Raw genomic sequence first — 57671 nt, forward strand, 5'->3', positions numbered from 1 at the left:
GTTGGATTTAGACAGGCTGGCAGCTACTGTTCACAGTTCTTTCCTTGACGAAAGTCCAGAGAAATTACTCGCCAAAGCTCTGTTCACCATAACCGCCCCCACCATACCCACGATACAAAATTTCCCGCTTTACAAGCACTGCAGCAACAAACGAAATTCCAGTCGCGACAAGAGCAAGAATGGTCCGTCGGGTGGCCTGCCTCGACCCCGTGGTTTTGATTTCTTCATCTGAAGGCATCAGTACGGTGGTGTAAGCCTTCTTGCTCCTGTAGCTACCCTATGTCGGCGGCTATTTTCGTCCATCATTAACAGGAGTCCAGTGACGGAGAGCGTTTTAGTAAACACGTCATACTGTTAGCTGCTGTACCATAGCCGGTCATTGATCACCATGTAGAACGGACAGGGCCCCAGATACCACGCGTGCAAAGATCACTGGAAGTAAACGTTGACTGGTTTGGTTGGCAAGAGAAGTTTGATCAGGAACGGACCGTGGGCAGTTCACGACTGAACATATGCTTAGTCGTTGATCTGATGTTCTGATTAGATCCGACAAGATCGGAGTGGTTAGCACTCATATAATACACCGTGTCTGTTTTAGAACTACATAAGATGGCCGAATACTAATAAACAAGATATAATCCCAAATATTGTCACAGTCATATTGCGAGAGTAGTTGGTCGTTGTAGGCTGTCTGAGTGAACAGTACGAGGTTACTACTATTGAGGCTACTGTCCCACTCTCAATCGATGACGTACACTGTCGCAGTCATTGGGACTGGTGCAGATCCGGACGACCCGGATACCGACGGGTTCGCGATGGCATATAGACATGCAAGCGCGTACAGGCGCTTAGATTCATGTGAACTTACCGCCTGTGCCGATGTCGTCCCAGAGAATGCGAAAAACTTCGGTGAACGATGGGATCTCCCGGACGGAAACGTTTACACGGATACTGAGAAGATGCTTGATGCTGTCGAACCCGACATCGTCAGTGTCTGTGTTCCGCCTCATATTCACGCACCTGTCGTGACGACGTGTGCTGAAAGTGGGGTAATGGACGCGGTCCACTGCGAAAAGCCGATGGCAACAAGATGGGAAGATTGTCAAACAATGGTGTCGGCGTGTAAGCGGGCCGGCATCCAACTCACGTTCAATCATCAACGCAGATTCGGAAAGCCGTTCCGGAAGGCCAAATCGCTGCTTGAAAACGGGAAGATAGGTACGTTAGAGCGAATCGAGCTCGGTGGGAAGAATCTGTTCGACTACGGGTCACACCTGTTTGACCTCTGTGGGTACTTCACTGATCAAGCGATGGCAAAATGGGTGATGGCTGGGATCGAATACAGCGAGGAAAACGTACAGTTTGGGGCTCATAACGAGAATCAGGCCATCGCACAGTGGCGGTATACGAACGGTGTCAACGGGCTTGCATCAACAGGGGACGGTGGAATTGTCGACTGTCATATGCGACTGCTGGGTACAAATGGAGTCATAGAAATTGGCGGCGAGGTTCCTCTACGGATCCGAACTGGGAAAAGCTGGAAAACAATCGACACCGACGGAGAGGACGTACATGGTCCTAACGAGACAATATTCGACGCTGCAAAGCAGAAAATCAGCGCTCGAATGCCGGGAGCCACCGTAGAAAGCGCAAGACCGGAAAGCTATATCGACCGTGCCATAGCAGATACCGTCGACGCGCTTTCCACAGGTCGTGAACCTGAACTTTCAGCAGATAATGCACTGCAAGCGACCGAGCTTATATTCGGATGCTGGGAGTCCGCTCGCCGGTGCGGACGAGTTGACTTCCCGCTTGAGATCAACGACAACCCGCTGGAGTCAATGGTCGAAAGCGGACAAGTACTCACAGCTGACAATCAGTAAAATCCAGTATACTTGACCAGTTATAGCCGGTCTAGAGGCACCGTCAAGGGGGGCCTGATAGTTCAGCCGTATTGCAGTTATCCCGTTCATAACAAACAGATGGTATCCGAAGTGTGTAGCAACGGAGAGTCTATGCAGGCACAGCAATACAGAGTATTGAGTGGGCAGAACGCACTGGTGTCCGTCAGTCGATCTACTATATTAGCTCGCCACAGACGTGACGGGGAGTTCGGACGACAATGCTAGATAAACTGAAACGGTTGATAAAACGGCTGCTCCCAGCCAGTGACGATGTCATGGAGCAAGTTGTAAAAAGTGGCGTTTGGGTCGGCGCAATGAACGTCACTGAACGGGGTTTAGAGCTGCTATTACTGATCATCGTCGCTTCACTGTTATCTCCACGTGCATTCGGGTTGATGGGGATTGCGCTGCTGACGCTATCCTCACTCAAGAAATTCTCAGAGTTGGGCATCAAGTCCGCACTGATACAGGCCGAGAAGGACAACGTTGACGACGAACTCGACACGGCTTGGACAATCGAGACAGCTAGAGGGACAGTAATCGCCTTGATCCTGTTCTTCGGGGCTCCGTTTATCGCTTCGTTGTTTAACCAACCTGCTGCGACCAACCTATTTCGGGTCATCGCTCTCTCGCCGTTCATTGTTGGGTTACGAAACCCTGCTGTCGTCTATTTTCAGAAGAGTCTAGATTTCCACAAAGAGTTCGTCTACAGAGTCAGCGGTGCGGTGGCATACTTCGTCGTCACCGTAGGCATAGCTCTGTATGATCCAACCGTCTATGCACTGGCAATCGGATATATCGCCGGCGACGCCGCTCGGTTTCTCGTCTCGTATATCGCGGACGGATACCGACCATGGCCTGCCTTTGACCTCGATATTGCGAAGAAGCGCTACAGTTTCGGGAAGTGGATGACTGCCAATTCCATCTTGTATTTCCTGTACAGCAGAGGAGACGACGCATTTGTCGGCTGGGCGCTCATGGCGAGCGCACTGGGGTTTTACCAACTCGCCTACCGGCTCTCGAACGCGCCAGCGACCGAAATCACACAGACGATCTCCAGTGTGACGTTTTCGGCGTATTCGAAAGTTCAAAAAGATGTCGAGAAGCTCCGATCGGGATATTTCCGGACACTCAGGATGACCACTTTGGCATCGTTCCCAGCGGCGGTGGGTATTGCGGCGGTCGCACCCGCATTTGTCGCAGCATTCTTTACCCCAGAATGGCAGCCAATGGTTCCAGTAATGCAGTTGCTAGCTATCTACGGGCTCCTGCGTTCGATGGGTGCGACGATGGGACCAGTCTGGAAGGCGGTTGGACGACCGGACTATATCGCTAAACTCTCCGCTGTACGTGTGATTCTCATTGCTATATTCATCTACCCGGCCACGATGCTGTACGGAATTGAGGGTACCGCAGCCCTCATTACGGGGATCTATATCTTCCCAATGATGCCGATAGACGTCTATCTGATTTCCCGAACAATTGAGGCGTCTCCGGTTCGAGTGCTCAGAGAGGTCTCCTATCCACTGGCAGCAAGTCTTGGGATGGCAGCCGCAGTGACCTACGTCTATCAGACGGTGACTCTCAATGCGCCGGTACTGGAGTTTATTCTGATAGTTCTGGTCGGTATCGGAGTATATGTGGCCCTAGCTTTGGCCCTCATGTTTAGCTTCAATTGGGAAGTCAAGCAGAACCTTGAGTCAATATTCGATACGTTTGCGTGATCAAAATGAGACAGGCAATCCAGATCAGTCGGTTCGGGGAACAGAGAGGGAAAGCGCGATGAAGCGTCGAACAATGCTTGCTGGCGTCCTTCCGTTTTTACAGGGCGGTCGCTGGTTGGATCAGATGCTGCTCGTAAATCAAGGTGAAATCGTTGAAAAACGGTTCATCGGAATCGCTGAGGGGGAGACGACTGAGATCGCTTCCATTGACGATGATGGGACGACTGTTTCATCCGAGCACGAGGGCCAGCTTGGACAATCCCCCAGAGAGATATCCACAGAGGTCGCAGCTTCGCTTCGAGGAACGTACGACACTTTACGATTCCACATCACTGTGGCCCACCACGGCGGTAGCCTCAATATATTTGGCCGGACCGGATTGGAAGAATACCGGACATCAAGAGCTCTCTACAGCGGGGTCGCGGTGGGTAACCACATTTCGTTTCAGACATCTCTCCTGAACAGAGACACCATCATCTCGTTGTCGTGTCTGGCAGACGAGAAGGAGGCGCTGCAACGTCGGTGTCAGGTTGGTGTCGAAGACCCAACGGCGGAGTGAGAAGGGACTCTACGGGAGCGACTCACTCAGCTCGCGAGAATACGCATTGCATGAGATATCTCATGGGGACGGCCACTGAACTGAATGTACTCCAGGAGTCCCTACGATTGGCAGGTAGACACGGGAACGGCAGCCATTCGTTAATCATTGCTGAGAATACCACGACTATCAGACGGACTGATAGAGATTATGAACCCCTCGAGAACACCTTGAGTATCTTGAATCCACAAGACAACCTGAGCAGATGGTGACGTGGTCTCTGAAACAAGACTCTGTAATATAGGCCTATTTATTCATCACAGAACGAATCTGATAGCCGCAAATGAAGGCGATATGGAACGGTAGTATCATCTTAACATCCAAGATACACCGCAGTACAATGGTGCTAAATGAAGAATAATTTCTCAGATGTCAATTTCAATCATAAGATTCTCTTAAAATCTGGTATGCAAAAAAGTAGCTTATGAGTAAAAAATCATGTAAACAAAACTCAACCGGTAACAAGGGATAAAATAGTAAATAGGGATTACCGAAGTGTGACCAACGAAGAACAGAATCGCTCGCACGACAGTGGTGACGTATCGCGAGATGATAGTAGTACGACGGGAACAACCGTCGTAGACCGCCGCACGTGCATGAAATTGGCAGGTGTTGCCGTTGCTTCCTTGGCAGGATGTGCCGGTAAAGGAGGTCCTACCACGGGAGGGTCAGCAGCAACAGTCGGCTACGGTGGTGAGCCTGCAGTTACGACACAGCTCACCGCAGTCGATGTTTCGAAGGTAGCCGAAGACGCCACTAAGGCACGTTCGATCAGCAGCCTCAGTATCGATTCCCCACTCTCGACAACACTGTCTCCTGGTTCCTCTGATCTATTTGCGTTCAGACCCGACAGCGAAGACGTGGCGGTTGAATTCACACCGGATACAGACACGGGTGTTGCTGCGCTCGGATTGTTCAACCCCGACGGGGAGCTACTCTCACAGGCGTACGCGAGTTCGGATGCACCGGTGTACCTCCCGGAGTCGCTCTCGGCCAGCGGCACACACTACCTGCAAGTCATGGACATCGGTCGAAGCGGTGGCGATTACTCACTGACCATTTCAACGGATAGCACGACGCAGTCTCAGTCACCGTATGAAGGGTCTGTCAGAGCTATTCCCGGCCGTATCCAGGCGCAGAACTTCGACATCGGTGGCGAAGGCGAGGCGTACCACGACACGTCTGGTGGAAATATCTACGGTTCCGCAAACAGAGATACTGACGTTGATATCCGGCCGACCGAAGACGAGTCCGGAAAGTACAACATCGGCTACTTCCAGGCCGGAGAATGGCTCGAGTACACAATCGATGCCACATCTGGAACGTACGATATTAGTGTCCGAGTGGCGTCGGCACTTTCTGACGGGCGACTCGAACTGTCTATTGGAGATCGTAGCCTCACAACTGTTACGGTCCCCAATACGGGCGACTGGACCTCGTGGGAAACAGTCACCGTAGAAGACATCGAAATCGAATCCGACCAGCAATCGACGCTTCGCGTCGAAGCACTGGATTCCGGTGTAGAATTCAATTGGGTCGAATTCGAGAAAATCGAGACTCAAAAACCATACAATGGGACTCGAGTCACGATTCCCGGACGCATCAAGGCACAAAATTTCGACACAGGTGGCGAAGGAATATCATACAGCGATACGACCGCTGGGAACGAGTACGACACCAGTTATCGTGACACCGATGTCGACATCCGAGAGACACAAGACAGCACCGGTGAGTACAACATCGGTTACTTCGAGGACGGCGAGTGGCTCGAATACTCTGTCGATGTTTCGCCTGGTCAGTATGACCTCAGGGCCCGCGTTGCAACAACGCGAGACGATAGGCAACTCAGGTTCTACCTCGCCGATCAAGAATTAGGAACCATCGACGTTCCCAACACAGGTGGATGGACGACGTGGGAGACTGCCACGTTAGAAGATGTTACCATCGATGCTGACGGACAACAGGTGCTTCGGGTCGAAGCCGTCGGATCAGGTATCGATTTCAACTGGGCTGAGTTCGAAATCGCTGAGAACCAACCATTCGACGACGTTCCGACGCTTCCCGGCAGGATACAATCACAAGCATACGACCTAGGCGGCGAAGGCGTGTCGTATCATGATACCACTGCTGGTAATGAGTACGACCTCGGCTATCGGGGCTCTGACGTCGATATCCGGGAAACGCAGGACAGTTCCGGGACGTACAACGTCGGGTATTTCGAGGACGGCGAATGGCTCGAATATACCGCTGAGGTGCCGGCCGGAACATACGACATCAACGTCCGCGTTGCGACGACACGCGATACCAGGCAACTGCAGTTCAGCCTCGACGGTGAGCAACTTGGGACAGTAGATGTGCCAAATACCGGTGGCTGGACAGCATGGGAGACAGCAACCCTCCCTGACGTAACGGTTCAGGATAGTGGTACTCACGTCATCCAAGTGAAGGCAATCGGCTCCGGCATTGACTTCAACTGGTTCGAATTCAATGAAGCGGCAGAGACGGAGACAACAACTGAAACTGAGACAGCAACAGAAACCGAGACTGCAACCGAGTCAGATACTGACGACTTCGGCAGCGAAGGCTACGGAATGGATGGGTACGGGGGTACCCAATAACACACTAGATCAATGGCAGAACGATACAACACGCCCGCGGAGGGCACGCTCGATTGGCACGTACCGCTTAACGAAAACTTCGAAAAACTCGACAATCACGTCGAACTCCGGGACGCTGAGTCTAACATCAGTCAGTACGAACCGAAGACAGGGTCGAAGTTCCTAGCGACCGATACCGGCACAGTATACATTGGCGACGGCACCAACTGGAACCGCGTCGGGAGCCTCAGTTCATCCGATGATTCAGTTTCTGAAGCCGACGACGGTTCGCTCATCGCCCCGCCGGGCGAAGTACAGTCCGTAATCGATCAGGCGTCGAAGTCACATACATGGGCACAGGGCCCGAGCCGGACTGTAAAGCTCGTCTCCGGGGAGAACTACTTCCCGTCAGATACTATCAAGCTGAGACGGAACGTCCGACTCGAGTGTAACGGTGCTCGGATTATTCCGGAAGGCGACTTCAACGTCATCGAGATGTACCGTGGGACACAGCTCATCGATCCGTTCATTGATACCCGGTCTGTTAGCTGGAACTCGACACAGGTCGTCGTCGGCGCACCGGACGCAGACAAGATTGAACTGGCGAACCGCGCAACCGTTGAAAACGCCTATCTCTGGGGCACTCCCGGGGAGGGCATCGGACTGCAGTTCTTGGGCGGGACGAGACCCTGCTCGATGCAGATCGCTAGCGGAACAATATACGGGTTCGATATCGCAATTGACCTCTATGCCAACGGGGACGATTACAGCGGACAGGGCGACTGGTCGAACGGGAACCAGTTCTACGGCTCATTAGAGGCCTTCCGCGTTGGCGTCAACCAGCGCTCTGAGGGCGCTGAAGTCTCGGGGAACGTCTTCAAGTTGATGGTCCAACCCGACAACGACGTGAGCGAGTGGCTGTGGTACATGGAGGACGATCCCCGCTCTGACAGCGAGCGAGACGACAATATGTACCGGAAGTCCGGGAATACCATGATGGTGTATCCGTGGGATAACAACAATTACATGGACAACAATCCGTTCGCCGAGAGCGACGATCGGAAGCCGCCGCTATGGTATATCGGCGAAGGAATAAACTACGGCAATTCACTCGTTGACCAGTCCGGGAAGCTGGGGAACCAGTACATCGTCAACAATTCGGACTACCCAGATCGGAACGGGATTTTCACCTATCACGGTGGGAAGGTCACCGGCACCAGACAGTTCTCACACCCGCCTGCGTACCAGCGGAACAGCGATAGTCGGATGTGGCACGAGGACTCGAAGAACTAACCCTCGTAGGACTCGCTATGCCATCATAGCGTGCGATATAGCGGTCTACTTGTTCTCATTGCGCGACTGAGGGTGCCAATTTCGGCTGTCATTTCGCTGGTAAGCTGGGTTTGTCTCGTATTCCGTTGTCCCGACGACAAATCCACCGTGTGCAGTAAAGATACCATTTCTGTCTGGTGTATCTGAATTGTTGAGCACGTATTGGTTTCCTCGCGCCCCGCTCATATCCACAAGTGAGTTTCCATACCGGCGACCGCGTCCGATAAACCAGAATGGTGCATCTCGATCACTCTCTGAATAGTATGAGTTGTTCCGCTTGAACGAGGATACGTCCCAGGGATATGCCATTACCGTATTGCCTTTCATCATGTATATATTATCGTCTCGGGACTCACGTGGATCGTCCGCCATTTTCCAGAGCCATTCACTTACCTCTGGATCGGGCTGAGTCTGGACGCGAACGGTATTTCCGCTTACCTCCGCACCGTCCGACCGCATACTAATCCCGATCCGGAAATCTTGTATCCGTCCCCAGAACTGGTTCCCGTTCGACCAGTCGCCCTGTGAATCACGGTTCTCACCGGTAGCGTAGAAATCTATGGCCCGGTCAAACCCATCGATGGTTCCGTTTGCGGTCTGCATCGAGCAGGGTTTCGAACCACCACGGAACTGTATGCCGATGCCCTTGCCTGTATCTCCAAGGAGGTATGCGTCTTTCACCCAAGCGCGGTTGGCTGTATCCAACTTTTGTGCGTTTTGAGGACCGATAACGACCTGTATCGAACTCCAGCTTTTGCCGCGGGTATCGACAAACGGGTCAATGAGAACGGTATCACGGGCGAGCTCAAAGACGTTGAAATCACCTGTCGGAACTACTTTAGCCCCATTGCACTCCAGTCTGACACCTCTTTTTAGACGGATAGTCTCGGATACTTCGTACGTCTCACCGGATACCATCTTGACGGTCTGTGCAGGAGCCTGCCCGAACTCAGATCCAGTAGATGCGGTATCGATAACATCCTGGAGCTGCCCCGGTTGAGCGATGAACGTTCCGTCACTCATTACTGTGGTTCTCCCACTGTTCTCGCCAAGTGAGACCGAGCGAGCGAGTCCTGCCGCGCTACCGAACTCCAGCCACTCCTCCCCGTCTCCAAAAAAGATACGTCGCGAGTCTGTTGCGAGGAACTTGGCACCCGCCTTCGGTTGATACTGGTCCAAGTTTTCTGCAGCATCCTTGATTTCGACTTCCGTGTCGATGCGAGAGAAATTTTCGTTCAGCGGGATATGCCAGTCCTGTGTTCCACGATCCGGACGCTGATAGCTATGATTCGGCGTCTCTTTAGCCATATCGATCACTTTACACAAACCAAGTAAAATATACTGATGCTACTCTCCAAATAAAATTTCGGGGGAGCCATTACTCGGTCAGCGGTTGTGCGTAGACGGTCTCTTCAGGGCCCTTTTCCAGCTCCCGATACACTCTCTCGAAGCCGTCGACCATCGATTCAGTCGTAAATTCGCTCGCCGCTCGCTGCCCTGCGGCGGTTCCGAGCGTTTCGGCAAGGGACTGGTGCTGATGTAGGCGGATAGTCGCCCACGCAATTTCGTCGGGTGCCTGTACGTCGACGAACAACCCCGTCCGGTAATTCTCCAACAGATCGCTAGTCCCGTCTACAGGTGTCGCGACGATTGGAAGCTCAGCAGCCATGGCTTCGATCACTGCACCTGGGAGCCCCTCGTAGTGAGAGGGGAAGACGAAGACATCTATCGAGCCGAGAATTGCTGGAACATCCTGTCGAGTGCCGAGGAAATGAATTGAATCAGCACAGCCGAGTGAATCGACTCGTTCCGTCATCCGCTCTCGGTCGGCCCCATCACCGACGAAAACAAGATGTGCGTCGGGGATTTCGGAGACGATAGTTGGCCATGCATCGAGGAGATCAAAGTGTCCTTTCCGCTCAACAAGACGACCGACGGTTCCGATGACAGTGTCCTCCGTCGGGATGTCTAGCTCTGATCGCAGGTTCGCCGGGTCTGTTGTCCGATACTGTTGTACGTCCCGCCCATTGTAGACCACCGCCACGTTTTCTTCGTCTGCACCACGTTCAATGGCGTATTCCCGTCCCGCTGTGGAGTTCGAAACGATAGCGTGTGAGAGTGATATCGTCATCCGGTCGAGAGTACGGCGGACAAACGGTTCCTCATTAGGGACTTCTCGAATGCCGGTAATAATGGTTGCAGAACAGAACACGCCAGCGATCCTGGCGATTACGTTGTCGTAAAAAAGGAACGACTGTATGAGGTCGGGTTGTTCACGGCGGGCGACGAGACAGAACTTGAGCGGGGCGAACAAATAGACGAGTGGGCTTTCGACTCCATCTATCGCCCCATTCGCAACACGACCAGCGTCCGTCAGCGACCGAACGGTGACGTCCGGTGAGAGGTCTGTCGCAAGCGGATTCGTAGAAAATATTGTCCAGATGGTGACGTCATACTCGTCTCCATTGACCTCATTCGCTAGGTCAACAAGTGTGCGCTCGGCACCACCGACGACAAGCGCGCCGATGAAGTACCAGAGGGTCGTACGCTCCGCTGTCATTCCTGTATTACTCCGCTTGGTTGTGTGCTATTGCGATGGAGCGTGTACTCCGTGTTCATGCGAACGATCATACTCAGAGATAGCCCATGTTTTCGAGCTGTTCTGTCGTGCTTTCGTCGATGTCACGTACTTCCTCCTCACTCTCTCCGGAGAGGATGGCCGCGATATCCGCCCGCGCTTCCTCCGCGGTAAACTGTGGGTTGCCATACGACTGATGTCCCGGGGTGAATCGACGATATGAGTCTCGAATCTTCTTGTTGTGGAAGACCTGTCGTCCGAAGGGCTTCTGCAGTAGCAGTGCCAGATAGATGATCGATGACGTCGTTTTGTGCCCGTCGACAAACGTGTGACCACCATGTTCGTCCCAGAGGCTCTTGATCGTCCGCTCAAACCCGCCAGTGAGACTGACGACTTTCTCAATGGGTCCCGGTAACGAGCCGTAGCGAATGTGGTTCAGATGTGTGTACCCAGTCGTCCGACCCTCTCCTTCTCTGTTTCCATCCACCCGACCGAAATCAGGTTTGGAGGACATCGCACTCGCGACCGTCGGTAAGATGTCCACATGATGTAAGAGCCCGTTCTCATCAGAGGGCGCCAGATCCGGATGAATGAACGATGTCGGAACGTAAACGACTTCAGGCGTCGCAAGGTGTGTGTGTCCGAAGTACCCGTATTCTCCGAGTACCTCGCCGTGGTCACTGGTATAGATGACGAGGGTATCTTCACGAAGCCCCCTGCGTTCGAGCGTCTGAAGTACGCTCTTGAACTCTTCGAACGAGCGGTCGACACCGTTGTAGTAGTCTTCTCGCGCCGTGTGCGGGTCTGACGATACGCGCCAGAGGTATTCAAGAGCTGTCTCGCTGCGGTATTCGTAGTCGTCCCAGTCAAATCCGTTATACGGCGCGTGGCCACCGGGACGACGCGCAACGTGGACAAAGGGGGGCTCGATGTCGTTAATCGATTTTCGCGGGGGATTAGCAAACATCTCCGCAATACTGTTGTTCATGCCGCCTTGAGCAGCTATTGAAACTCCGTGGCTCTCAATATCGAATACTGAGCGGACGTTCACGGGTACAGAATGCTTGAAACTGTGGATGTTGTTGTTCGGTGGCAATAGCCCAGTCAGTAGACTCCCAAACGACGTGGGCGTGTGTGTTGATGCTGCAACGGTCTTGTGGGTCTGCCCGAGCTTCGCGAGATCGTCGTTAATTGCGTTATATCTGACAGCGTCGTCAACATATATCAGGACGTTCTCTACGTCGAAATCCATACTACCAGAGGTTGGCTACTACAACAGTATAGTAAAGACACCCCTACGAAGTATGAAGCAGCGGGTAAAAACACTACCAAAGGGCTATGCAGAGCATCTATCTAGAGCGTCTCATTTCGTAATTGCTTCATTTTTAATCGAGTTGAGAGTCTTCATTGCGCTTTTTGCCGGTTTGTAGCTGAATCTGCCCCCGAGCGCAGCGAGTACGAACATCCACCTGTCAGTTCGAAACGGCCAGTAATACACTGATTTAAGTAGTTGTGTTCTCGCATCGGAGTATGCTCTGGCGCGTAGCGCTTCCTGTCCGAGAGTGAACAGCAGCGACGCGAGGAAAGCCCGCTCATATTTTCGTCCGTACCGCGCAGCGAGCGCCCGATGTTTCTCGACCATCAGCGGGTAGGAGGTGTCTCGTTTTTCAGTGTAGTTGTTACTGATTCGGTCCGCACTTTGGGGGCAATTTCGGCGTGTCAATGCTTTCGTGATTACGCGAAACTCAGTGTGTAACGAGAGTCGTATCAGCCACTCTCTATCTTGCCAGCTGGGAAACCGCTCGTCAGGGAGGCCGGCTTGTGGGATAATGTCTGTCGCGACCATCAGTGTCGAGAATTCACCGAATGACTCACCTAAAAGGAGATCCTTTGTCACGTTCCCTTCGGTTGTAAAGATAACCTCTCGTGTGTAGTCTCCGTAATCATACTCACAGCCAGTGTAGACTACGCCGACGCTGTCAGCGCTTTCTTCCATCTCGGAGGTCTGTCGAGCAATCTTCTCCGGGTCCCATTCGTCGTCGTCATCTAACAACGCGATGTACTCCCCGTCTGCCCGTTGAATTCCTGTGTTCCGTGCCTGGTTCGCACCTCTGTTCTCTTGATGACGGACACAGTTGATTTCGATACCCTCTAGTGACTCTCCAGCAAGTGTATCGGCTGCTGGTTGCGGAGAATGATCATCTACAACGATGAGTTCGATGTTTGAGTACGTCTGATCTGCGACGCTCCGTACTGCACTCCGAAGCTTGTCCGGCCGTTTGTATGTTGGGAGGACAACGCTAACGAGCGGATTTGGCATATAGCTGGTGGTGGTTTGGGGTATCAAAGTAAAGTTAGTGTCTGGCTATGCGTCACGCTGCTGGCTAATTTTGGGGCGTCACAGACCAGCCAGTGAACCCACCATTGGCGTAAACCTTGTTTGCTGTCGGATCGTTGTGCATCCTCACCAGACTGTCTTCATCGTAACGGAATAGATACTCCTGTTGGTCTTTTGTATAATACGAAGCAGTGTGCTGTTTGACATCGTGTGTCTTCGTGACGACGTAGCCTCGGCCGAATGTGTCAGATGCAATAACATCCGGGCTAAAGTAGCCAAGATTCCGTGGCAAGTTATTATCCACACCGAAACTCTGAGGGTAGTAGCGCGGATGGTTTGTACCCAAGACGAACGCTTCCATCTTGTGTGACGTATCCATTGCATGAATAGGAACCCCTTCATCGATATTTGTTGCCATGAATTGAGACCCGTCATACTCTGCGTAGGTCATGTGACGGTTTGGCTCGTAGGCTGCATTTGCAGCGAGACAGGCGCTCAAAAGCACGAGCACCGTCAAGCAAACCGTGATTACTGAGCGCCGCCTGACAGCGCTATTAATAAGCGCCAGTCCGACAAGAACTGCAGCGAACAGGAGTGCGTATCTATTTACTCTGATTATTCCTTTTACGATAAGATTGCCCAAGAGGAAGGTCGCCGCGACACCGATCCCCGCGACAAAGTGAACTGAGCCAAAGCCCCACTCGTACTGCATCCCCTTGGAGAGAAACCAGTACAGGGTGAAAAGGACGAATAACCCAGCGATAGCGAAGTAAATTGTGGTCGAGCCATACAGCGTAACGAATTTTTCAGCGAGTTCCACCGGGGAGAACTGGACGGACCCCGCTCGCTGCACCTCTCTAGCCGCTGGATTCGCGTTATCCTGCGACGCAACGACTTTTATTATAGCCTGACGAGTCTGGCCAAAGTTGGTGAGCCAAGCGAATAGGAGCGGAAGGAAGGCCACGCCGAGTCGCGGGCTGAGTTGCGGGGTGGACGACAGGGAAAGTCGTCCGAATACCCCGGAATAAACCGAAGTCAACAGTAGTATACCCAACATAAACAAGGTTGTCATCGGATGCGAGTAGATGACAAACAGACCAAATAGGAGAATCAATAGAAGATACTCATTGTCGTTGCTCCGTCGATACAGTTCTGTAAGTGTAAGGAGAACTGGGACGATCATGAATGAGTTCATCGCCGGATGGTTTGAGAGATGGAAGGTCGTATACAGGAGCGTGCTGCCAGCTGCTAATCCAGCCGCTAGACTCCCTCGTTTATCAGAGAGTGTCTTCACAAGGACCCCGATTCCGATAATCTGGAGCGTCGTAAACAGCAACGCTACCAGATATGGCATCGCGTCCATCGGGACACCTAGCATTGCCATCTCGGCCATCAACACATGTTCGCCTGGGTACCAGATTCCCGGAAGTGAGCCGGTTTCCAGAATCGCCCTGACGTCGCCGAAGTGTTGCAACGCGTCTGCCGTTCCCTGTCCATAGAACCGATAACCGCGGGCTTTCGGCAGAAAGAAATACAGCGCGTAGTTTGAAAGCACGAGGCCAAGACCGTGTCGCCAGTACCTCGTTTGCGTAATAGCTGCTGCTATCAGTGTCAATATTCCACCAATCAGGACCGAATAGAAAGCGAACCAGAATAGCTGGGATAGTCCATCTACCAGCGAGGTTTCATATCCGGTTACCGGTTGGATGGACAGGAAGAGTACGGTCTCGAGGACGAGAATACCGGATAGGAGTATGACCAGATATTCCTGTATGTCGCGGTTGGCGAACTCAAAGCTGTCAAACGACTCCTGATCAAGATTAGTCTCGTGACTCATTTATTGCCCTTCTGACCTGCCACACAGCGTGATATCAACGTCTTTCGCACTCTTATGTACAGTAGATATTAAGTAATCAGCAACTAACGCGTTTGAGGCTATCACTCTCATCGAATTCAGGCCACGGGCAGCGTCAATAAACCATCTGAGACTGAATATCGATTGTTTTATCGAAGTACGACAGGGGCATAGAACTGAGCAACCTGAACCAGTCGGGCCTCGACACGTCATTCGTTCAGAGTTCGTCCTTAATCACGGGCGTGGGGCTGCTGGTTGACTCCGTTTTTTCTTGAATCACAGAGTCGCCGATTTCAGCCACTTGGCCCAGTATTTGTGTCGTTGCTCGCACTGTTTCTTCCCAGTTGTACCGCGTCGTGACTATTTCTCGACCGTGCTCTCCGAGTTCTGAGAGACGGTGCTGGTCGCTAAGTAAATCAACAATCGCTGTCGCGAATCCCTCAGCATTGCCGACTTGGACTGTTTCTCCAGTTTGGTTAATTATTTCCGAGGTCTGCTCAAGATTGCTGGCAACGACTGGTGTTTCACAGGCTAACGCTTCGATAACTGTCCGTGGAAACCCTTCAGTCCGACTCGGAAGGACAAAGAGGTCCGCTGCTCGGAATACCGAGGGCATTTGCTGATATGGGACACGGCCCAGAAATTCCACAGCATCTGTGAGTCCTTTATCAGCGGCCGTCGATTCAAGACTGTCTCGAAGCGGGCCATCGCCGCAGAAAAACAGCGATGCGTCTGGACACCGATCTCGTATCGTATCGAACGCATCTAATACGTCCTGGGGCCGCTTCCCGTCGACTAAGCGGCCGACAAATACAATTGCCTGACCGCTCTGGTTCGCGATACGGGGATAATCTCGTCCAGTAGGTGTAAAGCGGCTGGTATCGATTCCGTTGTTTACAACCGCGATGTCAGCGTCGACACCGAGATCACGGAGTTTAGATTGCTCGACATCGGTGTAACAAAGCGTGACATCGGCCGAATCGTATGTCCACTTGCCCAGCGTACGCAGGTGTGCACGCGAGAACCAGAACGGACCTCGTTGTGAGTTGAGGCCGTGGCATGTGATTGCAACTGGGATATCAGCCATTCGGCAGTACAGTGCGGCCACGTTACTCGAGAAAAACAGGTGAGAGTGGGTATGAACCACGTCGTAGTTTTCCACACCACGCAAATCACGAACAGTATTGGCGAAGATTTGATTGCCGAGGAGCTCTATCCTCGGCGGTTGTTTGATCAGAGTGTACCCGTTCTGATCAGTGACCACCCGCTCTTCGACATCGTCCGAAACAGTCAAGACGGTGACCTCGTGGCCCATCGCAGCCTGATCGCGGCTCAGGGCATGTATGTGATATGGCGCACCACCGACGGTTTCAGGAAAGATATCTTGCGCGACCCGGAGTATGTGCATTTATTTCGGCCAATCATTACAGGTAGACGGGTATAGTTAATAGTCCGATTTTTTGAGTAATACGCCTCTATAACCGGTTCGCGAGACCAAATTGAGGCGTGCGATCACATTGGACCTTGACTTCGTTTGCCTATTCGAGGACTCCCTGTTCTTGCATGCGCAGAGCCCAGTGTTTGAAAACGTATACCGTCCAGAGGAACCGCGAGTGGTCGTGGTTTCCATTGAGATGCTCTTCGAATAGGTTTAAAACCGCAGTGGTATCGAGAATTCCCAGATCGGTAGAACGGACCATCGAGATGAACTCGTCAGCGAGTTCGTGTTTGAACCACTCACCGATCGGCATGTCGAACCCGTGCTTGCTTCGCTGTAAGATAGACTCCGGCAGCACATCATCGAAGGCTCGTTTCAGCACGCGTTTTCGATCACGGCCAGTTAGTTTGTGATCTGTTGGGAGACTGAGTGCATACTCAACAACATCAGTATCGAGGAACGGAACACGTACCTCAAGAGAATTGTACATACTGGCCTTATCAACTTTTGTGAGCATTTGATCTGGGAGCGACAAGCGGGTGTCAACAGCCTGTATCCGTGCCAGACTTGCCTGATCAGTCAGTTCGGGCGATATCGCGGCGTGCTGTGTCCGGAGGGTGGTCTGCCCAGCTTCGATTGGGTCAACGTTCGTGACGGACTGGATAGCTTGGTCATCGGACACACGCATTAAATCGAAATGACGTTCGGGAACCGATCGCTCTCCACTTCGGTTTATGAACCACTGTCCTTTGTATACGGCGTCGCCGATTGCAGTCCCACGCGAGGCTGGTAGCGCATTCACAGCCGGTTCAACGGCGTATTTTCGTATTTGCGATGGCAGCGCTCGATAGTATTTTGACAGGGACTCAACTCGGTACTTATCATAACCAGCAAACAGTTCGTCGGCACCGTCCCCCGAGAGTGCGACCTTGACGTTATTTTTCGTGGCTCGAGACACAGCGTAGCTCGGCATCAGTGCCGGATCAGCGAAGGGTTCCCCCAGTTTATTCAGAACAGCCGGCACGGATTCGCGGACGTCATTGGCTGTGAGCGTGATCTCGTGATGATCGGTATCGTGGAAAGACGCCACCTCTCGTGCCGCCCAGGACTCGTCAAATCGATCTTGGTCGAAGCCGACGGTAAACGTTTTTATCGGCTCATCGAGTAACTGTGCCATCGTCCCGACGATTATCGTCGAATCAATTCCCCCGCTGAGGAACGCTCCAAGTTCAACATCAGCCATCAGACGTTTTTCGACCGCCGATTCGATGAGCGAGCGTAGGTGTGAGGCAGCGGTGTCAATACTGGGGTCACGGGGAGTGATCGACGGCTCGTGGTATTTGTCGCGGTCGATACCGTCGTCGGATATGAGTATCCGCTCGCCGGGTTGGACCTTCGAGACGTTACGGAAGGCCGTTTTTGGTGCCGGAATATAGCCGAATGCGAAGTACTGAGCAAGTGCGTCTCGGTCGATGCCGCCAAGTTCCATATCGCTCTCGAATAGGGAACTGAGCTCGGAGGCAAACGCAAGCTTGTCGTCCGTTTCGGCGAGAACGAGCGGCTTGATACCCATCGGGTCACGGGCCAGTAATAAACGGTTTCGCTCGCTGTCCCACAGAGCGAACGCGAACATTCCGTCGAGTTCGTCGACGAAACTTGGACCTTCTTCCTCATAGAGATGAACCAGCACTTCCGTGTCGGTCTCAGTGGTAAACCGGTGTCCAGCGGATATGAGTTGATCTTTGAGACGACCGTAATTATAGATCTCCCCGTTGAAGATGACGGATACCGTACTGTCCTCGTTGTGAATTGGCTGTCCGCCGCTCTCGGGGTCGATGATACTGAGTCGTCGATGTGCGAGTCCGACGTTTCCATCTGTAAAAATTCCGTCATCGTCAGGACCTCGATGACGCTGACAATCGTTCATACGTTCAAGATCATCAGTTACAGGTGAGCCAGATCGAAGATACTGACCACAGATTCCACACATTGCTCACGTAATCTACACCGGTGCTCAAAATTATACTCTCCCTACACGGACGAGTTAGCTGGATTATTCTCCGCTCTGTGGTACCTACGTCTGGTCTGCAAGTTCGTTGTGTCACTCTCATAGGGCAGTCCGACCCAATATACGACCTGACGAGCTGATTCGAGAGATTCGAACCAACCAAATCACTGCCGAAGAGTCAGAAATGCACACCGAGAATCGGTGTAAGGTGAGTATAAACAAGCCCTCCCACACAGATTGTGAAACTGATGGTAAACACTGGGCCAATAGCGTTCTTTGTTCCCTCTCTGACAGTCGGTGGTGCTGAGCGTGTGACAGTTTCTGTCGCCAACGGACTCTCGAAGCGCGGATATGAGGTAGATCTTGTGGTGTCATACAACGAGGGGGATTTCCGGTCCGATGTCGGCGGGAATGTAAATATTGTCGACCTCGGAACGCGGCGGATTCCAGGGATAGGAATCGGTGCAAGCGTTCCCGCTTTGGTCCGATATCTATCCCGACGATCTCCTGAGATTCTTTTTTCACAGATGACATATGCTAACAGTATTCATATGATTTCACAGGTTCTGTCTGGATCTGATACCGTCACTATATCTACAATACATACCACGCTCGGGATGCAGGAGGAATCGAAAGAGAAATTTGTCCAGTGGTTGCAGCGTCATCTAGCCCATCAGTCAGACCAGTTCGTCGCCGTCTCTGAAGGTGTCGCTAACAGCGTCGTGGAACATGTCGGCGTCGACCGCGAGAAGGTGTCTGTTCTCTACAACCCTATCCCAATCCCCGAGGTACAGGAGCAGGCAGGGGAGTCGGTGGATCATCCCTGGACCGACTCGGCGAACCTTGACGTTGTTCTCGGTGTCGGACGCTTAGAGAGAGCGAAGAACTTCGAGTCGTTCCTCCGCGCTTTCGAACGGGTCCATACTGCTCGACCGGACACGCGTGCAATAGTTGCCGGTGGTGGGTCGAAGCGGACCGAGCTCGAAAGGCTCGCAGCCGAGTTAGGTATCGACGATGTGGTTTCGTTTCCTGGTTTTGTCGACAATCCCTACGGCTACATGGCGAATGCGGATGTCCTCGCAATGTCTTCAATCCACGAGGGTCTGCCGACCGTCCTCATCGAGGCACTTGCTTGCGGATGTCCAGTCGTCTCAACCGATTGTCCCAGTGGCCCAGCAGAGATCCTCAAAGACGGTGAGTTTGGTCCACTCGTGGATGTCGATGACGACGAAGGACTTGCAGCGGCCATCCAGACGACGCTCGACGATCCACTCCCGAGCGATGTGCTGGTTGAGCGTGCGACCGATTTCGCCCCGGCAGCCGTGATCGATCAGTACGAAGCGTTTATTCGAAACTTCGTGTCGGTGGAGGACACCAATAATCTCGGTAGCCGCTCCGAGCCGCTCAGCCAGTCATGAGTTGGCCTGTCCTACAATAATCATCAAACTGTCTAAGACCGACCTGCAGGTTCTTGTCGTTGGTAGCTCACGTTACGTCGACCCAGATGTGGGTCTCACGGTACGCATTTTCAGCTGTGGGTTGGTCCGGGAGGCCACCCCTGTACAACAGATACGTCAACCGCAAGCGCTCCCCTTCCAGTACTGGCGTAACCATGTGACGTTGCAGCCAGCGGTCTCCAGTTGCAGTCCGGTTGTTATAACTATCGAGGCGTGTCCGCTCAGTTACTTCTCCTGTCGGCGCGACTCTGGCCAACTGCACGACGACGACGTACTCAGTTGTCTCCATTTCGTGGTTGGTGACCGTGAAATACATCTGTTCGGACTCGCCCATCGCGATCTGTTCGGGATAGCCACTGGCCTCCAGATCGCCGGCCTCACTCTCGGTCAGCAGCCCGAACTCTGTGTACGCTTCGCCGCGTTGTGGCTGAGCCGCGACCAATGTTACACTGGCAAACGTGACAAGAATCGCCACACTCACAGCAATAGTTCCTAACTGTATTCTCTCCCCGTCGGAGCGTCCACTGGCTGCCTGTGAGGTTCCAGAAGGCATTGAGGCTTGGCCGAGGCCCGTCGGAGTCCTTTGGTGGCGCCGATACCATGCGATCCCAGCTGTCACCACAGTTACGATGGCAAGGGCAGTAATAACTGGTGTTGGGCGAATCGGCCACGGTGTGAACTCAAGATTGACTCCGACGATGATTGCCAAACAGATACTCGCCGCAACTGAGTACAGTAGCCGTTCGGTGGCAATTAATCGGTGATTCTCATACTCCGAGTTCCAAGTGGGAAACAGCGACGCGACCACGGCATAACCCGGAACGAAGAGCAAGAACGGGAGCGCGATGGCTGCGAGAAAGACTCCGTCGAGAGACGACAGTGAAGCGAGGAGTACAACCACTGTGTAGCCAACGGCAGCAAGCAAATCCACAGTCGCTGGCAGAGTATCAGACCACCTTCCCATGCGTTCCGCTCACGCCTACGCTGTAATAAGTAACAACTGCATACCGGCGTTTGATCGCGTCGCTTCCGGACCAGAAACGACGTACACCCATCTTGAGTGGTTACTCCGGTTCTGTTCGGGAGAGATACTTTTGTTGTAACCGCCAGATGTACCCCTGAACTAACAGAAGAGATAGCTTCGGAACGAACGAACTGTATCTGATCCCGCTTGACTCGTCGCCATAGAAAGCCTCCATCGGTACGTCCTGAACAGTCATTCCATTAGCGTCTAACTGAATGAGCATATCGTTCAGGAATCCGTAGTCGTCAAACAGATCGTTCAGCGAGAGTTGTTCGAGCGCTGTTGCGGAAATCGCAGTGTATCCGTTCTGTGGGTCGCGCATTTTCCAGTGGCCGCTCGCGATTTTTGTCAATATCGTAAGTAGTGCGTTCCCAAAAAACCGCCAATTGGACATCTGAGCACAGTGACGCCGTGATATCAAGCGGTTACCCTTCGCATAATCAGCTTTTCCTTCAACCACTGGGTCAAGGATCTCATCGAGGATGTTCGGATCCATCTGACCGTCACCATCGAGGACCGCAATCGCATCCATGCCGCTCATAAGCGCGAGCTCGTACCCAGTCTGTATGGCGGCCCCGCGACCACCGTTTGTCTGGTGACGGACCGGGACGATCCGCTTGTCGAGGAACGTCTGGCTTTCAGATATCGTCGTTCCTGCCCCGTCGGCGACAACTATTTCACCTGCCGAATCATCTGTTACACCTGCCTGTTTTACTTCGGTGTCGACGTACTCCTTGATTTCGGTCCACGTGCCGTCTGTCGAGCAGTCGTCGATAACGAACACCTGATCAACGTACTCCGGAAGTGAGTCGATAACACCACTAATAAACCCCTCCTCATTGTACGCAGGAACAACAACACCGATTATCGTACCGTTATACACGCTATCGCCCCCCTGAGAATGAGCGGCGTCGCTTCGGTTCTGTAAGTTGCACAGTACGGTTGCATTGCTGGAGGGCAGCCGCTACGGTGCACACAGAGCTATCGACAAGTGAGCTACTCATCTCGGATCTGGTTTCATGCCAGACCCATGCGCCAACAGCAACCTCTGGTTCAGTGATAGTCATGGTCGGTAGTAGGGCACTCACCGGTCACCGATAGGGCCCTCTCTGCCGCCATGTTAGACAAATCGATCTATTGTTATTCCTTACTTTCTGGCGTTAGCGGTCATATACAGTGAGCTGCAGGTTGATAAATATCTTGTTAGGTCAATATACAAAAGTGCCTGTGTACGTCGGTTCCCACGATAGGAGGGCGAGAGAGGTTATTCGAATTGGTCCTGATACATCGTTCTGATGTTCTCCTGACGACTAGCGGTTAGATTCTCGTACGACGTCCCGTAGGTGTCGTTGGCCAGCTCGTCCCATGACTCAATTCGGTCACCAGAATCAGTCTGGAACTGTGCATCGAAGTCTTCTTCGACCTTCTGTTGGGTTTCGATTTCTAAGCCAGTGAAATTAAATTTGTCACCAGCTTTCACATCGGCCCCATACTCTTGCCGGGCGATCTCCTCACGCGTTCGCACTTCTGTGGCCGTAAGGCCGTCCGCAAACGGCTGACGGTCATGAACCTCTTCGATCTGGCGCTTCGTTTCACTGCTCACCTCATCATAGTAGAGCCCGTACTTATCCTGAGTTATCTCATCAAGCGAAGCGCGATCGCCCTCGGAGACACTGGTACTTCCGTCGGAACTGCCGGACCCACCAAGGCCCCTTGCCCATGACGGCTTGACTGACATGGCTGTTGACGCACGCGCGTCGTCTGAGTAGAGACCATAGACGTACGCCTGCAGTTTCAGTGGTTCTACCGGATAATCTGTCGAATCGGTTACAGTGTATTCAATTTCGAACCGAACACGAGTCGACTCACCAGGTGCAAGCGTGACGTTTCTATTGACTCCATAGGCCTCCGGTTGGTCATCGTCATCGCTGTCGATGCGATGCTGGATCGATTGGGTCCCAGTTATGTTACCAGTGTTCGTTACGTCCGCTGAGAATACAGCCGTATCACCGATGTACAGAACGTTTGGTCCATCTAGATCCGACACTTCGAAATAACTATCTTCCACTGTCATGGAAACTGTCTCTCTGTCGTCAGCAGTTCCAAGCGAATAGTTGTGCGTCCCGCGGCTCAAATTCGTCGTGTGCACGCCAATGGACATCGTTGTCGTCTCGTTAGCAGCAAGTGAGACCGACCGCGAATAGGTGGTGTTCGTGAGATTACTGCGGAGGGTGACGGTGTCGGTACCGTTCACATCGCCAACGTTCTCAACAGCTACAGAGACATTAGCAGTTTCACCTCTCGTTACATTGGCTGGAGCAGTCATGTTCTGTATCCGGAACGTCGCCGGTTGCTGGACATGGAGGGTGCCGGTCGTTGTTTCGTTGTCTGTGGCGATCTTGTATTGGTACTCATCTGGAGTCAGGTCATCAGTGTTGACCGTGGCAGTGCTCACCTGACTCTGACCGCCCGCAAGCGAGTATGTGCTCTCATTCAGGGTTTCAGCATCTGAATATTGGCCGTTTCGATCCGTATCGACAGCGAACCGAATCGTCTGGACGCCGCGATACGCACCGATATTGGTCAGGTTTGCCCTGATTGAGGCGTTCGTCCCACGGACGATAGTAGCGTTTGCACTGGTGTCAGCGAGTACAAACGTGGGCGGGGTGAGGATGGCTACATTACCAGTTGCTTCCAGAGACGACGATTCACCGACAGCGACGGCGTACGTGTACTCTCCGGTATTGAGTTGCTCAGGTTTTATAGCTAGCGTTACGTCCGTCGGTTCAGTTGCCGAAACCTCAACCTGTTTTACTGTTTCAGGAGACTGTTGGTCCCCGTCCCCACTCAGGCGCAGCGCTACCTGTTTTGTTGTTGTCTCCGACCCCGCGTTTGTAATTCGAAGCTGCACACGCAACGGCTCGTCCGGCCGGATTTCGGCAGGAGACTGCACAGTGTTGATCTCCAGTTGGTCCTCATCCACAGTGGTCTCGGAATCCGCAGGCATATCAGCGATGCCACCGATTCCAAGCCCCAGCGTAGCCCCTCCGAGAACTAACATTCCAGCAACGCACCCGATCACTAATTTTCCATAGCCTATTGATGACATGTGTACGCAGATAAGTTACAACTCATTATTGTTACGATCGCTATACCCACTGGTAGACGCTCTTTGCAATCAGTTTTGAAGAGCGGATTTCTTCAGGATATATCCCAGAACAGGTAGCATTCGTTTACCACCAGACGCGTCCATGGAAATGAGAGCGTCTAGCCGCTGTCGTAGTAAGTTGATACCGTTCGTCGGTGTCTCAATGAAACGGCTGTCGGAAACTGAATCGTCGGAGAGCGCATCAGCTTATTACCCGGTCCCAGAATTGATGCGGCGGAGTTCCTCATACGCGGGAGGTCCGTATTTGATTGTACGTTCAGCTCCCAGCAAAAAGAAGGACACGGACGAATCTACATAGATGCGCTCGTACGATCTTGCTGGTTTGAAATCGAGACGTGACGGTTACGCCATGTTCTTCCGTTCAATTGTTTCCCAAATATCGACACCCTTCTCCGTGATATCGTACACACGACCTTTCTTTCGATCCTCTGAAACCAGTAAATCAACTAGTTCTGACTCACGAAGCTCTTGCAACGCGCGTGAGACATGTGCAATGCTCATTTCTCTATCGTCCGCGATTAACGACGGTGTCGCAGGGCCTTCTGACAATCGGCGGAGCGTCTCGACTCGATACCGTGAACTGATCACGTAGCTCACTTCATCCCACTGATCAAAGTCTGCCATCGTATTCTATTCGTATGCACGAGCGTCCCAGCTACTGTCTTTGGATACAGACCCGTGTACAGTGATATTCCATGTGCCTGTGGTTAATTGTTTCGCTTGTATCGCTTGGTCTCGCTTCATAGACATACACCATCCCGGTTGATTATCCTGCATACTGAGTATATGGTGAGTAATGTCGTTCTTCCATCTGATCTGCGGATAGTGCGTTTCACCGACTCATTCAGCCATGAGCAGTGATTTACCAATAAAGAAAACTGGGAAGCCGGTAAATTTTCAATTCCTGACGACTTTCTATAGAGAAATTTCACCGAAGAGCCTGTATGTGCATGGTGATTTCAGCGGCGTGGCTAGCTGTTCAATTGGGGTTTATAAGATTACGTTACTTGTACGACTCACAGAAGCAGTCAATATACGCTACTATTTATCTTGGGTAATCATAACGCAGCAATCGCGTATATTCGCAATATTACCGAGTCTAAGCGATTATCATAGTCGTTTTGCGTATTTGTCGTGTCTCAGCGGACACCGAAGCTTCATCCTACCGTGGATCGTCAACGACCAATTCGGAGAGCACCGTTACTCCCAGGATACCAACGCAACTACGGACTACCCTTACCGGTAACCATCGAAATATTGTCTAATAAATTACATAACAAAGTATTAAGTGGCAAGGTGATGTTGATTTGAAATGCTGGCTGACAGCGTAACAATCCGTCAATACAGCCGGGGGGCTGTGTGAGCGCGATTCCAGACGGGTGGACGATGTCGCAGCACACAGGAAGTGGGTAAATATGGGAGTCAAAGACACCGCACAAACTGAAGCAGAACCGGATAATAAACTGAACGACGAATCTGTCCCAGCGCCGGAGGGGAAGGAAAGCAGTGCCGACCAAGCGGCGTCGCAAGAGCAGGGCGATTCTGATGCATCCCTAGATGTTATATTTGAAGTACTGAAAAACAGTCGCCGTAGAGAGGTCCTTCACTTTCTTCGGGAACGAGGCGAGCAGGTATCTCTTGGAGAGCTTGCAGAACACGTCGCGGCCATCGAGAACGAAACTACGACTGATGCGTTGACATCAAGTGAGCGCAAGCGTGTGTACGTCGGTCTTTACCAGTGCCATCTCCCGAAAATGGACGATATCGGCGTCGTTAATTTCAATCAGGACCGTGGGCATATCACCCTTACCGAAATGGCCGACGACTTCGAGAAATACCTCGAACGCTCCGAGGATGACAAGAGTGATCGGCAATGGTATCAGTATTACGCAGCTGTTTCGATACTGGGCGCGATGGTCCTTGCCGCCTCTGTCACCTTCTCACTCTCCGGGGGCATGGTTCTGGGACTGTTCTCCCTGGTCGTAGGCGTTGCAGGTGCGTGTTCCGTATATCACTGGTCTGTAGAGCGGGAAGCGTCAGAAAGCGAGTAGCCCGAGAAAGCCAGATTGGTTCCACACTTAGTTTTACGCCGTACGTGCACCAAGTCAGCTATGCCGAACAGTACACTTCTTGGCCGGCAACATATGTTCGGACTATCGACGGAGCCGGGTTCGGATCAATAATAATAATATCGGCTCTTGCCCCACGCTCCAACCGCCCCCGGTCGTATAAGCCGGCAGCAGCAGCTGGTGCAGTAGAAACACGCAACACCCGGTCTTTCAGCGAGTCACGGTTTTCAATGAAAACGGATCTAAGCAGTGATTGCGGCCGAAAGTCGCTACAAAGGATGTCTACAACGCCGTCTTTGATGGCCTGAGACGCATCGGGCCCGTCCCACAAGCTTCCACCGCGAACCACATTCGGCGCACCCATCGCAACAGTCAGATTTAGCTCAGTTGCACGCTGCGCAATGCGGTGGGAAAGCGGGTACTCGCTGATGTCTACCCCGATGGCAGCGGCGTTACTTACACTTGCAACAGTCTCATCGTCGTGTGAGGCAACCGGTATATTTCTACTGCTCGCTGAATCCGTGATCTTTCGCGCACGCGATACTATTTCTGTGTCAGAGACGCTTCCCCGGCGTGTTTCCAGGGCCTGAATGCTTGTTTCCAATTCCTCATCGAGGCGGTCATATCGTTGTGCAAGTGTATTTTCACCGGCAAACTGACCCCGTCCGGAGGTGTGTGAGACAAGGGAGACGAGGTCGCCCCCTGATCGGATTTCCTGTGAGACAGCGTCAACTGCCGCTTCGTTGGTCAGTTCACACCGCATATGAAGTCTGTTATCAATCCGGGCACCAGTCTCGTGGTCGAAGTCCCGTATATGCTCGGCGAGACGACGGGCTAATTCGATGCTCCGGTGATTATCTGGAACGTCTTCGAAGGAAATAGCATGATACTTGGTCGTAACTCCCGCGCTGGCATTAGCGATATCACACCGATCCAGAGCAATGGTCGTGTCGACGCGCTCGCCAGCTCTTGGAAACAGATGGCGTTCGATGTCATCACCGTGGAGATCAACCAGTCCAGGCAGGACGTATTTTCCCGTCGCATCAATATCGTGAGTACCATTAGATTCTGCTTCCACTGAGACTATTTTCCCGTCCGAGAACGTTACCGTCCCGTTCTCTATTTCTGTGGTCGGCGTAACAACAGTTCCTCCCGAGATCGATGTCTGGTTTGCATTATCACTCATGTGCTGTGATTCCCTGTAAGATGGTCAATGTGGTAACCCTCCACTGTCGAAAGTCATGAATATATGCTCGCTACGGCTATGGCACGGTCGGATATAGAGTTTATATTTATATGTAATAGACAGTTGGAGCAGCGGTTTTTCACAGGCGGGATAATTTGAGACCATCTTGTCACTCACACTGTTACCTCATAGAACAAACGCAGGTCACTCAAGCAGTGTAACATGGTCTGAGTTTTCGATCCAGCCTGCAGAAATCAATATCCGCAACAGATTCTGGACAGTATCAACATATCAATGGTTGATAGTTTCTAAGTTGTATGTATATAATATCATATCAGGGTGGACAAGGTAACAGTAATTCTTACGTATTCACATTTATTAGGTTACACTTACTTTTATAACACCGGGTTAACAGGCTGAACGGGTATGTTTGACCGGTGATTTTTCCCTATTATTCCCATAGCTGGGAAGAGTATAATAGCACTTACGTAAACAGCAAGGTCGTTTGTAACAATATTACGGTACTGAATGGTGAGCGATTCTAGCGACCCAGCCTGCTCACCAGCATATCAGTCGTTGTCTGATAGCGTAGTCGAGAAGCAACTGTTGACTTGAAGCTGTTGTGAGATGGTAGGTGTAACTACCACCGAGGTGGTGTTTGCATGTTCATAACCCGAAGATTTTACCCACCAGCGTTTGGAACACTTTTGTATGAAAGATTGGATTGACACATATGACGATCGTGACTGGCAAACCACCACAGAGGGAAGCATTCGATTCGCACTATTAGGCCTCGGCTGGTGGACAATCGATCTAGCACTCCCCGCAATCCAGGACTCTGATTTAGGTGAGGTCACGACGTTCGTCAGCAGCTCTTCGGAAAAGGCCAAACGCCTTGCAGATGAAAATGGTGTCGACCACGGGATCAGTTACGAAGAGTTCCACGACGGGGTAGCTGCCGACGCGTTTGATGCTGTCTACATCGGGACACCGAACGCCTTGCATCTGGAATACGCCGAAACAGCCGCGGAATTAAACAAGGCGATCCTGTGTGAGAAACCAATGGAGGCGACAGTCGGACGGGCAGAAGAGATGGTTGCGGTCTGTGAAGATGCCGCTGTCCCGCTGATGATTGCCTATCGGATGCAGACCGACCCTGCTGTCAGACGCACAAAGGAACTCATCGAAGACGGATTCATTGGTGAGCCAGTATCCGTATATGGAAATAATAGCCAGCCGCTGCTTGAAATGAATCCGGCCATGGACCAGTGGCGGCTCGATCCGGATCTGTCAGGGTATGGAACCTCAGTGATGGACTTGGGGATTTACTCGATCAACACAACTCGATTCTTGCTCAACCGGGAACCACTGGCGGTCCAATCACGGATGGATTCTCACGACGAGGCTTTCGAAGATGTGCCTGATGAGCGCTCTAGTGCCCTGCTTGCGCTGGAAGACGGTATCAAAATGGTCACAACCGATAGCCAGAACGCCCACAGTGATACGCAACTAAAGATAACTGGCACCGACGGGCAAATCGACCTCCGTCCAGCATTCCATGGGAAGGCGAAGCTCCACCTGACTCGAAACGAGACCACAGTAACTGTCGAACACGACAGTTTTGACGCGGAAGATGAAATGCGGGAGGAGTTCGATTACTTCGCTGACCGCGTTCTGACTGGTGCTGATATTGTTCCGGACGGCCGCCATGGTCTCCAAGATATGCGGGTTATCCGGGCAATTCACCAAGCTGCGGAGAACGGTGAAATTGTCGAGTTGTAACTAAGTCGTTCGAGTTTTTCCACTCTTACCTCAAGTTCGTTTGCTCGGGACTCAATCCGATACGAATAGCGGCTGTTTTGTTACCTCAGTGAAAAGTGAATGCAGCACTATCAGAGTATACATTTCGAATTAGATTCTAGATGAATGGTCCTACACCACCCACCGACTAGAATTGAATCTCACCTTTTCGAGGTACGGCAAGCCAAGAGTCGCTACGAGGGTTTACAGGTCATCGCACTAGCTGCCGGTTAAAAATGTGTGGCCTATAGATGAAAGTAATAACATCCGTACATCTGTTATAGAGGGTGCCAGCAGACCGAGGCACCAGCGGCGGCAAGTGGTATCGGGTATTTTAATTCTAAATGACAGCCTACTGGTTGGACTCGCCGGATTCGATATACAATTAAATTTGGCTATGTTTTACCATCTAAGAGCATCCAAGTTTTGTTTGACATTATTTGGAACTACAAGCACGGTCTTATATTATCAAACGTGAGTATGCAGATAGAAGTATAATATCCTGTCTTATATTTTCTATATACGTGTGAATCCTGTGTTCATATTTTCGCTACAGAACAATACTGATCGAGATCCACTGCAGTGATAGCGCAGTCAGTCGCTCGCGCCGCAAACAAGTCAGAAGACACCGTCAATGAGAACACGACCTGTCGTGAGATACCTGGCACTGCTGATGCACGGCCGACCGTTCGGTCGTCATCGGCAAACTTCCTGTTAACAGAGAACGTTCAATGTTGACTTGGTCCCGAAGAGCGTTTTCAGAGCCCTACTGTGTGACTATGAAGATCATACAGAATTCCAACGGGATCCGTTGGTCAACACACGCCACAGATACCTGGGTAATCCGAAAGTCATATACCGCACATTAGGCCAACCTAAAGCATGGATAAAACAGCTGATTCAGATGGTCTCACCCGCCGCAACTACCTCTCTGGTAGTGGCTTGGTCCTCGGCACTGCTATTGTTGCTGGCTGTTCCGGTAACGGTGCCGAACCGACCAGTACAGCTACATCGAACAATAATGGCACAGACAGATCGACTTCATCGGATAGTGGCTCCTACACTACCTCACTTTCTCCTGTCGGGAAAGTCAAGTTTGACTCCGTCCCGGAGAACGCTTTCACGATGTACAATCAGTATGCAGACATGTTAGTTGCGCTTAACCACGGTGACGCGGTCAATTCGATGTTTGTGCCAGAGATGGCTGGACCATCGATGAACAACTACTATAAGCGACTTTCTGTTGTCTCTTTTGATTGGGAAAATCTCCCAAATCCCTACGATAATTTCAGCAAGGAATTCTTCTACAGCCTCGATAGTGACATTCACTTCCTTGACCCGGCATGGGCGATCACACAAGAGAACTGGGATGTGACCGATATCGAGGAAGTTACCGACAACATCGGACCCTTTTTTGGAAATTTTTACAGCGGAACACACGCTGACCCGCAGGAACCATACAGTGAGGACTACCAGTATTACACACTGTGGGAGCTTTTCAGTCATGTCGCAACTGTGTTTCGAGAGCGGGAGCGGTATGAACAGCTCAGGGCCGTTCATGAGGAACTCATCGAAACCATTCAGACGAACCTTCCGCCGGAGGAGGATCGGCCGACGGCAGTTCGGGTTACACTTGGCGACGGCCAGTTCTGGACGTATCACATCAACCACCCAGGATTCTGGCTCGCCGACACGCGTCCGCTCGAAGCCGACGACGCTTTCATGGATGAAACGTGGGACGGTCTGTGGGGTTCGGTCGGCTACGAAACAATGCTGGAGGCGGACCCTGACGTGATTCTCCACCTTTGGGGAATGACGCCGCGGTACGACATGGACTCGGTCCGTGAGTCTCTCACGTCACACAGCGTCGGCCAAGAGCTTTCAGCGGTCAAGAACGACCGCGTGTACGCACACGGGATGCGGTACCAAGGGCCGATTATGAACCTCTTCCAGATAGAGATGACCGCGAAACAACTGTACCCGGACGTCTTCGGCGAGTGGCCAACCTACGAGGATGGGACCCCATATCCCGAGATCCCGACGGGCGAGCGGCTCTTCGACCGTGATCGCGTCGCCGAAATAATAACGAACGGATAGGGCCCTCAGAGAGAATCAGAAACTGCACCGACCGAGAACGATTTCTCGCCCTGCACAGCGTTCGTGAACGACGCTACACGAACAGCCTATGGTGGCTGTTTTGACGGCTCATAAGCCCAGCTATCGGTGGTTCCCGCGTCGCTCTCCAGTTCGAGCCTCACCGTGAATTCCGACCCTGGTGCGACTGTCGTCGTACCCGTGACAGACTGGTCGGCGGCAGCCTGCGTGGTCACGAAGCCGTCGGCCGTGGTGAGTGTCGCGTCGCGGTCGGTGGTTTCGTAGGTATCTTCGACGCTGTCGGCGGAGTCGACCAGACCTATCGCTCCGGGACGGAGAAGCCGGCTGTTATTTCGTCGGCGTCACCGTCGTGAACCGGGGTACCGCTCCGATAGTCCAACTCAGCGAGTTCGACAGCGACAAAGTACGTGTCGTTGTCGGGGTCATCGACGACAATGACGTTCGAGGCATTGCGCCCCAGCGTATCTTCGCCGGCGTTCGGCCCGACGTTCGTTCGGTTGACCCAGAGGACCACCAGTCCCGCGAAAAATAGGCTCCTGAATTTATCCGTAGTCCCCGTCGTGTTTCCAGCAGGTAAGGCTGAAAGCAATATCTGGAAGAGGAACCCGTCTCGAGAGTGTATCGGACACGCGGTCTCTGTCCGTCGATCCCATCGGAGTATCAGTGTTCCGTGCCATGTTCGTTAGAGCCGCCTAATCGAGATATATCGCTTCCAGATTTTGGGCTGGTCAAAAACAAGATATTCGATTCCCAGTATGAGTCTGGAGCTACACACCACTGTCAGGTCGATACCGTAACACCACTATGTCTGCAGTATCACCGTTTTAGAACCCTTCTTCTATGCGATTACTGCGGACATCGTGGCGTCTTACAGAGTAGGTTGGGCGACAGTCGAGCAGAGAACACCATAGTGTCCGCAGTAATCCGGTTCTGTTCTCTCAAGCACTGTTAGAACAGCGGACATCGTGGTGTTCTAACTGTGGCCAAATCCAACCCACACCACAATGTCCGCTGTTCTCCGTCGTTCCCGTCTAGAACAGCGGACATTGCGGTGTGTTTGGAGGCGGGACAGATCGTGGAATCAACTGCAGAGGGACTGACCGAGCGAAACCGTGCCACTGGTGGGTGAGACCACTCCCACCCCACTTTGTCCGCTGTTCTTCGAAGACAGTCAAGGAGGGGGTGAGTAAGGGGCAAGAATTGAAGGAATATCCGACCGTTAGGAGAGTGGATCAACACAATATGTGGGATTTCCAATATTATGTACTACTGTAGCCTGTTCTGCTACAGCTGCCAAACTGCATTACGGTCTAGCTCTCATTATATTATAATAAACCTTTCTCTCATACATAGTCACATTTCCTCCCCCTCCCTCCTCTCTCTAGTTACTGCGGACATAGTGGGGTGGGAGGGTCCCCGCAATCACTTATAAGCAAAAGAACAGCGGACACTCCGGACACTGCGGACAGGGGTGGTTTTATATGGTATCATTCCAATACGTCAGGTAACAACTATGGGGATGTTCGAACGCGATACCGAGATATACCTGGACCGGGACGCCCTCCGAGAGGACTACCAGCCCGCAAATCTCGTCGGGCGCGACACTGAACTGAACAGATACCGGGCGGCTCTCCAGCCCGTTATCAACGGCGAACAGCCGAACAACATTTTCCTGTACGGAAAAACAGGAGTCGGAAAAACGGCGGGCACGCGGTACCTTATCGACCATCTGGAAGAGGACGCGGCGAAGTACGAGGACATCGACCTTACGGTGAAGATGCTGAACTGCGACGGGCTTTCCAGCAGCTATCAGATAGCCACTCGCCTCGTCAATGAATTCAGGGACGAAACGAGCCAGATAAGTACCACCGGGTACCCCCGGGCAACGGTGTATGACATGCTCTGGACCGAACTTGACTCCTGTGGTGGCACTATTTACATCGTTCTTGACGAGGTCGACCACATCGAGGACGATAGTATTCTCTATCAACTTCCGCGTGCGCGAGCGAATGATAACTTGAGTTCTGCGAAGATCGGCATCATCGGTATCTCGAACGATTTCTCTTTTCGGGATGACCTGTCCCCGAAAGTCAAGAGTTCACTCTGTGAAGAGGAAATCCAGTTCCCCGCATACGACGCCAAGGAGTTGATACAGATCCTGCAACAACGCGCTGACGTAGCATTTCACGACGGCGTTCTCGAAGACGGCGTCATTGAACTGTGCGCTGCCTACGGCGCGAAAGACGCCGGCGACGCGCGTCAGTCACTTGACCTGCTCATGAAAACGGGTGACCTGGCCCGCGACAAAGCCACAGACACGATCTCGGAAGACCTTGTTCGAGAGGCACGCGACGTTCTCGAACGCGGTCGGATTCAGGAAGGCATTTCGGGACTGACCCAACACGGTCATCTGGTCGTGTACGCAATGGTAACGCTTGACCAGGAAGGGAAGACACCGGCCCGGACACGAGACATCAGACCTCGATACACAAACTTCGCCGAGAAGGCAGGCATCGATCCGCTTGTGCCACGCCGGATGCGTGACCATCTCGGCGAACTGTCGATGTTAGGCATCATTTCGGCAATCGAGCGGAACGAGGGACGCCGCGGGGGAACTTATCGTGAGTACTCTCTCGAGATGGACCCGGAAATGATTCTCGCAGCACTTGAAAAGACTGTTGATGATGTTGGAATTCACAAATCCGTTGCTAACCTCGTTGACAACGAAGCGACGCTCTCGGACTTTCAGTCCACTTAGGAACGGCGGACATCGTGGTGTCAAAATCAGCCGGTTCGGGGCGGTTTTCAGGATATAGAACAGCGGACAGAGTGGTGTTATCGCCGACGGTCAGGGCCTCCGTTATTCTCTCCAATACCGCGTAGAACTCCGGACACGGTGGTGTCTATTAGAGCCACCATTTCTTTTGCTGCGATGATACTTGTGGTGAAGCTCATGGATATTACTTCTGAGAATGAAAATGTGACTGATACACATATAGCACTATCTCCCGTAGTGGATCTGCGGGAAGTAGTTTTTTGCGTCAGATAATTGCTTGTTCGAAAAATTAGCGATCATCCCGAACGTCTCTTGGATTGGGCCTTACATCTGATGAAGCCTTCCGACACGGCCCAACAAATACGCTTGTGAGGTCTCCTGAAACAATCGAATACGTTTATTATAACTTTGACCTGGCGGCTGTTCGACAGTAGGTATGTCTGGTGTTCAGGTGTCGGCTAATCAGAGTGGACGTCTCACGAAGTACAGACAGAGAAACTACCGGGCCGGACGAGATTTCCTGTCCCCCACGATTAGCTCTGTCTTCTACAATTGTTGTCAACGGCTGACAGCTGAATCAGTCCGTCAGCGCGAACTGTCACCAGAATGTTTTGATACTGAAACGTTATGGTCTGGGTCGCTGGCCCGGTCGACTGGTTTGGCTGCGTACCGAATAGCAGTGTCTCAATCGCGTCGATGTCAATGTAGTCATGCATCGGCAAGCCACGATACGGTTTTGCCTCTCTGTCTGTCTGATCGGCGATGGCCTGAACAATGACTACAGCCAGCTCTTGCTCGCTGGTTGGGTCGTACCAAACTTCGGTTAGAGTGCTATCCGGTGCCACAGATTGGCTCGTATCCCTATCAGCTTCCTTGGTTTGGCTCTCGTCAGTCATTTAACTAGTAAACAGCTGGAACGTACATATAGCACATGTATGAATATTCGGGCATATTGAGTACTGGAGCTGATCTACCCTTTGCTAGAATAATGGCTGTTTTGATGAACTATACTAAATAGCTATACTACAACCACATCGACCAATCCACACATCCCGGACAAATATGTTGATAACCACATTAGAATATGTGATAACAATAGTCATGCACCAGCGGATAGTATTTGACTGTTGAGGTGTCCATCTCCATGCACCAATTATCCAGACGGGAGTTACTCGGGGGCGTGTGCGCGGGAGCAACTGTCTTTGCCGGTTGCAGTGGCGATCAAAACAGTGAGGCAGGCAAAACAGAGAGTGGTGGCGGCGCCGAACCCATGTCTGAACAAGATGAGACAACCGCTACAGATACATCGACGGGTAGTGGGACTGGTGACAGGTCGACACAGTTCGGCCAGGTCACACGGTTCCCGGAATCGTATGCGATGACAGTCACGATGCAGTCCGAGGGACGGACTATCGAGATGACCGGTCGTTTCTATCAAGGGGATATGTACTGGTCTTTCGACCAGCAGGGACAAACGATGGAAATGTACTACCTCGGCAACAAGACGTATACTGTAGCTGGAGGGAAGTGTCTCCGAGGAACGATGCAACAGGGGATGGACCGCGACGAGGTTAACCCGGGGCAGTTCTCCAATCAACCGGAGGAAAACCCGGAGATCACGCCGGTCGGCCGAGATACCATTGATGGTGAAGAAGTACTAGTGTATGACATCTCTCAGGACGGCTCCCAGGAGCCAGTGACATACTACATCCTCGCGGATTCCGGATATCCGCGACGTATTGAGGCCGAGTCAATGCGGTGGGACTTCCACTCTTGGGGTTCAGTTGAACCGATCCAGAAACCCGATGGAGAATGCCAATCGATGTCCGGTGGCGGCATGCCAACTGACGGTGGCAGTTAATCGCTCAGCAAGCCCTGACTTGACTGGCTACTCGGAGAGTAAACACTTCTCGACATACCGCCGAAATTCGGTTCGCACGTCGTCGATAGTCTCCTCGTCGCTGGTAATCCGTTCCGCCTGAATACCGACTAAAACGGTGTGGAACAGTGCGGCTGTCTGGGATGGGTCTTCAACATCAAATGCGCCTGCATCAACACCCGATTGGATGACACGGGCGATCTGTTTTCGAATGAAATCATCACTCCTGCGAAAGAGGCGGTTGTAATCGTCGTCGTGTGCTGCTTGCGCTCGCAATTCAATTACGGCCTGCGAAAACTCGACATCACTGTTGCTGCTGGTGCCGAATATTTCATCGACGATTATCTCGATATACTCCTCAGGAGATTGGTTGGGAAGTGGAACCTGATTTTCGACCTGCTCCAGCATATAATCGAGAAGATCTACCAACAACTCGTCCTTATCATCGTAATGATGATAGATGAGCGACTGACTCTTCCCGAATTCATCCCCGATTTTTGAAATAGTCAGATCCGCGTACCCGTGCTGACGTAATGCATAGAATGTCGCTTCAAGGATCTCCTCGCGAGTTCCATCTGGGTTCTGGAAAAAGGATATCTCGTTAGTCATCTTTGCGTCGACCGTTTCCTGCTTGTCTGCTACGGTTCAAATGGCTCACGGTTTCACGCCTCTCGTTGTCGAACATAAGACCACTTTGGGTTGTATTTTCTATCACTGAACTGAGTAGCAGGTGCGATTGCAGATAACTATACTGTTGACTAAACATTCAATATACTTAAGGGTATTGTGGTAAACTATCTCAACGGAATGCAGCGGATTGTCCTCACGTTCATTGTCCTCGTAGATACATCGCTCTGCTGCCACAGCCCACTAATATTGCATAATATTCGTAGAGCCTGTGTTATCATCGATGGATCGAGAAGTAGTAGTAGCTTTGACTGACACATCTGCTTCCGCTTGGTCCCGGAAGATACGAAAGTGCTATATGTGATTGAACGTTTAGTCAACATCACGAAATGGCTACTCACAAACGAAGAATTCAGAGACGGAATGTCGCTAGCAACGAGACGCGGTTTGAACGGCTGCTCAAGTAACATGGCCTCTACAAAGTATAAACTGCTACTTCTAGCTGTAGTCGGGATTACCGTTACCAGCGGAACGGCCACCGCTGCGGTCGTTGGGAGCCCCGATATCGTGGCAACGATTGAAGACGACACTGTCGCTCCGGGCGAACAAAAGACCATAGAAATTTCACTGGTCAACACCGGGGACTTGCAAAGTGGCTCTGCTCGAAATCCGGCGTTAAACAGCGAGGTAACCGCTGCCAAAGGACTCACTGTGTCACTTAGCTCTGGCGACGCGCCAATATCAGTCAAGAACTCGAAGCGAAGCCTCGGGACTCTCCAAGTCGGCCCAAAGGTGACAGTCCCGTTTGATATCAGCGTGGACGAAGACGCGGACTCTGGAACACACGAAGCACAACTGAAATTGCGGTATAAGCACGCAAGCTTCATCGCCGAAGATACGGGGGCACGAGACGAGAACGAGAACACTCGCACTGTCGACGTTGAAATCGATGTCACCAACGATGCCACGTTCAATGTGACCGATATTGATTCGAATGCACGTGTCGGCTCCACAGGCACGGTGGCAGTTAGCGTCGAAAACACTGGAAATAACGCCGCACGGGACGCTGCGGTAACGCTGGAATCACAGAATCAGGACCTCACAGTGAGCGGCGGCGCTGCCACTTCGAGGTTCGTTGATAAGTGGGAACCGGGAGAAGTCAGGACGTTCAATTATCGTGTGAGTTCTACTGAAGCTGCGGAGCCAGAGCCGTACGGATTTGAGCTCTCGGCCGCATTTGATAACGAAGAGGGCCTCCGAACACAGTCTGTAGCACAATCCATCGCGGTCGCACCTGACCCGGAACAGCGGTTCTCGGTCGTCAATTCAAGCAGTTCTGTCGCGGTCAGTAACACAGGCACATATGAGGTGCAACTCCGCAACACGGGCCCGTTGACTGTTGACGACGCATCTGTCACGTTTGTTTCACAGAATGCTGATATAACGTTTGGAAAGAGTTCTTCCACAACCGCCTACGTGGGGGCATGGGAACCTGGGGAAGTCCGGACCGTCCGCGTCGACACAACGGCGAGCCCCGATGCCGAGGACCGAAGCTACGCGCTGTCGGCCAGCGTGCAGTATGACGACCAGGAAGGCGATACCAGCACATATGATGATGTGCAATTAAGCCTCACTCCTGCGCCTGAACAGAACTTCGATGTGTCAAACATTGATACGTCGCTTCAGGCCGGCGAAGACGGCTCATTGAGTGCAACTCTTACAAACACTGGAACACGTGACGTCGAGAACGTCGTTATCAGATGGGAAGGCCAGCAGTCGACACTGTCGCCAAAAGAGTCACAGTATGCTGTTGGAGATCTCGCTGCGGGCGAATCAGCCAACTTCAGCTTCGGCGTTGATGTGTCCAACAGTGCAGAGGCAGGCGCTCGGCAATTTGACTTCGGCGTGAGCTACCGCGACGACAACGGTGACAGGGTCGGAGCGGACACACTCGAAATCCGCTCCGAAGTGGCTGGTAGTCAGGACGAATTCGACATCGAGATGCAAAATTCGTCGCTTGGTGTGGGACAGGCCCGGTCGGTCACGTTTACGATAACCAACACAAAGGACAAGACGCTGACAAGCATCGAAGGGAAGGCGTTCGTCAATGACCCGCTCAGCAGTAGTGACGATGAAACGTTCATCGCTGCACTGGAACCCGGAGAGTCGGAAACGGTCTCCGTCCAGCTTTCGGCGGGGAGCGATGCGCTGGATAAGACGTATCCGCTCAATCTGGACTTCCAGTATGAGACGCCTGATGGGGAGAAACGGGTTTCTGACACCTACAGTCTCCCGATAGAAGTCAGTGACCAGTCCGGAAGCGGAGGGACGCCACTGTGGTTGGTCGGTGGCATTGGACTCCTTGCCGTTGTCGGCGGCGTGGTCTGGTACAGGCGACAGTAACCGTCCGAGGCTAACGTATATGTCACAATGTTAGATTATCAGAAATATATCGACGTACTAGACGATTGGATTGTTAACCGTGACAAGACAGTCGTCGCCGTGTTCATCGTCACAACCCTCATTCTGTCGGCGGGGTTCGGCATGACTGCGACCGACTCAGGGACATCACAGTTCACTGACGGCGTTCCTGCACAGGAAGCGTTCGACGAGGTCAATGACAACTTCGAGCGCGAACCGTTCGGTGAAGGGACTGGCTCTACGACACTTATTCAAAAGGACCAGAACGTCCTGTCGAAGCCGGCCATCCTCAACATGCTGAAAGCGCAGAACCGGCTTACGCAGCGCGAATCACAGGACGTTGTCGGAACGACGAGTGTCGCACAGGCCGTCGCCCAGACACTTGACCCGGACGCGGACACACTGCCTGAACAAATCGACACTGTGGAAGCAGCCTCACAGACGGAGATTAAATCGGCCACCAGAACGACGCTTGAGCGCCAGCCGGAAGTTGCAGGGCTGCTCAGCAACGACCTAAACCGAGAAGCGCCGTCGGCCTCTGCAACTCTGACAACTGTTACACACGAAGTTTCGGGTGTGTCAAGCAGTGCTGGGACAGAGGGGTCATCACCACTGACACCCATTCAACAGGAAGCGGAGTTCATTGTCAGTTCGGTTGACGGTGATATCTCTGTCTTCGGCAGTGGACTCATCTCTGCAGAGCTGAACAGTGTTATCTCCGATTCGCTGGGGCTCGTGGTCCCAGCCGCCGTGGTCCTGATACTGTTCTTCCTTATTATCGCATACCGAGACCCGTTTGATCTGTTGATTGGCCTCGTCTCCCTTGCGATGGCAATTATCTGGACATTCGGGTTCATGGGATGGGCCAGTATCCCCTTCACGCAGATGCTGATCACAGTCCCGCCGTTGCTTCTCGCAATCGGGATTGACTTCGGGATTCACGCTGTAAACCGATACCGCGAAGAGCGGGTCGAAGGAATCGAACCGACGCCTGCAATGCGGACCGCAACCGACCAGTTGCTCCCGGCGTTTTTCATTGTGACAGGAACGACAGTGCTGGGATTCGCCGCAAACGGGACCAGCCAACTCGGTCCAATCCGCGATCTCGGCTTCGTGGCCAGCGTCGGCATCATATTTACGTTCCTCATCTTCGGTATCTTCCTCCCGTCGTTCAAGCACTTCATGGATCGCCAGCGTGTGCGATACGACCTCCCTGAATTCAGCATCGCCCCGATTGGCTCTGAGGACTCCGCGGTCGGGAAGTCGCTAACTGTCGGTGTGACAATCGCCCGTCGAGCTCCGTACATATTCTTTGCCCTCATACTGGTGTCTACTGCGGCTTTGGGGGCGTATGGAACTGGGATTGATACCCGGTTCACTACGGAGGATTTCCTGCCACCGGAAGAGAATCCTGAATACGTTGAGGTTCTGCCGGAAGCTGTGGCTCCAAGCGAGTACACAGTCACGAAGCAGATAAATTATCTCGAAGACACGTTCGAGAGCGGCGAGAGTGACACAGTAACGATATACGTCGAAGGGTCGTTACAGGACGGAACGGCGCTCGAGGAGATTCACCGAGCGAATCAGGACCCGCCCGACTCCTTTGTTACAGCTGAGGGGAGTGCAGATACGACAAGCATCCTCACTGTTATCAACCGGTACGAGCGTGCTTCGCCGGAGTTCCGGCAACTCGTCGCACAGAACGACCAGAACGGTAACGGTGTCCCTGACCAGAATCTCCCGACCATCTACAACGCGCTGTATGAGTCACCGTACGGTGACCGTGCGGCGTCGTACATGACTGACGACTACACGCGAACGCGCATCGTGTATTCTGTCGAGTCTGATGCGAGTCAGCAGGAAGTAACAGATGATACGAGAGCCGTTGCGGATGAGTTCCGGATGGAGGCGACCGCGACTGGTAGCGTTGTAGTCCTGAAAGCGGTCTCTGACGTTATCGCCGAGTCAGCGTACATCAGCTTAGGCCTCGCGATCCTCGCGTCTGCAGCGTTCCTGTTCTTTGCTTACTGGCTACTTGAAAGACGTCCCGGGCTGGGGGCTGCGAATCTGGTGCCGATACTGCTCACTATCGCCGCCTTGGCTGCGACAATGCGATATCTGGATATCCCGTTCAACGTCCTTACCGGAACGACGCTATCAATCGGCATCGGGCTTGGTATCGATTACTCCGCCCACCTCGTGCATCGATTCTCCGAGGAGTACCGCGGCGACACCGGCTTGCTTGAAGCACTCGACATTAGTGTCCGCGGAACCGGTGGCGCGCTGGCGGGCAGTATGGTCACCACAACATCTGGAACCGGGGTACTCGTCCTCGCGGTTGTCCCCATCCTGGGCCAGTTTGGACTGTTGATTGCCCTCAGCGTCCTCTATTCGTTCATTGCGTCCATACTGGCTCTCCCGACATCGATTGTCATCTGGGACCACAGTCGTGGAACGCTTGAGACACTGCTCTCCTCACGTACAACAGGGAGCATGAATTAATGCGGCCCGCTCGTTTCGGTTTCCGTCCATCTGAGGCCCATGATGAGCAAACTGAACGGATTGGTCAGGATTGCCCCGGTGCAGAGTTCGAAGAAGCCCCACTGTGCTGTCGGCCAATCCACAATCAGGAGGCCGACTGTCTGTATGACTAGAGACAGTGACGGCCTAAGTGCAACTGAAGAAGAGATTATGCACGCAACCCATCGAGCGCTGGTAAACAGTGGATACGCTGAGCTTTCGATATCACTTATCTCTGACGAACTCGACAAGGCCAAATCAACGATCTACCACTATTACGATTCAAAAGACGCCTTACTACTCCGCTTTCTCAGATTCACCGTTAACCGGTTTGAGGAGACAATCAATACGAGCATCGGTGACCATCCGAAAGAAGACCTCAACCACATCATTACGACGCTCCTTCCGTGTGACCTCACTGAGGAGAAACGCCAGCTTCACAGCATCCTAGTTACACTCTCCCCGCAAGCGCTGGAGCAAGAGGTGTTTCGTGAGCAGTTCACCGAGATCGATGCTCGACTCTCCACAATCATCGAAAAAACTGTTCGTCGAGGCATAGACGCAAACGTGTTTCGTGCGGCGGACCCGGCACACGTGGCCGAGTACATTCTGGCAACGATTAAAGGGACGATGTATAGCCGCCTCACAACCAATCGTGAGGCCGCAACGGTAGCAGCGAAATCGTCCCTTTCCTCATATATCGATTCGCATTTGATTTCGTAGCTCCTGTCGGTTTGGTCCTTGCCGAACTCTCTCTATCGTACGGCTTGAATTACGCCGTCCGATAAATTAATTTTGCTGGAGTGAGGAGAAAAGAAATGCACTCAATCGCGGTTTTTCGATAGCGTGCTTATACTGTCGGCTATCCCTATTGTAAGATATTTGGCACTCGGGATGGTATCGGTCTTGACAGACGTACAGCCGACAGTAGTAGACTGGAACCGATGATCGGCGTCCAGCCTTTGATTGCAGGCCAGTTAGTAGCCGAGGTGTTCGCGGATGAGGACAACGGTAGTGCGACCGTCTTCGAGTTCCTGACGGAGAATGAGTTGTTTAGCGATTGCAGAGTCGACGCCGTAGGCCTCCTTGGCACGCTCGTTTTCCAGCGGGTACGCGACGGTTTCCAGTCGGTCGAGCGCGTCTTCGAGCGTCGGCACGATCTTGTTCACGCCACTGACAATGACGACGTTACTGGCCGCGAACGGATACGCACCGATGCGGCTCCCCGAACGGTCCGCCGCGACGAGTTCGCCGGTCTGGGAGATGCCGTTGATGCCACCGAGGAAGTAATCGGCTGTCTGTGACTCTCGACGAGCAGCCTGGCGTTTTGCGTCGTCGTCGATACTCCAGATTTGGTCGGGAAGGCTCTCCCACTCGTGGTCCCCCTCGCTCAGGTATTCGACGAAGCCGATCTCTTCGAGCGTCGTCGAGTGGCCGTTCATTACAGACGCCTCCGCCGGAATAAGTGACTTCAGTTCCGTGAGGGCATCACCGGCTGAGTCAACGACGACGACATCGAATCCGTTTGCTTCTAGGTTTTCGACGGTCTCTTCGATGGTGTCTTCGGATGCCAGTTCGTCCAGCGACTCGTCGATATCTGCGTCGTCCGCGTAATCTGATTTCTGTTGAGACATATTGCGTTGTATGAGTGTAACAGCATTAATACGAAGATCCAGCTACTACAAAAGTGCTCGCGGACACCGGTGTCAGGTAGTTACACCGGTGATACCCCATTTTCAGTTAAGACGCAATGTGTCGACGAGCTCTCCGTGAAACCCGCTATCCAAGATTCAGCTTTTGTCCGCCCCGATGCGACCGGATACGTCTCTCTTCGGAAGCAACATGTGCTCTCCGATTGTCGACTCTGATATCAATTGCTGAAAACCGGGGGGTAGCATATATTTCCCTCCATTGATCATATTATGCTATCAATGCAAATGGCTCGTGAGGAAACTACAGACGCTCTCGGGACACCCTCGAAGATGGTACTGTTCTGTCCGGACTGTGATTTCGAGAGTGGCATGATCGGGGGAGACTGGGACGTTTCGAACACCGGACGTACGACTATTTATTACTGTCCGCAATGCCGGCACTCGTTCAGCGTTGGCAACCGCCGGTGACGCATATGGAGGGTATGCCGGACGTAGGCGGATACTGTGCCTGACGACACCGAAAACTGGGTACGGCGAGAAACCGAGTTTAGTCGTCGCCCGGTACCACCGCAGTGGATTTCCGCCCGTTGTCCTGCCAGCTAAAGCAACCCGCTAGCACCGGCGCCGTGACGTTGTACCGGACACTGAGCAATGCGGGAATGAGCACAGCTGCGGACTTAGACGAGGTTTTCGCGAGCACAGCGGCCAGTCCGCTGCTCTGCTGGCCCAGTTCAAATGCGCAGGCCGGAATGCGATCCCAACAAACGCGGCAGCAACTGGATTCGGCCCGTCCCGATAGCATCTGTAAGATCAAGGGGGACAAACAGCTCTACGCAGCGGCAGGCATCACCAGCCACTGCGTGATTGCGCCAATGCCGATGTCCACCGGGTCCTCGCTCAGTTGGCGAAATATTTCGGCTGCAGCGGCATCCCTATCTCAAGCCTGAACAGTCGGGTAGTGGGGACACGCAATCCAAACCTGGGAGCCACTAAAACTAATCGGCTATGCACCGAAAATATACCAACCGACTGAAGGGTGCTGTATTATCGGCGAGTTCAGCCAGTCTCCATACTGGTACTAGTCACGATTGGTGATTTACTGCTGTCCAAACGTAACTAACTAGGAACTACGATTAGTAGCACATCCCCAGCAATCTGGAGCATGACGAGTCAACCCCCGGTACTGCTACACCGGGAGAGACACCAGTACAGTGCACCGGTTACAGCAGAGGTGGCTCGCCGGTGAGCACCTTTGCACGTAACATCAGTTCCTGGCTAATCATCGCCACTGTCGTTGCCACCAGTGGGGTAGTCGGGACAACGGTTGCATTCCAGGATTCTGCACAGGACGTACAGACAGCAAACGAAGCCCTTCGCGCTGAAAACGAGGAGTTACGTGAACAACTGAACGAGACTGAAGAAGACCGACGGGCAGCAAAAGCCCGTGCTGAAGCGCTCGACGAACAGTTAGAAACACGTAACGAGGACGTGGACACACTTGTCTCGGAACTGGAAAGGAAAGAAAAAATGCTGAATGCCAGTCAAGCCCGACTCGCGAAGTCCCGAGAAAATCAAGCGGGTATGTCGCGATCTGAAATGAAAAAACGGCTTGATTACCTCTGTGCACAACCAGAAAACAGAGAGAGATTCGGCTGTCAAGAGTTCGGTCACGATGAGTGATAAAACGGGCTCGGTTCCAAACTAAAGTACATCTCAAAACTACCGAGCGTTGTTCCACAACGCTAAGTGTGGTCATTGGACGATGGTTCTCGTTCCATGTCGCGAATCCGTATAGATTTACAGTCGGCGGTAACAGCTGTGGGAACCTAGATCTGCTCGAAATGTGTTGCTACTGTGGTTCCTATCTCTTGCTCACAGTGCTTTCAAAGGATATTGAAGAAATGGCTGTCAGATGAGCTGTCCGTAAATCATATCTAATTCTTCCGTAGAATGTGGTTTTGAGTGTGCTACACCGCATATTCTGAACTATTGCCGGGCTGATGGTTGCACTGTCTGTGACTGGGAAAACCGATGGGGAGCACTTGTATCGAGCCGGTGCGAGATAAAATTCGATATATCGACATACCATTTATACTGTATACTTCGACAACTCCCCGTATCTGTCTTGTTATGGGTTTCTCATGCAGAAAACAACACAAGACAAATTATTAGTAGCGCGACGGAAATACGCTACGTACGAAATTTAGACAGTGCAGACTACCCAGCCGGAACCGTCCGTGGGTTACCCAATTGCACACTCAAATCAATGACCCAAACTCGCTACTCCACAATGGATCTGGCCGACTGCGAGGCATTCTATCGTGGAACCGTCGTGCCGACGATGAAAGACGACGACCTCGACCCAATTGCTGAAACTCCCACATACGCATGGCTGAACGAGCAGTTTCCAGGATTCGTCAAGCATCTCCAACGCCGGTTCGACCTGTCTCCGGGACAGTTCTACGACGAGATCGGGGTCCCTGAAGCACCGACTCAATCAGGATCTTTCGAGTTCCTCTCCGAGAAGACACAGCGAGCCATCGAGGGGTACCTCGCCGAACTTTCAACTCGACGGGGGCGCGCTGACGCGACTATCGACACACGGCGGGCGATTTTGCGTCGCTACGCAAAAGTATATACCAATATCCACGATACAAAAGATCTGCTTGCACCACTGGAGAACCCTGATGAACGCGTTGCAGAAATGGATCGGGTTGCAGCGACCTTTGACGCACTTGATCAACTAGACGAGACCATGACGACGCTTGCGTCCCGGCGTAAATACGTTCAGGACACACGGCAGTTCTACAAGCACCTCGTGATGTTCGGCAATGCCGCGTACAATCCGCTCGCTGATCTTGAAATCCGGTTCGGGTGGGATACGACTCCGTCCTGGGACAACAAAGCACTCGATAGAGACGCTGTCCAGCGCCTGTATGCAGCGGCGACTGAGCTTCGCGACAGATTCATCGTGGTCGCATGTTGTGGATGGGGATTGCGGCCGAGTGAGGTCGCATCGCTACACATCCGACAGCTCAACCTTGATCCGGATGGTGACTCCCATCCGTACATAGAATTCGGCGACGGCGAGCGGAAAAATGGTCCCGGAACTGTGGCTCTGATGGCCGGTCTGGAGACAGTAGAGCGGCGTATCGAGGCGCTTACCGATCCAGAGTGGAGCGGGTATCTTCTTCCTTCTGCATCCGCAGATAGCGGTCATCTAACTGCCGAAACTGTCCGTCGTCGGTTCAAGTCAGTGGCCGACACCGCAGACGTCACCGTTGACGGCGACACGCCGACGCCGAAAACCGGCCGCCGGTTCTGGTATACTACGTATGGCGCTGCTGTTAGGAGAGTTGCGGACCGGTTTGAAGATGTTGCGGCCGAGCAGGGCTCGGCGTCCGCTCAAGTTGTGCTCGATAACTACCTTTCCGAGGCTGAAGCTCGGTCTCACAGGCGGGCGGAGATGCGCGAGACGCTCGCGGGGTTGTTCGCGGAGTAACCTCGATTTCTCGGAATAGAATCTTTGCACGGTCACTGATATGGCTATACTGCATAGCTATACCGTCTGACTAATCTTTATATCTGTGGGGCGAATCCGATACGGTATGCTGACCTACACCGTGTATAGCGAGGCCGGGGGTGTCGGCAAGACAACAATGGCGGCGAACCTCGCCGTTGCTGACGCCCGCGCTGGTCATAACGTACTGGCAATCGACATGGATCCACAGGAGGGAAGCCTTTCGTTCCTGTTTGATGTCGCGGACCGTCGAACGGACTCAGAGGCCGACAGTTTAGTTCGACATCTCGTCGAACGGTCGCGGGGGCCGTTTGCTGATCTCATTGAAACTTCTGAGGGTGTCGATGTTCTCCCTGCACACAACTCTTTAGAAGTCCTCTCGAAGCATCTGCGGCGGCGTGAGGAAGAAGCAGCGGATTTCGGTGAAAACTGGAACCCGAATGTCCAGCTCCTTCGTGTGTTAAAAGATGCAGGCGTTCCAGCAGAGTATGACACTGTCATTATCGATCCGCCGGCAACCGCGGACGTGAAACTGTACAACGCGTTGCATGCGACACGAAACCTCGTCATTCCGTTCGAACCGAGCGGGAAGGGTCAGCAGTCCGTCCAGGGCCTTGCAGACCTTGTCACCGGACTCGAAGACACGCTAGACATCAATGTTGGTGTGTTAGCCGCTGTACCGAACCGATTCAAAGGGACCAACGATCAAGAAGAGATGCTCAAACGGCTCCGTGCGGAGTCGTATGATATCCCCGTCGTGTTCCGTGAGCGAACGTCCTTGCTTGAAGGGTGCTGGCGCAAACAGTGCTCGGCGTTCAAATACATCGAAGAACACCGGAGTCGGGAACGTGATTATGAAATTGAAACGCTGGAGCAGTTCGAAAGTCTGGCGGCACACCTCCGGCAGACTCGGGAACAGGAGGCAACAGCATGAAGTCCGGCTCAGGCGACGATCCGTTTGCAGAGGCGGACACAGATACGGAGCCGGAATCAGACGACCAACAGGATGGGGTGGCGGCTGCTGAACGCGAATCCACTACCGTAGAAACTGCGACTCAACCCGATATCCCATACAAATTCCGGCGGGACTCTGTCAAGCAGGATCGCAAACAACGCCCGATCTTTATTCGGCCTGAGGTCGAGGAACGGGAGTCCACTTTTCTCCGCAACCTAGAAGACGCAGTCGGCGAAGATGTGTACAAGACAGACGCACTAGAGGCCGCCCTCGTCGTCGCCATGGATAATCCGGATCTTGTTGCAGAAAAGCTCCGTGAGTGGGGGTACGACTGGGAGCAGTCAACCGGTTCCCGCTAATATCCTGTTTTCTGCCCGTAAGTAGCGCTGTCGACGCGCCTGCATCTGTATCCTGCTGGTAATTTGTCTCCTGTGCAGGGCTCCGTCCTGATTTGGTAAACTGCTGGACAAAACTGGAACTGGTAGTTGTGCCTGCTGACTATCCTTGTCGGCTGGCCCCTTCGAATACTCCTCCCAGCTACAACGATTAGTTATACTGTTTAGATATACTCTATAACTATCCTAAATAGATATTTCTGGTGGCTATAAAGAGCAACTGGTACTAATAGCTAAAGACTTTAGTCAACCTTCGTAGCTGCTATGATGAGTTGATGCGAGCTATCTCTATCAGATCTATGTTGACTGTTCAAGCGGGTACCGCTGCTGAGTAGTGAGACAGAGTGTAATCTCACGAAGGCAGAAGTTGACCAATCCGTAGTGAGTACGACCAATGTAACAATCAACCGACAAGGTATCACACCCGGTCCCCGCGGCTTTCGACCGAACGCCTCTCGCTGCCAACTGAGTGTCTAACTGTGACTGGGGGCACTAAATGAAGGTTCGAACAGCGTGCAGAATATCTGCTGGCTGTTGTGGCTCGAAGCTCTCCTGATACTCGATATCCGATTTTGCCAAGCGAGCTATTCCGTCTAAGCCGATGCTGTGATGGATGGGTGAAGCCACACCAGTGACAGCTTTCGTCCAGAAGTTCTGGCACAACAACCTGCGTTTATACGACTCGCCCTGCACGAAGGCGCTCACAGCAGCTCGACCGGACTGCGCTGCATGTACCATTCCGAAGCCAGTCAGGCGGTTCGCCAATCCGATGGCGTCGCCCGCTATATGTACTGTGCAGTCGTTTAGCTCGTATGAACAGTGTGAAAGACTCCGCAAGCCGTTTGAAACGTCAGTTCCGCTGTGCAGGGCCTCACGCTCTGGGGGCTCGATATCGATTTCTGCAAGCAACTGCTGCATATCCTCGTACAGTTCGGAAGGGGATTTATCATCTCGACAGCCGAGGCCGACAGTTGCTTCCTCCGGTGACTGTGGCACGATCCAGAGGAAGTAATTCTCGTACGCAAGCGCTCGTGGCTCGGGATACAGATGGGAGAAGTCGGCCTCTATTCTCCCGCTCAGCGTCGGACACGCCACGTCATACGATAGGGGCGTAAACCGGCTTGAAATCGGGAACTGACCGGTGGCATCAATCAGTAGATCCGACTCCGCAGATAACCTTCGAAACTCCGCTTCGTCGACTTCCGCGTTCTCTGTGATTTCTGTGCGTTCGAGCGTGCCTGCCCAGTGTTTCTCTAACTCTCCTCTGTTCAATATCACACCATCGGGAACATTTACAGCAGTTTTCCCGCTGGAGCCGACGAATATCCCGGTATTAGATTCTCTAACGTATCCCGGAACATGTCGATCTAGTGGTAGCTGCGAATAGTCCCAGACCATCTCCCCCCAGGCCCCTCTCCGATTACCGCTGTATGCGCCCTTATCATAGAGTCGCACGTCCGCAGTAACCTCTTCAGCCAGTTGTGCTGCTGCCAACCCGGCGAATCCCCCTCCGACGATAGAAATCCTCATACTCTCCCTTCTGTTGGAAACTATTTCAAACATATCTTATTCGCTCACACCGCATTGATACAGTGCCCTGTGAGTGTGAGCGGTCGCGTTGTGCTGCTGAACAACACGACGTTGGTCCGAATCTCCTGCTTTTGCAGCACCGTTTGGGCATCGGGGCTCTGAATCTGACACCTGCGGATAAAGCTAGACAGCAGAGTATACAAGCTCAAGTTAAACAGATTAATTGCCGACCACGGCGCCTAGACGCGTCGGAAGTGCCTTTTAGACGTTTAACCTTGTACGATCAGATTGACGATCCAGAAGTGTTTTTCGCCATATATCCAACTTTACCGAACGCCAAAACTACAAGCGGCCGCCTTCTGGCTGTGGGTCCGAATATATGAAGCTAGGTTTGTAGCTTATGTATATATAATTCGAAATACTTGTGCTTATTGTCAGAGATGAATATAAAAGCGCCAAATTTGACTGTATATTAAACCACTCACTGTTGGCGCGGCGTTCGGATACCTAAAATATACAAATTAAGCAACAACTAGTTCCAACAGTGTTGAACTCTATTATTGGGTTTGTCCTGTGGGTGAGAATGAATAACGATTGTACTAGTGTTATCGTGGGCAGAAACGAGTACTTCAAATCGTCCGAATGACCGGCCACGCGCTACAGTCACCATCTTGTAACTAAACCGCATATAACGTCTAACCGGCACTGTCTAGTTGAGCGAGTTTGAGAAGTGAGCAGGCCGTAGCGAGAGGTGTTCATGACACTCGCAGACCTGCTCAGGGAAACGTTAGAGGAGGACAGTCAAGACGTTTGGGAGAACGAGCGCACCCCGACACCCGTCCGGCGATTTGGGGTGCGTCTCCATACGGCGGGGCTGTCGATCAGGGAGACGGTCGCTATCTTAGAGTTGTTGGGTGTCGATCGTTCTCACGGTGCAGTCTGGAACTGGGTTCATACGTTGTCTGAAGCACAGAGCGACCCGCCGACGGCGTCGCCGTCGCGGGTCGCGGTCGACGAGAAACAAATCGAGGTTGACGGCGAAAAGAAATGGTTGTACGCCGCTGTCGACACCGACTCAAAACTGTTGCTCGAAATTGATGTGTTCAGCCGCCGCGGGACTGACCCCGCGGCGGCGTTCTTGCATCGGCTCACTCAGAAACACGATGTCGCCGATTCAGTGTTTCTCGTGGATGCTGGCGGCTATCTGACTGCCCTCTCACGTCACGATTTGAGCGGTCGGCTCGACTATCGAATCCGGAACCACATCGAAAAGTGGTTCCAAACTGTGACCATGCGAATCGACCGCTTTCACTCCTTCTGGAGGGGCAGTCAATCTAGCGCGAAACAGTGGTTACGACGCTTCAGACACCACTACAACCACGAACGACCGAATCAAGCTCTTGACGGAAAAACGCCAGCTGAGGAAATCAAGAACTAGACAGTGCCTCTAACCTAAGTCAGAAGTGTAACTGTTGACTGGTAAGATTCGGACTACTGATAAGCGATAACGACTCTGTCGTGTGTCTCAGGTGGGCAATCCGTTCATAGCAGTCTGATCTGCTGGCTGTGAACGGAACGAAATACATAGGCCATACAGCAGGAGACTGGTGCTATCTCAGTTGTACAGTTTGACTATATCGGATGAAACTTCAGTTGGGCTATCCCCTACTCCAATGGCTGATGAGTGATTGAGAGTACCACGTGGGGGCCAAGTATGTCGATAGCGGTCTGGTGCCGCTCGCGTCAGCAGGCATATTTTTCCGCAACGCAGTGTAGCGGCGATAGCATCTTTGATATATATGAACGCTATCTGCTACAGGCAGCCGCAGACTCTAAATTAACTTCGATGACGTTTGCTGCCTCCATCACTATCTGAGGAAGGTCACTCTTGAAGGACTCACCAGAAAGCCGCATTTTTGGTGCGGTTACACTGATCGCACCACAAACTGTCCCATCAACGTCCTGTATCGGGGCACCTACAGACCGCATACCACGAATCTCCTCCTCATTGTTTACCGCGTATCCCTTGCTTCGGATTTCTGCAAGCTCCTCACGCAGTTCACTTGGAGTAGTAATCGTTTTGTCTGTCTGCTGAACGAGTTCCTCAGTGGCCAGTATGTCAGTGACTCGGTTTTCATCAAAATGTGCCAGCAGCGCTTTTCCTGTCGCAGTACAGTGGAGATACTGTGGCGCCTCTCTGGTCCGCCGTTGGTAATCCATTGCTACCGTTTTCCCCCCATTATACTCGTACAGCGTTACCTCCCTGTTCCGGTACGCGACTGTGAGATGGACCCATTCGTTCGTCTCCTCGGCTAAACGCTCTACCTCTTCCTTACCGATTTGATAGAGATCGACCCGATTCCGGACACTTTCACCGAGTGGTACGAACCGCACCCCCAACCGATATGTGCTGTCTGACTTCTCGATGAGCCCTTCTGCATTAAGTGTCTGCAGATATGTATGCAGTGTACTTTTCGCAACATTCACCTCGTCACAGAGGTCTGCAAGTGTCACTTCAGACTGTGACTGAATCTCGTGCAGGATTTCGCTCGCAGTCTGAATCGACTTAATCTGTCGGGAGGAGGTCGGCGACTCGCGTTCAGTCATATGCTGAGTTTGTTTATCGCGGTTATATGATTTTGGTATATCGAACGGTCAGGCTGGTTGTCCGCGCTTTGCCTTACCACACCGGAGTCCGACCAGTCTGACTTGCTTCAGTAAACCGCAGTTTACAGTAAATATGGACTCCCCTGATTTGGCCTGCTCTCCCTGCATCTCTCCATGAACTTTTATTAATGATGCTGTCCTTGAGGCAAACGACATGCGCAGGTGCCACAGTCGCTGTAGGCGACAAACCAGCCGTACAGCACATAAGAAGCCGATTCAAAGCTCACCAGTCGGAAACTCTGTGTGTACAAATACACCGGTGGGACACGGGAAACAGACGTAATCGAGTCGATAAGAATGAGCTCCGAATTTGACATCAAACTGTACGACGATATTGATCCCGAAAACCGTCCCTCTCTGGGCGAGGCGCTGATACCGATTATTGGGATGCTAACCGCACTGGGCATAGGTATCGGAATATATGGGCTTGACCCGCAGTTCCCACTCCTCTGGGGCATTGCATTCACCGGGTTGTTCAGTTACTACCGGTTCGACATCTCTTGGGACGAGATGTATTCCGGGATTACACATACGTTGCTAATGGGCATTCAAGTCGTGTTCATCCTGTTTATCGTCTATGCTCTCATCTCGACTTGGATACAGGCCGGAACGATTCCGACGCTCATGTACTATGGGCTTGACCTGCTGCACCCGATAGTGTTTCTGCCACTCACTGCGATTATTACTGCGGTGATAACGTTCGCTATCGGGTCATCGTGGACCGCAGCAGGGACACTCGGTGTTGCCTTCATCGGCATCGGTTCCGGACTTGGACTCCCTGAACCGATGACCGCGGGCGCAATTCTCACAGGTGCATATACTGGAGACAAACAGTCGCCACTCTCGGACACAACAAACCTCGCTTCGGCGGTGACAAACACCGACCTCTACGATCACATTAATGCGATGCGTGCAGGCACTTTCCTCGCCTTCTTCATTGGTGTTATACTGTACGCTGGCCTCGGGATACGTGCGTCGGGAGCCATTCCTGCGGACCGGATCGCCGAAATACAGACAGCGCTCACGGGGTCGTTCACGATCTCCCCGCTCGCTTTCTTGCCGCTTCTCGTCACATTTGGGCTGGCGATATACGGTATCTCTGCGATTCCAGCCCTCGGTGCTGGTGTCTTCGCCGGCGCAATAACGTCGGCTGTCCTTCAGGGGAACTCGTTCACGTCGGTCTGGACCGTCGCACAAAGCGGAACAAGTCCGGAAACTGGAATGGAGCTCGTGAATGGACTCCTCTCAAGCGGTGGCATGGTTGGCGGCGCGTGGGCTGTAACAATTGCGATCGCCGCCCTCTCCCTAGGAGGCTTGTTCGAGTGCACCGGGATTATCGCTGTCCTAGCACATCATCTGGGCCAACTCAGCAAAAGCGTCGGCAGCCTCACCGGCATCACGGTTCTGTCATCCGTCTCGATGAATGTCCTTGCGGCAGAGCAGTACATCAGTATCGTCGTTCCCGGTGTGACGCTCGGGAGTCTCTACGAGGAGAAGGGACTCAAGACGGAAAATCTCTCCCGGGCGATTGAGTCTTCCGGCACCGTCACCAGTGCGCTTATTCCGTGGAATAGCGGCGCGGTGTTCATGGCTGGTACGCTTGGGGTCAGTACGTTCCAGTACGCCCCTTACTACTTTCTGGGCTTCCTTTCGCCGCTTATCCTCATTCTCATGGGAGTTACCGGCTGGCAAATCACGTATACCGAGACCGAGGCCGATAGCCAGACACCGAGCAATATGGCTGCGCCGGCGGATAGTGACTGACCGCACTGCCCGCTGATAGCGGGTAATTAGCTCGAAACTCCACAGCGATTCTGCGTCACAGGCAACACAGATACCCTTCGAGATAGGAATCCTCATTTATATAGCAACAGAATTTGGCTATAACGAACTATTTAAATATAAATATGCGACAAACAAACTCAAAAGTACTTATTAGTGCACAACTACCTCATTTATGCACTTTTACCGGGAGAATATAGAAATAATCCGTCATTCGACACGGTCTTGGGTACATTCTCTCGCCGGCGCTTGAGATGCTTGGATGAGAACCTCTCTGTACGAAGGCGTTTGACTGTCAGAGCAAGAACGGCTGAACACCCGGAACTAGCGACGATTAATCACTGAAGCACAGTTCACTATGCTCTGTAACGCCGGATGCTCTCGTCAGATGCGCTCAGACCACGACAACACGGTCGGTTTGCCAGCACCCTCGGAACTCGCCGACGGACTGCACTGACAGACCGAACTCGTAGGTGGTTGTCCGTCCATCCGGGCCCGTAATCGTCACCCGCTGCTCAGCGTAGTTCTCGTCTTGCTCGATAGGGCCCCGCACAGCCTCTTCGAAGTCGATCATCGGGCGGTACTGTGGTGACTGGACCATGGCTATAAACCGTTCGAGGGGGCCAGTTGAGCGGCGGTTGGCCGGGGAGGCAAAATTGTACGCCGTCATAATCCCCGCGTTTTCAAACGGGTCATCGTTCGTTTCCAGCGCATCGAGCTGGAGGGCAACAGCATCGCCAGGGCTGTATGTCTCGCTGGGCGTCGGAAGGCCGGGCACCGGGTGCTCGTGTTCAGACATTGGTATCGCAGGGGCAAGCGGTATCTGTAACAGGTGCCGCATCATGATGAATGGCAGGTCTGAGCAGCTACGCGCAGGATATCGACGGGAGTTTGTGCCCCCGGGAGCTAAAACTAGCAACTGCGAATATGGCCGCACTCAGGGACGCACTTATCGAAACCATGCTGCTTGAGGAGAAGCAGTTTCGCCGCCAGCTTCCGGACCTTGTCGAAACACACCAACTCCGGAATGTTGATTCAGATACTGCCGACGAGTCACCGACGGACATTCTTCAGTCTCTTGATGCGCTCACGTCCGGCTCTGTGACTCCCTTCGAGCGAAAGACTATCAGAAAAATGGTTCGACTCGGGATGGCCCCGCTGGGCCTGACACTCACTGGCCCGGCGTATCAGGACAACCCAGTCCGATATGCGACACAGACATTCCAGGAGATGACTGGCTACTCGCTGGCGACGCTTCGCGGCGAGAACCTTCGATTGCTGCAGGGACCAGCAACGAACCCCGATGCAATCGCAACGCTTCAGGAGGGGATCGACATCTGGGAACGGCGGACCGTCGAACTATGGAACTACCGGGCGGATGGCACACGCTTCAGAAACCGGGTGACGATAGTTCCACTCACCGGTCCCGACGGCTCCATCACGAACTGGCTCGGGGTGCAGAAGGCCATCGACACGGCAGAGGACTAACTACTGGCGGCACGACTCAGCGATACGTCCGACTCCGGGTGTCTGGTCAGTTTGCAGTGTAGAGGAGGTACGCCAGCGTCGCCACCATTCCGGCAGCAATCAGCAACGCCCATCCAGTCAGCCGGATACGCTGCCCGTACACGCTCAAACTGCCGTCGTCGGTTCCGAGTATCGTAACAAGCCGACTCGGGTGCCTGAACGGACTCGGTGGTTTTGGCGCAGACAGCCGCTGCCTGAGCTGCCGGTACTCGGTGAACGACCAGACGCCGTACAGGCACAGTGAGAGGACCATCCCGACCCAGAAGCTGAACCCCGCGAGCATCGGAAGCCCGACCGGTCCCAGAAGTCCTGCCTGAATCTCCTGTGGCGGGCCTCCGAACCCATCGGTGGTGTTCAGGAGACCGAAAACCAGCGCAACCAGCGAGAGCCAGAACCCGACGAAACAGACACCGAGTCCCTGTTTCGATAGCCGGTGGACTGTCTCGCCGTGACTGTCAACCCAGGTCTCGCGTGGCGCTGGCTGCACCTCGCTTGCCGGACGGAGCGCCTGCTGACCCGGGTTCTTCGCCCCCAATCCAGCCAGCACCCCGATGACCGAGAGGAAACCGCCGATTGCGATGGCTCGCAGTGGCCACGGCGTCCGCTCTCGAATGAGGAACGCATCATTCGGGTCGGCCGGTGAGACGTACGCGCGGGTCGTTGCTCCCGGCTGGTAGGACTCGACCACTGACTCCGCCCTCGACCGGTCGGAGTACGTCCGAACGCCTGTGCTCGGGAACACCTGTTCGCTAGTGTACGTTTCCCCTCGATACTGGTACGTGTAGCGAATCTCCGGCTCGTAGTCGACCCCACGGCCGCCTTCCATGCGGTCGACACGAGCGTCTGTGATGGTTGCCTGGACGGCAACGGCGTTGTCGACCGCCTGTGACTGCTGGACGTAGTCGTACCCTCCGAACCCGAGAAGGCCGACCGCGAGGAGCAACAGAAGCGCGCTCTTCTGTGAAAGGTGGAGGGTCGTGATTCCGAGCGGGACCTTCATATCAGTACACAGTATTGTGTCCCTGTCGTATGAGCGTAGCGCTCGAAACAAACCGCTTCACGGCTCGGTCATGTTCTATCAGGGGCAACCGAATCAATACGCCATCAGTCGTCTACCTTTCCGTCGCGTCGGTCACGCTCCCTGGCTTCCGGGTCCCGCCCTGCCGGCTCACCGTGCCCGCCGCCACCGGGTGTTCGGACGGAGACGGTCGACCCGGCCGCGACATCAACAGAGGTCTTCGCTGGGACCGGCTCGCCGTCGACGAGATTCTCCCCTGTCGCGCCGTCTTCGCCGCCGTCGATTCCTGCAGGGGCCGTCCGCCGACGCTCCGTCAGCAGTGATACGGTGGCGTCGGTCTCAACGGTGACAGTGCGTTCGATTCCCAGTCCCCCGCGGTACCGGCCGTCGCCACCGCTCGACGGCCGCAGCGCGTACCGCTCGACCCGGAGCGGATACTCGGTCTCCATCGCTTCGACGGGCGTGTTGAGCGTGTTCGTCATGCCGACCTGCACGCCATCCATCCCGTCTTTCCCGGGCCGGGCTCCGAATCCGCCGCCGATTGTTTCGTAGTAGGTAAACTCCCCGGCTCGATCGCCGATGATGAGGTTGTTCATAGTTCCCTGTCCACCGGCAGGAACCTTACTTGGGGCCGCCTCTGCGAGTGCCGCCAGCGTGACGTCCATGACGCGCTGGCTCGTCTCGACGTTGCCACCGACGACCGCAGCCGGCGGGTTCGGGTTGAGTACCGACCCCTCAGGTGCGGACACGGACACCGGCTCGTAACAGCCGTGGTTCGGCGGAATCTCCGGGTCGGTGATCGCTCGAACGACGAAGTAGACCGCGCTCTTTGCGACTGAAAGCGGCGCGTTCAGGTTGCCCGCCACCTGGTCGGCGGTCCCGGCGAAGTCGACAGCTATCGAGGCCCCATCGATGGTGACGGCCACCTCGACTGGGATGTCGTCGTCGGTCACGCCGTCGCCTTCGAGGATATCCTGCGCCCGATACGCTCCGTCCGGGAGCGAATCGAGTTCAGCTTCGACCCGCTCACGGGAGTACTCGATGACGGCACCGAACGCATCGAGCAGGGTCGAGCCGTGTTCTTCGAGAAGTTCACCGATGCGCTCCTCAGCCCGTCCGTTTGCGGCGCGCTGGGCCCGGAGGTCCGCCTCACGCTCGTCTGGTGTCCGGACGTTGGCACGGATAAGGTCGTGGACCGCCTCGTTGGGCT

At 53.1% G+C, this 57671-nt stretch carries 43 protein-coding genes (1 of these 43 running past the window's edge); 22 read left to right on the top strand and 21 right to left on the bottom strand.

The features are described from left to right. The 6 genes from C437_RS20830 to C437_RS04910 all read left to right on the top strand — a co-directional run. A partial coding sequence (locus C437_RS20830) for a hypothetical protein (RefSeq protein ID WP_206537041.1) occupies positions 1–232 on the top strand: 232 nt, incomplete at its 5' end. A 514-nt stretch (positions 233–746) separates the two neighbouring features. Next, the gene (locus C437_RS04890) at positions 747–1883 is read left to right on the top strand and encodes a Gfo/Idh/MocA family protein (RefSeq protein WP_004515784.1); all 1137 of its coding nucleotides are present in this window, start codon (positions 747–749) and stop codon (positions 1881–1883) included. A gap of 239 nt (positions 1884–2122) precedes the next feature. After that, positions 2123–3628 carry a lipopolysaccharide biosynthesis protein gene (locus tag C437_RS04895; RefSeq protein ID WP_004515785.1) on the top strand — a complete coding sequence of 502 codons (1506 nt, stop codon included), beginning with the start codon at positions 2123–2125 and terminating at the stop codon, positions 3626–3628. A gap of 58 nt (positions 3629–3686) precedes the next feature. Further along, positions 3687–4187 carry a hypothetical protein gene (locus C437_RS04900; protein WP_004515786.1) on the top strand — a complete coding sequence of 167 codons (501 nt, stop codon included), beginning with the start codon at positions 3687–3689 and terminating at the stop codon, positions 4185–4187. Positions 4188–4723: 536 nt separating this feature from the next. After that, positions 4724–6844: a carbohydrate-binding domain-containing protein gene (locus C437_RS04905; RefSeq protein ID WP_049919614.1), complete on the top strand. Its 2121-nt coding sequence runs from the start codon at positions 4724–4726 to the stop codon at positions 6842–6844. Positions 6845–6856: 12 nt separating this feature from the next. Then, on the top strand, positions 6857–8116 hold the full coding sequence (locus C437_RS04910) for a hypothetical protein (RefSeq protein ID WP_004515788.1): 1260 nt from the start codon (positions 6857–6859) through the stop codon (positions 8114–8116). Positions 8117–8161: 45 nt separating this feature from the next. Here the strand turns inward: C437_RS04910 and C437_RS04915 are convergent, their stop codons facing one another. The 7 genes from C437_RS04915 to asnB form a co-directional block, all read right to left on the bottom strand. Further along, positions 8162–9463: a hypothetical protein gene (locus C437_RS04915; protein WP_004515789.1), complete on the bottom strand. Its 1302-nt coding sequence runs from the start codon at positions 9461–9463 to the stop codon at positions 8162–8164. Positions 9464–9533: 70 nt separating this feature from the next. Further along, positions 9534–10715 carry a glycosyltransferase gene (locus C437_RS04920; RefSeq protein WP_004515790.1) on the bottom strand — a complete coding sequence of 394 codons (1182 nt, stop codon included), beginning with the start codon at positions 10713–10715 and terminating at the stop codon, positions 9534–9536. Between the two features lie 73 nt (positions 10716–10788). After that, positions 10789–11721: a sulfatase-like hydrolase/transferase gene (locus C437_RS04925; protein ID WP_241431636.1), complete on the bottom strand. Its 933-nt coding sequence runs from the start codon at positions 11719–11721 to the stop codon at positions 10789–10791. 375 nt (positions 11722–12096) lie between these two features. Beyond that, complete coding sequence (locus tag C437_RS04930) at positions 12097–13053, bottom strand: glycosyltransferase family 2 protein (RefSeq protein WP_004515792.1); 957 nt, start codon at positions 13051–13053, stop codon at positions 12097–12099. 64 nt (positions 13054–13117) lie between these two features. Next, positions 13118–14908: a glycosyltransferase family protein gene (locus tag C437_RS04935; RefSeq protein ID WP_004515793.1), complete on the bottom strand. Its 1791-nt coding sequence runs from the start codon at positions 14906–14908 to the stop codon at positions 13118–13120. 235 nt (positions 14909–15143) lie between these two features. Beyond that, positions 15144–16334, bottom strand: a complete 1191-nt coding sequence (locus C437_RS04940; protein WP_049919615.1) for a glycosyltransferase family 4 protein — start codon at positions 16332–16334, stop codon at positions 15144–15146. 130 nt (positions 16335–16464) lie between these two features. Further along, a complete protein-coding gene (asnB, locus tag C437_RS04945) occupies positions 16465–18354 on the bottom strand; it encodes an asparagine synthase (glutamine-hydrolyzing) (protein WP_241431637.1) in 1890 nt (629 codons plus the stop codon). 266 nt (positions 18355–18620) lie between these two features. Between asnB and C437_RS04950 the strand changes: the two genes are divergently transcribed. Next, positions 18621–19790: a glycosyltransferase gene (locus C437_RS04950; RefSeq protein WP_049919616.1), complete on the top strand. Its 1170-nt coding sequence runs from the start codon at positions 18621–18623 to the stop codon at positions 19788–19790. Between the two features lie 67 nt (positions 19791–19857). Here the strand turns inward: C437_RS04950 and C437_RS04955 are convergent, their stop codons facing one another. From C437_RS04955 to C437_RS04970, 4 genes are all read right to left on the bottom strand, one after another. Next, positions 19858–20793 carry a DUF1616 domain-containing protein gene (locus C437_RS04955; RefSeq protein WP_049919617.1) on the bottom strand — a complete coding sequence of 312 codons (936 nt, stop codon included), beginning with the start codon at positions 20791–20793 and terminating at the stop codon, positions 19858–19860. 100 nt (positions 20794–20893) lie between these two features. Further along, complete coding sequence (locus C437_RS04960; RefSeq protein WP_004515799.1) at positions 20894–21736, bottom strand: glycosyltransferase family 2 protein; 843 nt, start codon at positions 21734–21736, stop codon at positions 20894–20896. 381 nt (positions 21737–22117) lie between these two features. Next, on the bottom strand, positions 22118–23962 hold the full coding sequence (locus C437_RS04965; RefSeq protein WP_139175311.1) for a CARDB domain-containing protein: 1845 nt from the start codon (positions 23960–23962) through the stop codon (positions 22118–22120). Between the two features lie 402 nt (positions 23963–24364). Continuing rightward, positions 24365–24646, bottom strand: a complete 282-nt coding sequence (locus tag C437_RS04970; protein WP_004515801.1) for a winged helix-turn-helix domain-containing protein — start codon at positions 24644–24646, stop codon at positions 24365–24367. Positions 24647–25437: 791 nt separating this feature from the next. Between C437_RS04970 and C437_RS04975 the strand changes: the two genes are divergently transcribed. Next, complete coding sequence (locus C437_RS04975; RefSeq protein ID WP_004515802.1) at positions 25438–26073, top strand: DUF7344 domain-containing protein; 636 nt, start codon at positions 25438–25440, stop codon at positions 26071–26073. A gap of 58 nt (positions 26074–26131) precedes the next feature. Here C437_RS04975 and C437_RS19750 read toward each other — a convergent pair whose 3' ends face one another. Continuing rightward, entirely contained in the window at positions 26132–27277 is a 1146-nt protein-coding gene (locus tag C437_RS19750) for an alpha-D-ribose 1-methylphosphonate 5-triphosphate diphosphatase (protein ID WP_004515803.1), read from the bottom strand. A gap of 711 nt (positions 27278–27988) precedes the next feature. Between C437_RS19750 and gfo6 the strand changes: the two genes are divergently transcribed. Further along, positions 27989–29059: a D-xylose 1-dehydrogenase Gfo6 gene (gene gfo6, locus C437_RS04985; RefSeq protein WP_004515804.1), complete on the top strand. Its 1071-nt coding sequence runs from the start codon at positions 27989–27991 to the stop codon at positions 29057–29059. 900 nt (positions 29060–29959) lie between these two features. Next, positions 29960–31174 (top strand): ABC transporter substrate-binding protein, encoded by a 1215-nt coding sequence (locus C437_RS04990; RefSeq protein WP_049919619.1) that lies wholly within the window; start codon positions 29960–29962, stop codon positions 31172–31174. A 316-nt stretch (positions 31175–31490) separates the two neighbouring features. Here C437_RS04990 and C437_RS04995 read toward each other — a convergent pair whose 3' ends face one another. Then, entirely contained in the window at positions 31491–31706 is a 216-nt protein-coding gene (locus C437_RS04995; protein WP_004515806.1) for a hypothetical protein, read from the bottom strand. 999 nt (positions 31707–32705) lie between these two features. Between C437_RS04995 and C437_RS05000 the strand changes: the two genes are divergently transcribed. Further along, positions 32706–33950, top strand: a complete 1245-nt coding sequence (locus tag C437_RS05000; protein WP_004515807.1) for a Cdc6/Cdc18 family protein — start codon at positions 32706–32708, stop codon at positions 33948–33950. 551 nt (positions 33951–34501) lie between these two features. Here C437_RS05000 and C437_RS05005 read toward each other — a convergent pair. Then, positions 34502–34864, bottom strand: coding sequence for a HalOD1 output domain-containing protein (locus C437_RS05005; protein WP_004515808.1), 363 nt, complete (start codon positions 34862–34864; stop codon positions 34502–34504). A gap of 374 nt (positions 34865–35238) precedes the next feature. Between C437_RS05005 and C437_RS05010 the strand changes: the two genes are divergently transcribed. After that, complete coding sequence (locus tag C437_RS05010; protein ID WP_004515809.1) at positions 35239–35829, top strand: hypothetical protein; 591 nt, start codon at positions 35239–35241, stop codon at positions 35827–35829. Between the two features lie 27 nt (positions 35830–35856). On the opposite strand, the gene C437_RS05015 is transcribed toward C437_RS05010, so the two are convergent. Further along, the gene (locus C437_RS05015; protein WP_004515810.1) at positions 35857–36456 is read right to left on the bottom strand and encodes a TetR/AcrR family transcriptional regulator; all 600 of its coding nucleotides are present in this window, start codon (positions 36454–36456) and stop codon (positions 35857–35859) included. Positions 36457–36942: 486 nt separating this feature from the next. On the opposite strand from C437_RS05015, the gene C437_RS05020 reads away from it, so the two are divergent. The 3 genes from C437_RS05020 to C437_RS05030 all read left to right on the top strand — a co-directional run bounded on the left by C437_RS05020 (position 36943) and on the right by C437_RS05030 (position 42138). After that, positions 36943–38877, top strand: coding sequence for a COG1361 S-layer family protein (locus C437_RS05020; protein ID WP_004515811.1), 1935 nt, complete (start codon positions 36943–36945; stop codon positions 38875–38877). Positions 38878–38904: 27 nt separating this feature from the next. Continuing rightward, complete coding sequence (locus tag C437_RS05025; RefSeq protein WP_004515812.1) at positions 38905–41397, top strand: efflux RND transporter permease subunit; 2493 nt, start codon at positions 38905–38907, stop codon at positions 41395–41397. 144 nt (positions 41398–41541) lie between these two features. After that, on the top strand, positions 41542–42138 hold the full coding sequence (locus C437_RS05030) for a TetR/AcrR family transcriptional regulator (protein WP_049919627.1): 597 nt from the start codon (positions 41542–41544) through the stop codon (positions 42136–42138). A 254-nt stretch (positions 42139–42392) separates the two neighbouring features. Here the strand turns inward: C437_RS05030 and C437_RS05035 are convergent, their stop codons facing one another. Beyond that, a complete protein-coding gene (locus C437_RS05035; RefSeq protein WP_004515814.1) occupies positions 42393–43049 on the bottom strand; it encodes a lactate utilization protein in 657 nt (218 codons plus the stop codon). Positions 43050–44309: 1260 nt separating this feature from the next. Here C437_RS05035 and C437_RS05040 point away from each other — a divergent pair. From C437_RS05040 to C437_RS05055, 4 genes are all read left to right on the top strand, one after another. Continuing rightward, entirely contained in the window at positions 44310–44747 is a 438-nt protein-coding gene (locus tag C437_RS05040) for a hypothetical protein (protein WP_004515815.1), read from the top strand. Between the two features lie 586 nt (positions 44748–45333). Next, positions 45334–46569, top strand: a complete 1236-nt coding sequence (locus tag C437_RS05045; protein ID WP_049919621.1) for a tyrosine-type recombinase/integrase — start codon at positions 45334–45336, stop codon at positions 46567–46569. A gap of 106 nt (positions 46570–46675) precedes the next feature. Next, positions 46676–47521: a ParA family protein gene (locus C437_RS05050; RefSeq protein ID WP_004515817.1), complete on the top strand. Its 846-nt coding sequence runs from the start codon at positions 46676–46678 to the stop codon at positions 47519–47521. After that, positions 47518–47901 (top strand): hypothetical protein, encoded by a 384-nt coding sequence (locus tag C437_RS05055; RefSeq protein ID WP_004515818.1) that lies wholly within the window; start codon positions 47518–47520, stop codon positions 47899–47901. The genes C437_RS05050 and C437_RS05055 overlap by 4 nt, the downstream gene beginning before the upstream one ends. Before the next feature lie 528 nt (positions 47902–48429). Here C437_RS05055 and C437_RS05060 read toward each other — a convergent pair. Further along, positions 48430–49500, bottom strand: coding sequence for an NAD(P)-binding protein (locus C437_RS05060; protein ID WP_049919622.1), 1071 nt, complete (start codon positions 49498–49500; stop codon positions 48430–48432). 724 nt (positions 49501–50224) lie between these two features. On the opposite strand from C437_RS05060, the gene C437_RS05065 reads away from it, so the two are divergent. Next, positions 50225–50905, top strand: coding sequence for an IS6 family transposase (locus C437_RS05065; protein WP_004515820.1), 681 nt, complete (start codon positions 50225–50227; stop codon positions 50903–50905). Between the two features lie 368 nt (positions 50906–51273). Here C437_RS05065 and C437_RS05070 read toward each other — a convergent pair whose 3' ends face one another. Then, positions 51274–52074, bottom strand: coding sequence for an IclR family transcriptional regulator (locus tag C437_RS05070; protein WP_004515821.1), 801 nt, complete (start codon positions 52072–52074; stop codon positions 51274–51276). Positions 52075–52431: 357 nt separating this feature from the next. On the opposite strand from C437_RS05070, the gene arcD reads away from it, so the two are divergent. Beyond that, a complete protein-coding gene (gene arcD, locus C437_RS05075) occupies positions 52432–53898 on the top strand; it encodes an arginine/ornithine antiporter ArcD (RefSeq protein WP_004515822.1) in 1467 nt (488 codons plus the stop codon). Between the two features lie 412 nt (positions 53899–54310). Here the strand turns inward: arcD and C437_RS05080 are convergent, their stop codons facing one another. Then, positions 54311–54715 carry a DUF4864 domain-containing protein gene (locus tag C437_RS05080; protein WP_004515823.1) on the bottom strand — a complete coding sequence of 135 codons (405 nt, stop codon included), beginning with the start codon at positions 54713–54715 and terminating at the stop codon, positions 54311–54313. A gap of 50 nt (positions 54716–54765) precedes the next feature. Between C437_RS05080 and C437_RS05085 the strand changes: the two genes are divergently transcribed. Next, entirely contained in the window at positions 54766–55404 is a 639-nt protein-coding gene (locus tag C437_RS05085) for a PAS domain-containing protein (RefSeq protein ID WP_241431640.1), read from the top strand. A 46-nt stretch (positions 55405–55450) separates the two neighbouring features. On the opposite strand, the gene C437_RS05090 is transcribed toward C437_RS05085, so the two are convergent. Then, positions 55451–56443: a DUF3592 domain-containing protein gene (locus tag C437_RS05090; RefSeq protein WP_004515825.1), complete on the bottom strand. Its 993-nt coding sequence runs from the start codon at positions 56441–56443 to the stop codon at positions 55451–55453. A gap of 104 nt (positions 56444–56547) precedes the next feature. Beyond that, positions 56548–57671 carry the 3' portion of a hydantoinase B/oxoprolinase family protein gene (locus tag C437_RS05095; RefSeq protein ID WP_004515826.1) on the bottom strand. The gene runs 502 nt beyond the window's last position, so only the last 1124 of its 1626 coding nucleotides appear in the window; its start codon lies off the right edge, out of view; the stop codon is at positions 56548–56550.

The organism is Haloarcula vallismortis ATCC 29715 (genome assembly GCF_000337775.1).
GTDB lineage: Archaea > Halobacteriota > Halobacteria > Halobacteriales > Haloarculaceae > Haloarcula > Haloarcula vallismortis.

Excerpts from the sequence above, each read along its gene's own strand:
- C437_RS04990 (WP_049919619.1), top strand. The coding sequence starts at position 29,960 with ATGGATAAAACAGCTGATTCAGATGGTCTCACCCGCCGCAACTACCTC.
- C437_RS05085 (WP_241431640.1), top strand. The coding sequence starts at position 54,766 with ATGGCAGGTCTGAGCAGCTACGCGCAGGATATCGACGGGAGTTTGTGC.
- C437_RS05000 (WP_004515807.1), top strand. The coding sequence starts at position 32,706 with ATGGGGATGTTCGAACGCGATACCGAGATATACCTGGACCGGGACGCC.
- gfo6 (WP_004515804.1), top strand. The coding sequence starts at position 27,989 with ATGAAAGATTGGATTGACACATATGACGATCGTGACTGGCAAACCACC.
- C437_RS04970 (WP_004515801.1), bottom strand. The coding sequence starts at position 24,646 with ATGGCAGACTTTGATCAGTGGGATGAAGTGAGCTACGTGATCAGTTCA.
- C437_RS05025 (WP_004515812.1), top strand. The coding sequence starts at position 38,905 with ATGTTAGATTATCAGAAATATATCGACGTACTAGACGATTGGATTGTT.
- C437_RS04915 (WP_004515789.1), bottom strand. The coding sequence starts at position 9,463 with ATGGCTAAAGAGACGCCGAATCATAGCTATCAGCGTCCGGATCGTGGA.
- C437_RS04965 (WP_139175311.1), bottom strand. The coding sequence starts at position 23,962 with ATGTCATCAATAGGCTATGGAAAATTAGTGATCGGGTGCGTTGCTGGA.
- C437_RS04920 (WP_004515790.1), bottom strand. The coding sequence starts at position 10,715 with ATGACAGCGGAGCGTACGACCCTCTGGTACTTCATCGGCGCGCTTGTC.
- C437_RS05090 (WP_004515825.1), bottom strand. The coding sequence starts at position 56,443 with ATGAAGGTCCCGCTCGGAATCACGACCCTCCACCTTTCACAGAAGAGC.
- asnB (WP_241431637.1), bottom strand. The coding sequence starts at position 18,354 with ATGTGTGGAATCTGTGGTCAGTATCTTCGATCTGGCTCACCTGTAACT.
- C437_RS05015 (WP_004515810.1), bottom strand. The coding sequence starts at position 36,456 with ATGACTAACGAGATATCCTTTTTCCAGAACCCAGATGGAACTCGCGAG.
- C437_RS04940 (WP_049919615.1), bottom strand. The coding sequence starts at position 16,334 with ATGCACATACTCCGGGTCGCGCAAGATATCTTTCCTGAAACCGTCGGT.
- C437_RS05035 (WP_004515814.1), bottom strand. The coding sequence starts at position 43,049 with ATGTCTCAACAGAAATCAGATTACGCGGACGACGCAGATATCGACGAG.
- C437_RS05010 (WP_004515809.1), top strand. The coding sequence starts at position 35,239 with ATGTCTGAACAAGATGAGACAACCGCTACAGATACATCGACGGGTAGT.
- C437_RS05050 (WP_004515817.1), top strand. The coding sequence starts at position 46,676 with ATGCTGACCTACACCGTGTATAGCGAGGCCGGGGGTGTCGGCAAGACA.
- C437_RS04950 (WP_049919616.1), top strand. The coding sequence starts at position 18,621 with ATGGTAAACACTGGGCCAATAGCGTTCTTTGTTCCCTCTCTGACAGTC.
- C437_RS04975 (WP_004515802.1), top strand. The coding sequence starts at position 25,438 with ATGGGAGTCAAAGACACCGCACAAACTGAAGCAGAACCGGATAATAAA.
- C437_RS04955 (WP_049919617.1), bottom strand. The coding sequence starts at position 20,793 with ATGGGAAGGTGGTCTGATACTCTGCCAGCGACTGTGGATTTGCTTGCT.
- C437_RS05030 (WP_049919627.1), top strand. The coding sequence starts at position 41,542 with ATGACTAGAGACAGTGACGGCCTAAGTGCAACTGAAGAAGAGATTATG.
- C437_RS04890 (WP_004515784.1), top strand. The coding sequence starts at position 747 with ATGACGTACACTGTCGCAGTCATTGGGACTGGTGCAGATCCGGACGAC.
- C437_RS05005 (WP_004515808.1), bottom strand. The coding sequence starts at position 34,864 with ATGACTGACGAGAGCCAAACCAAGGAAGCTGATAGGGATACGAGCCAA.
- C437_RS05020 (WP_004515811.1), top strand. The coding sequence starts at position 36,943 with ATGGCCTCTACAAAGTATAAACTGCTACTTCTAGCTGTAGTCGGGATT.
- C437_RS04935 (WP_004515793.1), bottom strand. The coding sequence starts at position 14,908 with ATGAGTCACGAGACTAATCTTGATCAGGAGTCGTTTGACAGCTTTGAG.
- C437_RS05065 (WP_004515820.1), top strand. The coding sequence starts at position 50,225 with ATGACACTCGCAGACCTGCTCAGGGAAACGTTAGAGGAGGACAGTCAA.
- C437_RS05045 (WP_049919621.1), top strand. The coding sequence starts at position 45,334 with ATGACCCAAACTCGCTACTCCACAATGGATCTGGCCGACTGCGAGGCA.
- C437_RS04900 (WP_004515786.1), top strand. The coding sequence starts at position 3,687 with ATGAAGCGTCGAACAATGCTTGCTGGCGTCCTTCCGTTTTTACAGGGC.
- C437_RS05060 (WP_049919622.1), bottom strand. The coding sequence starts at position 49,500 with ATGTTTGAAATAGTTTCCAACAGAAGGGAGAGTATGAGGATTTCTATC.
- C437_RS04910 (WP_004515788.1), top strand. The coding sequence starts at position 6,857 with ATGGCAGAACGATACAACACGCCCGCGGAGGGCACGCTCGATTGGCAC.
- arcD (WP_004515822.1), top strand. The coding sequence starts at position 52,432 with ATGAGCTCCGAATTTGACATCAAACTGTACGACGATATTGATCCCGAA.
- C437_RS05080 (WP_004515823.1), bottom strand. The coding sequence starts at position 54,715 with ATGTCTGAACACGAGCACCCGGTGCCCGGCCTTCCGACGCCCAGCGAG.
- C437_RS19750 (WP_004515803.1), bottom strand. The coding sequence starts at position 27,277 with ATGAGTGATAATGCAAACCAGACATCGATCTCGGGAGGAACTGTTGTT.
- C437_RS04895 (WP_004515785.1), top strand. The coding sequence starts at position 2,123 with ATGCTAGATAAACTGAAACGGTTGATAAAACGGCTGCTCCCAGCCAGT.
- C437_RS04925 (WP_241431636.1), bottom strand. The coding sequence starts at position 11,721 with ATGAACAACAGTATTGCGGAGATGTTTGCTAATCCCCCGCGAAAATCG.
- C437_RS05055 (WP_004515818.1), top strand. The coding sequence starts at position 47,518 with ATGAAGTCCGGCTCAGGCGACGATCCGTTTGCAGAGGCGGACACAGAT.
- C437_RS04930 (WP_004515792.1), bottom strand. The coding sequence starts at position 13,053 with ATGCCAAATCCGCTCGTTAGCGTTGTCCTCCCAACATACAAACGGCCG.
- C437_RS05070 (WP_004515821.1), bottom strand. The coding sequence starts at position 52,074 with ATGACTGAACGCGAGTCGCCGACCTCCTCCCGACAGATTAAGTCGATT.